At 43.7% G+C, this 57,671-nt stretch carries 50 protein-coding genes (1 of these 50 running past the window's edge); 34 read left to right on the top strand and 16 right to left on the bottom strand.

The genetic code is table 11. The annotated features are described in order from the left end of the window. Positions 1 to 587: the 5' portion of a rhodanese-related sulfurtransferase gene (locus U5K72_14875; protein MDZ7720096.1), read on the bottom strand. The gene continues 376 nt to the left of window position 1, outside the view; 587 of the gene's 963 nt are visible here — the first part of the coding sequence; its start codon is at positions 585 to 587; its stop codon lies off the left edge, out of view. Positions 588 to 697: 110 nt separating this feature from the next. Here U5K72_14875 and U5K72_14870 point away from each other — a divergent pair, with 110 nt between their 5' ends. After that, positions 698 to 2,518 (top strand): T9SS type A sorting domain-containing protein, encoded by a 1,821-nt coding sequence (locus U5K72_14870; protein ID MDZ7720095.1) that lies wholly within the window; start codon positions 698 to 700, stop codon positions 2,516 to 2,518. A 347-nt stretch (positions 2,519 to 2,865) separates the two neighbouring features. Here U5K72_14870 and U5K72_14865 read toward each other — a convergent pair whose 3' ends face one another. The 8 genes from U5K72_14865 to U5K72_14830 all read right to left on the bottom strand — a co-directional run bounded on the left by U5K72_14865 (position 2,866) and on the right by U5K72_14830 (position 11,011). Beyond that, a complete protein-coding gene (locus U5K72_14865; protein ID MDZ7720094.1) occupies positions 2,866 to 3,519 on the bottom strand; it encodes a hypothetical protein in 654 nt (217 codons plus the stop codon). A gap of 208 nt (positions 3,520 to 3,727) precedes the next feature. Beyond that, positions 3,728 to 3,994, bottom strand: coding sequence for a DUF6364 family protein (locus U5K72_14860; protein ID MDZ7720093.1), 267 nt, complete (start codon positions 3,992 to 3,994; stop codon positions 3,728 to 3,730). A gap of 191 nt (positions 3,995 to 4,185) precedes the next feature. Then, positions 4,186 to 5,370, bottom strand: coding sequence for a radical SAM family heme chaperone HemW (gene hemW, locus U5K72_14855; GenBank protein ID MDZ7720092.1), 1,185 nt, complete (start codon positions 5,368 to 5,370; stop codon positions 4,186 to 4,188). 56 nt (positions 5,371 to 5,426) lie between these two features. Further along, on the bottom strand, positions 5,427 to 5,975 hold the full coding sequence (locus U5K72_14850; protein MDZ7720091.1) for a gamma carbonic anhydrase family protein: 549 nt from the start codon (positions 5,973 to 5,975) through the stop codon (positions 5,427 to 5,429). A gap of 145 nt (positions 5,976 to 6,120) precedes the next feature. Continuing rightward, positions 6,121 to 6,741, bottom strand: a complete 621-nt coding sequence (locus U5K72_14845) for a thioredoxin domain-containing protein (protein MDZ7720090.1) — start codon at positions 6,739 to 6,741, stop codon at positions 6,121 to 6,123. A 99-nt stretch (positions 6,742 to 6,840) separates the two neighbouring features. Beyond that, entirely contained in the window at positions 6,841 to 7,275 is a 435-nt protein-coding gene (locus tag U5K72_14840; protein MDZ7720089.1) for a SufE family protein, read from the bottom strand. A gap of 51 nt (positions 7,276 to 7,326) precedes the next feature. After that, positions 7,327 to 8,592, bottom strand: coding sequence for a PAS domain S-box protein (locus tag U5K72_14835; protein MDZ7720088.1), 1,266 nt, complete (start codon positions 8,590 to 8,592; stop codon positions 7,327 to 7,329). Between the two features lie 1,252 nt (positions 8,593 to 9,844). Further along, on the bottom strand, positions 9,845 to 11,011 hold the full coding sequence (locus tag U5K72_14830) for an acyl-CoA dehydrogenase (protein MDZ7720087.1): 1,167 nt from the start codon (positions 11,009 to 11,011) through the stop codon (positions 9,845 to 9,847). A 274-nt stretch (positions 11,012 to 11,285) separates the two neighbouring features. On the opposite strand from U5K72_14830, the gene U5K72_14825 reads away from it, so the two are divergent. From U5K72_14825 to U5K72_14810, 4 genes are all read left to right on the top strand, one after another. After that, the gene (locus U5K72_14825) at positions 11,286 to 13,274 is read left to right on the top strand and encodes a methylmalonyl-CoA mutase family protein (protein ID MDZ7720086.1); all 1,989 of its coding nucleotides are present in this window, start codon (positions 11,286 to 11,288) and stop codon (positions 13,272 to 13,274) included. Next, positions 13,261 to 15,414 carry a methylmalonyl-CoA mutase gene (gene scpA, locus U5K72_14820; GenBank protein ID MDZ7720085.1) on the top strand — a complete coding sequence of 718 codons (2,154 nt, stop codon included), beginning with the start codon at positions 13,261 to 13,263 and terminating at the stop codon, positions 15,412 to 15,414. Before U5K72_14825 ends, scpA begins: the two co-directional genes overlap by 14 nt. Positions 15,415 to 15,569: 155 nt before the next feature. After that, complete coding sequence (locus U5K72_14815) at positions 15,570 to 15,938, top strand: endonuclease domain-containing protein (GenBank protein ID MDZ7720084.1); 369 nt, start codon at positions 15,570 to 15,572, stop codon at positions 15,936 to 15,938. Between the two features lie 204 nt (positions 15,939 to 16,142). Beyond that, a complete protein-coding gene (locus U5K72_14810; protein MDZ7720083.1) occupies positions 16,143 to 16,901 on the top strand; it encodes a TerC family protein in 759 nt (252 codons plus the stop codon). A 109-nt stretch (positions 16,902 to 17,010) separates the two neighbouring features. Here U5K72_14810 and U5K72_14805 read toward each other — a convergent pair whose 3' ends face one another. Together U5K72_14805 and U5K72_14800 are read right to left on the bottom strand one after the other, a co-directional pair. After that, a complete protein-coding gene (locus U5K72_14805; GenBank protein MDZ7720082.1) occupies positions 17,011 to 18,057 on the bottom strand; it encodes a phosphatase domain-containing protein in 1,047 nt (348 codons plus the stop codon). A 17-nt stretch (positions 18,058 to 18,074) separates the two neighbouring features. Continuing rightward, the gene (locus U5K72_14800) at positions 18,075 to 18,680 is read right to left on the bottom strand and encodes a hypothetical protein (protein MDZ7720081.1); all 606 of its coding nucleotides are present in this window, start codon (positions 18,678 to 18,680) and stop codon (positions 18,075 to 18,077) included. Between the two features lie 308 nt (positions 18,681 to 18,988). Here U5K72_14800 and meaB point away from each other — a divergent pair, with 308 nt between their 5' ends. Then, a complete protein-coding gene (meaB, locus tag U5K72_14795) occupies positions 18,989 to 20,035 on the top strand; it encodes a methylmalonyl Co-A mutase-associated GTPase MeaB (GenBank protein MDZ7720080.1) in 1,047 nt (348 codons plus the stop codon). 233 nt (positions 20,036 to 20,268) lie between these two features. Next, positions 20,269 to 20,901: a methyltransferase domain-containing protein gene (locus tag U5K72_14790; protein MDZ7720079.1), complete on the top strand. Its 633-nt coding sequence runs from the start codon at positions 20,269 to 20,271 to the stop codon at positions 20,899 to 20,901. Between the two features lie 475 nt (positions 20,902 to 21,376). On the opposite strand, the gene U5K72_14785 is transcribed toward U5K72_14790, so the two are convergent. Beyond that, entirely contained in the window at positions 21,377 to 23,614 is a 2,238-nt protein-coding gene (locus tag U5K72_14785; GenBank protein ID MDZ7720078.1) for a Na-K-Cl cotransporter, read from the bottom strand. A gap of 800 nt (positions 23,615 to 24,414) precedes the next feature. On the opposite strand from U5K72_14785, the gene U5K72_14780 reads away from it, so the two are divergent. After that, entirely contained in the window at positions 24,415 to 25,980 is a 1,566-nt protein-coding gene (locus U5K72_14780; GenBank protein MDZ7720077.1) for a Na+/H+ antiporter NhaC family protein, read from the top strand. Between the two features lie 749 nt (positions 25,981 to 26,729). On the opposite strand, the gene U5K72_14775 is transcribed toward U5K72_14780, so the two are convergent. Then, positions 26,730 to 27,404, bottom strand: coding sequence for a DUF4159 domain-containing protein (locus tag U5K72_14775; GenBank protein MDZ7720076.1), 675 nt, complete (start codon positions 27,402 to 27,404; stop codon positions 26,730 to 26,732). Between the two features lie 284 nt (positions 27,405 to 27,688). Here U5K72_14775 and U5K72_14770 point away from each other — a divergent pair, with 284 nt between their 5' ends. Continuing rightward, the gene (locus tag U5K72_14770; GenBank protein MDZ7720075.1) at positions 27,689 to 29,206 is read left to right on the top strand and encodes an alpha-L-fucosidase; all 1,518 of its coding nucleotides are present in this window, start codon (positions 27,689 to 27,691) and stop codon (positions 29,204 to 29,206) included. 6 nt (positions 29,207 to 29,212) lie between these two features. Here the strand turns inward: U5K72_14770 and U5K72_14765 are convergent, their stop codons facing one another. Then, complete coding sequence (locus U5K72_14765) at positions 29,213 to 30,376, bottom strand: histidine kinase dimerization/phosphoacceptor domain -containing protein (protein MDZ7720074.1); 1,164 nt, start codon at positions 30,374 to 30,376, stop codon at positions 29,213 to 29,215. 105 nt (positions 30,377 to 30,481) lie between these two features. After that, positions 30,482 to 31,654: a DUF3095 domain-containing protein gene (locus U5K72_14760; protein ID MDZ7720073.1), complete on the bottom strand. Its 1,173-nt coding sequence runs from the start codon at positions 31,652 to 31,654 to the stop codon at positions 30,482 to 30,484. A 155-nt stretch (positions 31,655 to 31,809) separates the two neighbouring features. On the opposite strand from U5K72_14760, the gene U5K72_14755 reads away from it, so the two are divergent. The 20 genes from U5K72_14755 (at position 31,810) to U5K72_14660 (ending at position 51,776) form a co-directional block, all read left to right on the top strand. Continuing rightward, positions 31,810 to 32,160, top strand: a complete 351-nt coding sequence (locus U5K72_14755; protein ID MDZ7720072.1) for a rhodanese-like domain-containing protein — start codon at positions 31,810 to 31,812, stop codon at positions 32,158 to 32,160. Positions 32,161 to 32,175: 15 nt separating this feature from the next. Continuing rightward, complete coding sequence (locus U5K72_14750) at positions 32,176 to 33,621, top strand: Gfo/Idh/MocA family oxidoreductase (protein MDZ7720071.1); 1,446 nt, start codon at positions 32,176 to 32,178, stop codon at positions 33,619 to 33,621. Positions 33,622 to 33,624: 3 nt separating this feature from the next. Continuing rightward, positions 33,625 to 34,005: a CrcB family protein gene (locus U5K72_14745; GenBank protein MDZ7720070.1), complete on the top strand. Its 381-nt coding sequence runs from the start codon at positions 33,625 to 33,627 to the stop codon at positions 34,003 to 34,005. A gap of 972 nt (positions 34,006 to 34,977) precedes the next feature. Further along, positions 34,978 to 35,661: an OmpA family protein gene (locus U5K72_14740; protein ID MDZ7720069.1), complete on the top strand. Its 684-nt coding sequence runs from the start codon at positions 34,978 to 34,980 to the stop codon at positions 35,659 to 35,661. Positions 35,662 to 35,794: 133 nt separating this feature from the next. Continuing rightward, on the top strand, positions 35,795 to 36,547 hold the full coding sequence (locus tag U5K72_14735; protein ID MDZ7720068.1) for a platelet-activating factor acetylhydrolase IB subunit: 753 nt from the start codon (positions 35,795 to 35,797) through the stop codon (positions 36,545 to 36,547). 403 nt (positions 36,548 to 36,950) lie between these two features. Then, entirely contained in the window at positions 36,951 to 37,382 is a 432-nt protein-coding gene (locus tag U5K72_14730; GenBank protein MDZ7720067.1) for a hypothetical protein, read from the top strand. Positions 37,383 to 37,646: 264 nt separating this feature from the next. Beyond that, positions 37,647 to 38,531: an efflux RND transporter permease subunit gene (locus U5K72_14725; protein ID MDZ7720066.1), complete on the top strand. Its 885-nt coding sequence runs from the start codon at positions 37,647 to 37,649 to the stop codon at positions 38,529 to 38,531. Continuing rightward, complete coding sequence (locus U5K72_14720) at positions 38,479 to 41,406, top strand: efflux RND transporter permease subunit (GenBank protein MDZ7720065.1); 2,928 nt, start codon at positions 38,479 to 38,481, stop codon at positions 41,404 to 41,406. Before U5K72_14725 ends, U5K72_14720 begins: the two co-directional genes overlap by 53 nt. 260 nt (positions 41,407 to 41,666) lie before the next feature. Then, entirely contained in the window at positions 41,667 to 42,902 is a 1,236-nt protein-coding gene (locus U5K72_14715; GenBank protein MDZ7720064.1) for a TolC family protein, read from the top strand. A gap of 172 nt (positions 42,903 to 43,074) precedes the next feature. Further along, entirely contained in the window at positions 43,075 to 44,148 is a 1,074-nt protein-coding gene (locus U5K72_14710; GenBank protein ID MDZ7720063.1) for an efflux RND transporter periplasmic adaptor subunit, read from the top strand. Next, the gene (locus tag U5K72_14705; protein MDZ7720062.1) at positions 44,126 to 44,875 is read left to right on the top strand and encodes a DUF3347 domain-containing protein; all 750 of its coding nucleotides are present in this window, start codon (positions 44,126 to 44,128) and stop codon (positions 44,873 to 44,875) included. Before U5K72_14710 ends, U5K72_14705 begins: the two co-directional genes overlap by 23 nt. Before the next feature lie 18 nt (positions 44,876 to 44,893). Beyond that, a complete protein-coding gene (locus U5K72_14700; GenBank protein MDZ7720061.1) occupies positions 44,894 to 45,403 on the top strand; it encodes a DUF3347 domain-containing protein in 510 nt (169 codons plus the stop codon). Between the two features lie 32 nt (positions 45,404 to 45,435). Next, a complete protein-coding gene (locus tag U5K72_14695; GenBank protein ID MDZ7720060.1) occupies positions 45,436 to 45,672 on the top strand; it encodes a heavy-metal-associated domain-containing protein in 237 nt (78 codons plus the stop codon). 255 nt (positions 45,673 to 45,927) lie between these two features. Then, entirely contained in the window at positions 45,928 to 46,083 is a 156-nt protein-coding gene (locus U5K72_14690; protein ID MDZ7720059.1) for a hypothetical protein, read from the top strand. Between the two features lie 52 nt (positions 46,084 to 46,135). Next, on the top strand, positions 46,136 to 46,477 hold the full coding sequence (locus U5K72_14685) for a P-II family nitrogen regulator (GenBank protein ID MDZ7720058.1): 342 nt from the start codon (positions 46,136 to 46,138) through the stop codon (positions 46,475 to 46,477). Positions 46,478 to 46,551: 74 nt separating this feature from the next. Next, a complete protein-coding gene (locus U5K72_14680; protein MDZ7720057.1) occupies positions 46,552 to 46,983 on the top strand; it encodes a hypothetical protein in 432 nt (143 codons plus the stop codon). 119 nt (positions 46,984 to 47,102) lie between these two features. After that, positions 47,103 to 47,369: a hypothetical protein gene (locus tag U5K72_14675; GenBank protein ID MDZ7720056.1), complete on the top strand. Its 267-nt coding sequence runs from the start codon at positions 47,103 to 47,105 to the stop codon at positions 47,367 to 47,369. A gap of 25 nt (positions 47,370 to 47,394) precedes the next feature. Then, positions 47,395 to 49,104, top strand: a complete 1,710-nt coding sequence (locus tag U5K72_14670; GenBank protein MDZ7720055.1) for a copper-translocating P-type ATPase — start codon at positions 47,395 to 47,397, stop codon at positions 49,102 to 49,104. Positions 49,105 to 49,480: 376 nt separating this feature from the next. Beyond that, positions 49,481 to 50,617, top strand: a complete 1,137-nt coding sequence (locus U5K72_14665) for an ATP-binding protein (protein ID MDZ7720054.1) — start codon at positions 49,481 to 49,483, stop codon at positions 50,615 to 50,617. A 232-nt stretch (positions 50,618 to 50,849) separates the two neighbouring features. Continuing rightward, positions 50,850 to 51,776, top strand: a complete 927-nt coding sequence (locus tag U5K72_14660) for an ATP-binding protein (protein ID MDZ7720053.1) — start codon at positions 50,850 to 50,852, stop codon at positions 51,774 to 51,776. A gap of 235 nt (positions 51,777 to 52,011) precedes the next feature. On the opposite strand, the gene U5K72_14655 is transcribed toward U5K72_14660, so the two are convergent. Then, entirely contained in the window at positions 52,012 to 53,046 is a 1,035-nt protein-coding gene (locus tag U5K72_14655; GenBank protein ID MDZ7720052.1) for a transposase, read from the bottom strand. A 538-nt stretch (positions 53,047 to 53,584) separates the two neighbouring features. Between U5K72_14655 and U5K72_14650 the strand changes: the two genes are divergently transcribed. From U5K72_14650 to U5K72_14630, 5 genes are read left to right on the top strand one after another with little or no spacing between them, the layout of a single operon-like run. Continuing rightward, a complete protein-coding gene (locus U5K72_14650) occupies positions 53,585 to 55,066 on the top strand; it encodes a GNAT family N-acetyltransferase (protein ID MDZ7720051.1) in 1,482 nt (493 codons plus the stop codon). Continuing rightward, positions 55,044 to 55,334 (top strand): hypothetical protein, encoded by a 291-nt coding sequence (locus tag U5K72_14645; protein MDZ7720050.1) that lies wholly within the window; start codon positions 55,044 to 55,046, stop codon positions 55,332 to 55,334. Before U5K72_14650 ends, U5K72_14645 begins: the two co-directional genes overlap by 23 nt. Before the next feature lie 12 nt (positions 55,335 to 55,346). Further along, positions 55,347 to 55,958 carry a flavin reductase gene (locus U5K72_14640; protein MDZ7720049.1) on the top strand — a complete coding sequence of 204 codons (612 nt, stop codon included), beginning with the start codon at positions 55,347 to 55,349 and terminating at the stop codon, positions 55,956 to 55,958. After that, the gene (locus U5K72_14635; GenBank protein ID MDZ7720048.1) at positions 55,955 to 56,092 is read left to right on the top strand and encodes a hypothetical protein; all 138 of its coding nucleotides are present in this window, start codon (positions 55,955 to 55,957) and stop codon (positions 56,090 to 56,092) included. The genes U5K72_14640 and U5K72_14635 overlap by 4 nt, the downstream gene beginning before the upstream one ends. Then, positions 56,064 to 57,107, top strand: coding sequence for a M20/M25/M40 family metallo-hydrolase (locus tag U5K72_14630; protein MDZ7720047.1), 1,044 nt, complete (start codon positions 56,064 to 56,066; stop codon positions 57,105 to 57,107). Before U5K72_14635 ends, U5K72_14630 begins: the two co-directional genes overlap by 29 nt. Positions 57,108 to 57,671 lie beyond the last annotated feature (564 nt).

The following is a 57,671-nucleotide window of genomic DNA, read 5'->3' as shown; positions in this document are numbered from 1 at the left end:
TCCCAGCCTCTCTGCTTCATTAAAACAGAAAACTTCTCACACCGAATTCCACCCGTGCAGTACATCAGCACTTTTTTGTCTTTGGGAATCTTTTGCGCGGTTTCATCCAGCCATTCAGGAAAATCATAAAAATTATCTACATCGGGTGTCATCGCTCCTTCAAAATGGCCCACTTTCGATTCGTAATTGTTCCGCACGTCAATCAATACATAATCATCTTCATTCTCCATCACCTTTCGCCACTCTTCCGGTTCCAGGTAATTTCCGCCATTTTCCGGATTCAGCCCATCCATATGAATGGCCACCAGTTCGTCACGGACTTTACAGATTAGTTTTGCAAATGGCACGGTATCATCTCTGTCCGTTTTGAACTCGGTATCTTCAAACCCCCCGATGCTCCATAAGTATTCTTTATACTGTTGAATCTGTTCGGGAGTGCCGCCCAGGGTTCCGTTAATTCCCTCTTTGCCGATGTACACACGTCCCTTGAGGCCAAGATTTTTCAACTCCCGCTTATGATCTTTACAAAACGCCTCAGGGTCGGCAATCGGCTCAAAATTATAATATAGTATTACTTCGTAATTCATAGATTTCATACAATTTTGTAAATAGAATTCGTTTAACCTTCACGAATTCATAATTTACGATGATTTCAAATAAGTTTTAAACTCTCTCTCCGTTTGAAAATATGGAGAAAATGATCAAACAGGCCGGCTTTTTTATATTCATATTTATTTGTGTTTTTACACTCCCCGGAGAAACTCTGTTTGCTCAAGTACTCCCCAATCAACACGTTGAAGGTACTAATCACCCCATACTTTCGGCCATTCAGCAGGAAGTTCAATCCGGTAAAATCTCCAAAGATGAAGCGTTACTCCAATCTGTTTATGCGGGATTTGCACCAGAACGAATGAATAAGAGATATCTTGCCAAGAGCACAGAAAATCTCCCAATCCGCTGCTTAACACCCGTTTTGATGGAGTTCGAAAATGTAAAAGACCAACTACATGCAGCAACTGTATCAGAAATTGAAGCGTTAACTGCGCCAAAATCTTCTGCTGATATGCAATCGCATAAGTCTCCCTCCGGCAACTTTATTCTCTATTACGAGGTTGAGGGTGAGGATGCTGTTCCAACTGAAGATTCAGATGGCAACGGCACCCCGGATTACATTGAAAAAGCTGCTTTTGCTGCTGATTCTTCCTATCGGCATGAAGTGAATGAGATTGGATTTATGGATTTTTTGAAATCCGATCCGTATGAAATCTATTTTTTAGATTTTGGATTTTATGGAACAACACGCTCTTCAGGATCAACAACATCTATTAATGTCCACAGAAATTTTGAAGGTTTTCCTGCGAATACACATCCGGAAGGAGACCAAATTGGAGCTTTGTATGCTACCATAGCCCATGAAATAAAACATGCCATTCAATATGCAACCAACCGCTGGAAGGGAGAAGCAGGAAATACTGCCTGGTCTGAAATGGATGCCACTCTGATGGAGGAGATTGTTTTTGATGACGTGAACGACTACTACAACTACATTATGCAATATGATAATGAAATGAATGACTGGGACCGTGGAAAAGCCAGAAGTTCATCTATTTTTGGAAATCCGGAAAATCCAACCCCCGGCTCCTATAATCATATTACCTGGATGCTCTATTTTTCAGAAATGTTTGGGACTCATTTTTGGGTGGATGTATGGAATATAATCCGTAACGATTATCTGAATTCTGATAACCCCGAAGATCTGATCCCGTTTCTGGACGCTGTGAGACAGGCATTGGAATTAGAAAACATGAACTTCCCGCAGGAACATTTGATGAATCACCTTTGGCATATGACGGCGGGACCCAATTTTACCACACCCGGTTTTGGATTCGAAGAACGCACGGAATATCCGTCTGCGAAGTTTACTGAAACTCTCACCCAGCCGCCGGACAGTGTTACAAATCAATATTTGCAGTCAAATGCTGCTCATTACCTGGAGGTTATGCCATCAAATATTACACCCGGCCAGCCCTCTATCTCACTGGAATCGGATGTGAATGGAATTGGTTTTGGAGTGATCGGTTTTTTCAAAAACGGGGAGATTGACGTTGATTTCACAGTGAATCCTCTTTCCAACATTCAAACACTTCAAACCACATGGTCTTGGGATAATTTGGTTGATATGAGAATTGCAGTCGTAAACACCCACAGGGACAGCAGCGGCTCCTATAATCTCATCGTCAGCTCTACAATTCCGGATGAAGATACTATCACACAAAACTATCCGAACCCTTTTAATCCTACAACCAATATCGAATTCTCACTAACTGAACAAAAAGATGTCACGGTTGAGGTGTACGACCGGATCGGGCGAAAAATTTCAACTCTGGTTGATGATCAGCTCGGCCGCGGTTTTCACACCGTTCAGTTTGACGGAACCGGCCTTGCATCAGGTGTCTATTTTTACCGGATTGTAACCGACCAGGCCGCCATTACCCGGAAGATGGTTTTGGTAAAATGATTGTTTACACTCTCTCTTATTCACTGCTTTAATCTAAAGTAGTTTAATTCCCCGACCCTCTGGGTCGAAAAAAAGATAAAAGTCCCCCTTTGAAGGGGTAACCTTATGTTGGTGAAGAAGCATAAATGATCATCCCCCATTGCCCCCTTCGAAGGGGGACACCCACCAAAAAATAGAGTTGTGGATTACCATATTTTTTTGGCTGATGATTCTGCCGCCTACCAATTTTCTCTCTTTGAACAAATTTTCAAACTATATCTTCCGTTTTATGGTATTCCGCCTTTTCTGGCAGCCTCTCTTTGGTTTATTACTAAACACTTTCGTCATCATAAAAAACACGAGATTTCTTAATTGTTGATTAAACTGTTATCCCTCAGTTCAAAATTTTGAGTTGCATTCACATCCAGAGTTCTCATCAAATTTTCTCTGATTTCCGGTGAAACCTGGAGCGTTTGAATGACCTGTCGCGTTGAATCCAGTTTTGTTTCGTAGGTTTGATTTACCTGCTGTAGCTGTTTCGTTCTAACCTCTAACTGCACATTTTCCTGTTGCAGTGTATTTGTTTTTTCCACCAGATCCCTGTCGGGATTCCATGCCCGCAAGAAAGCGGAAGACTGGCTGACAGGTATTGACTCTCCCGGTTCTGTAACTTCAGTTTGAGTGGTGTCCGGTCCGGCTGTAACTTGCCTGTCCTCAATATCAGCGGGCAAAAACGAGGTACCTCCCATAATTGTCAGATAGATCAGCAACCCGTTGAAAGGGGTGATCACCAGCTTTTTCATATTTCGCTGCTCACTTAAAAAAAATCCAACAAATGCTACAGTCAAAGCAACTATAAATCCCAGCATTTTCAAATCGATACCATCCCCCAAAACATCAGCAATGGCACTGGTGGCAACCCAGGTAACAACTACGCCTCCATACAGCGTTTTGAAGGAGGCATCATCAAAAAATTCTTTGGGTGGTTGAGAAATAGGAGACTGATCGTTTGGAGGAGTCATAATTGAAGGGCTTTAAGGTTGTGGATTCGGGTTCTCTCACTTCTCTTTTGATTCTCTGCTAAAACTTGAATCCCTTATATATTTAAAAAATTTTAATCCTTTTCAAATAATTAAACGGATAAACTCTATCTTCAACAGTTCAAGTAACTGACTTGCTGCATTTGAATACGGAATACGACCCGTTATAGAATCCAGGCAAACATCGCTGTTAATCAATATTTTTTCCATACCCTTCTTTTTCTAAACGCGCTTCCGTCAATAATTCATCGTATTCTATTCCTTCTGGTGCGGGTATGCTTCCTGACATCTGTGAAACTATACTCCCTTCTTTTGGAGTCCAATTATCATTCGGGGCTGAAACCGACTTCAACATTTTCTCAACCATTTTTGAGACACTTATTCCTCTTTCTTTTGCAAGCTTTTTTGCCCGCTCTTTGACCTCTCTTTCTATGGTAAGATTTAACTTTTCTTTCATGATCCTTTGATTAATGCGTATAATCACAAATAGATTTAATTTCTGCCGTCTCACTTATGTGAAGGCTTTGCAAAACTATGACCGTCATCCTGAACTCCTGGATTCAGGATCTCCTGATACTGGCTATAAAGACGAATGGAGAATCTGAATCGAGTTCAGATTGACGCATACCCACGGTTTTGCAAAGCCTTCTATGTATGAGACAACAAATCAACAATCAAATGATCGGATATTTTTAAGCCTTCCGGTGTCATTTTCAGAAGATCGTTCTCTCTGTTCATGAATCCCTTTTCTATCTGATTTTCAATCCACTCTCTTTGAGAATCAATAAAATGATACTCATACTTTTGTTTAAGGTTCTGTTCTGAAACGCCCCATTTGGTTCGCAGGCCCAGCATTAGCCGCTCTTCTGCGAGTGTTTTATTTGAGAGTTCTTCCTCGCCTTCGCGATAGTCTCTGGGCTTTTCATTCAAATATTTTTTGAGATTGGCTTCATTTTGCCAGCGTCTTGCCCCCATCTCATCCCACCAAAATGAATGAGCGGACGGCCCCAATCCAATGTAATTTTTGTGATTCCAATAATTGCTGTTATGTACAGCTTCCTTGCCTGGTTTTGCAAAATTACTGACTTCATACTGCTCAATTCCGAATTCTGCCAATTTCTTACGTACCAGGTCAAACTGATCTGATACGCGATCATCATCCGGTGGATCGAGCCGCCCGAGCTCAACTTGTTTGCCCAGCCGGGTCCTGGGCTCTACAGTTAGTGAATAGGCCGAGATATGAGGCGGATCAAAACGAAGAAGCTGACTGATATCTTTCTCAAGAGTTTTCAATGATTGGCCCGGATTTCCGTAAATCAGATCAGCCGTGAAAGTTGGAAATCCTGTTTTTTGCAAAGCCTCCAATGCAGTAAATGCTTCTTCAGGAGTATGCGCCCGATGCATAAATTCCAGTAGGTTCTTATCAAAAGATTGCACACCCATGCTTGCACGGTTCACGCCCAGGTTCTGGATCATGGAGAGATAATCGGGGGTTACATCATCCGGATTGAGCTCCATCGTAACCTCAACAGCATCAATATTAAATACTTCGTGTAATGCATCAAAAATGGTTGCAAGCTGCTGTTGATTCAGCAGAGATGGTGTTCCGCCGCCCAGATAAATGGTTTGAACGGTTTCTTTTGTGAATGCAGAATTCCGGTACGAATCAACCTCAGAAACAAGAGCATCTACAAAAGGCTGACGAAGCTCACCTCGCGTTAAGAAATAAAAATCGCAGTAACTGCACGCCTGCTTGCAAAACGGTATATGGATGTAGATTCCGGACATTTTTGGATTGATGATTCTTAAATCCGCGAAGTTTTCTTTCAACATGAGCTACTATTCCCAAAAATGGAGACCTTTCAGAACTAAACTTCGCGGGTTTCTCTTCACTTTTTACTCTTATAAAAAGGATTTTCATCGTATGTATCCACCTGTCGATAAGTACGCTGATACTTCACATAATTGTCGGCGTTTTGGGCAATATGCTGAATCTCCTCTTCGGTAAGCTCTCTCACTTTTTTTGCCGGGGTGCCCATATACAAAAATCCCGACTCTAACTTTTTTCCCGGCGGTACAAGACTGCCGGCGGCGATCATCACATCCGGTTCAACCACAACATCATCCAGAATTGTAGCCTGGATTCCAACCAAAACCCTGTCGTGAATGGTGCATCCGTGAATGGTAGCATTGTGTCCTATAGTAACCTGGTTTCCTAATTTTGTTGGGTTCGTTTGATTGGTTACATGAATACAACTGTTATCCTGGACATTGCTTTTTTCACCAATTTCAATCCAGTTTACATCTCCCCTGATCGTTACATTAAACCAAACGGAGCTATCACTGCCAATCGTCACATCCCCGATAATATCTGCACTGGGGGCTACAAAAACAGTATCATCGAACTGTGGGGATTTTTTAAGAAATTCGTAGATCATAAAAGTACGCCGTACAGTGGCCAAGCCATCCCGAACCGTCGGGGCTTGTCCGGCTTCCGTTAATTTCGAATAAATGTGAATACACCGGAATGGAATCCAGCCGGATTAAAAAATCAGGGAACGGGCAAGCTGCCCGTTGTACTACCTATCCATCAGAGCGGTACATATATAACTCAACAATCGCTTTAAACTGCTCGTAACTTTGTGGATTCTGCCGCAGCTTTTGTCCGTTTAAAAAGAATGTTGGTGTTGAGTTGACGGTACGCCGAATACCCTCCTGGAGTTGACTGTTCACCGTTTGCTGTACCTCTTCAGATTCGAGATCGCTTTCAAACTGATCCATATCCAATCCAATTTGTTCGGCAAAATCAAAGAAATAATCACGGGCACCTCCCTGAGACCACTGCTCCTGGTATTCAAAAATCAGGTCATGCATCTCCTCAAATTTTCCCTGTTGCCGGGCTGCTTCAGCTGCTCTCGCCGCAAGATCGGCATATTGGTGACCTCTCAACGGGAAATATCGATATTCAATCTCTATCATATCACCAAATTCTGCTTTAAGCTGCTCCTGAAGCGGAATATACGCTTTACATGCCGGGCACTGGTAATCGCTGTATTTTAAAATGTGTACTTTTTGAGCAGTACGCTGTGTATTGTCTTGCGATTGACTTGAGGAATTTCCAAAAACTCCGCCGTAATAGAGTGCTGTAATGGCAACCCCAATAAAAGCTATAAACGCAACTGATTGTATTACTTTTTTATTCATGATAGATAACTTCCGATTATAAGTTCACAACCTGTTTCTATAGACCCAAATAAACGTTCTACAGTCAGGCGACTAAAGTTTACTGAAAATAATGATGAATTACTGTACCGATTGGCCCATTTTGCTCTTGTATGCCATGGCATAAATTTTCATCTGCTTCACCATAGATGCCAGCCCGTTTGATCGCGTTGGCGAAAGGTGCTGCTGCATGCCAATCTTATCAATAAACTCGGGATCTGTCTGGAGAATTGTATCAGGATTTTCGCCGGAATAGAAATTTACAAGCATCGCCACCAGTCCTTTGGTAATGGCGGCGTCACTATCGGCTTTGAAAATTAAACGATCATCATCCTGCTCGGTCACCAGCCATACCTGAGATTGACATCCACGAACAAGGTTTTCTTCTACTTTGTGTTTGTCGTCAAGCGATTCCAGTTTCTGCCCAAGCTTTATGATATACTTATAGCGTTCCTGCCAGTCGCCCAGCAATTCAAATTGTCGTACAATCCGGTCCTGTTTTTCTTCAATATTCATACTCTAAAGTAAGGATTCTTAGTACAGGTGTCGAATTGTTAACGAAAAAGATTAGACTTTAGTAGATTTCTGAGCTGATGAAATTTCTGTAGAGATTGCACCTTTAATTGCCACCACCGTTGCATTTTCTGCATCCCAAACCGGTTTGGCATAATCGATAACATTCATGTATCCACCATCTTTTCCTTTAATCCGATACTGAGCAGTATCCGGTTTGCCATCCAATACATTTTTAAGGTGCGCCTCAACTTTTTCAGTATCCTCCTGATGAACCAGGTTTTTTAGCAGCATCTCCTCTGCATCTTCTTTAGATATTCCGGTTATATTTGAAAATGTATCTGATACGTACTCAAATTCATATTTCTTATCATCATTCAAAACCAACTTGTAGCGGAATTCACGCATCGTATCGAACATATTTCTATACGATTCATTCCGTTTATTCAGCATTGCCACAATTCGTTTCTGCAGCGATTTATTTTCAAACGAAGCCCGAACAACTTTTTGATCGTCGATCTCCAGCAGCCGGGTTTTCATTTTCACTTCAATAAAGTTCCCTTTGCTGTTTGCAATTTTCAGTTCATATGATGAGCCATCAAAATCACTGGGTTTAAATTTATCGAACCGGTGTTTAAAATTTTCTATCTGTTCGTCGGCAAGCAGGTCCCAGATTTTACGTTTCTTCAGTTCTTCGTCTTCGAACCCTACAAGATCTCTGAATGCTTTATTTGATGTGATAATATTTCCCTGCTCATCAATATCAATCAAAGTTTTCTTCGATTCTTCAGTAAGACTATCGAACTCAATTTTGGAGTCTACAACCTTTTTCTCAGATCGTTTTCTCTCGGTAATATCGTGCTGATAAGAAACCCAGTGCGTGATTTCACCGTCTTCGTTTGTTAACGGATGGATATCCCACTGGTTGATGAACTCAGATCCATCTTTTCTGTAGTTTACAGTATGGCCAAAAAATGCTTGTCCTTCTTTAAGTCGTCTCTTTAATGTATCCAGTACTTTCCGGTCGGTTTTAGGGCCCTGCAGTATTCGTGGTGTTTTGCCAATTACTTCTTCTTTTGAGTATCCGGTCATTCGGGTAAAACCATCGTTCACATAAACAATTTTGGGGCCGGGCTTCTCCAGGTCAAGTGTTGTGATGAGTATGGAATCGTAATCGCTTCGTATGGCACTCTCCAGCAATTTCAATTGTTTTTTCGTTTCTTCTTTCTCCTCAACAATTTCCTTTACAAACTCAATGAGTTTTTGATATGATTCGTCGTCTTTACTGCACGATTTTAAAAATTCCTGGATATTCGACATAATCTTGCGCGTGATTGTTTTTACTAAAAGATGCTATTTAATAACCGAAAGGCTGTTTTCCCAACATTTCGTCCAACTTTGTATACTTAAACAAGATCAAAACACTCTTTCGTTTGCAAATCATTCCAAAAAAATTAAGTAATTCAGAAAAAATTCGGATATCTGAGATCAAATATCTCCAATCGCATATCAGTACTTTTACTGCAAGGTTCTCAAATTAGCAACTTGGCAGCGATTGTGGAGTTATCCCATTTTCTAATGCAAGACGAACTGCAATATGTTCTCTTCGATGGTCTGCTCCGGGATGGTATTCAGGGCTGCTCTGCTGCCCGTATAAGGCCAATACACGGTGGGGCAGAGCACCGCCTGCATTTTGTTTTACAGCAGAGCGGTGAAACAAGGGAATAAGGTATCCAGAAGTTACCCCGAAATTTTTACTTAATAATTCATAAACCAAATAGTATCAACAAATTGTAGAATTTTACAAGTGGAAACTGGAAAAAAGAGAACGAATGTGCTTTGATACAACATAAACAGCCCTACAGCATTTCTTTCCTGATACTTTTGTACCAGCAAAAGTATCCAAAACCTCCCGGCTGTGAAGAATCTGTGGCGGCTGATTGTTCAGCGCGGCACCCTTCGAATGGTCCATTTCGTTTGTAAGTAGAATCAAGTGTATCACCGGTAACGAAGGCTGCCACAGCGCTTCACAATCCATCCTGTTCCCACAGATTCTTCAAGGCCGAATGTATTGGAGACCTATGATCGATCTTCAGAGGTTACGGGAATAGCGGGAAAGCCGTTAGAAACGACAAAAAAGAAGTGAAAGCAAATCATAGTTTAAAACTATAGACCGTGAACATCTCTATTCCCATGCGTTTTTCGTCACTTGGTCTTCAAAGCTTTAGCGTAGTAGTCCTTTTTTCGCATTAAAAAAGAGACTACCACAAAACGTGATATATGTCGGATGAACAATGACGAGCAGAGCACTTGGGATTAGGTTCTATAGGGTGGAGTAAAAAATGGGGTAACTCCACAATAAGGTATCCCACTTTATTAAAGCATTTTCTATAAATTTTATATCACATATCGTTCAAATAAAATAATTTTCGGGGTAACATCTCAGCAGTAATTGTGCTTTTCGATCTCCTGCAAGAATTGCGTAGTATGGTTGATCTTGATTACGTTATTGATAAAAATCCGAACTCAGGCAGGAACTCCGCTCCGCTTCGTGCTCTGCCAGGTTCTTCATCTATTCCTTCAAAATAATCTTAGCAATAGTCTGAAGCTGCATGTTAGAAGTGCCTTCATAAATTTTGCCGATTTTTGAATCACGGTAATATTTCTCCACGGGATAGTCTTTCACGTACCCATACCCGCCAAACAGATCCACCGCCATAGAGCTTACATTCTCCGCCACTTCTGAGCTGTAATATTTAGCCATCGCTGCTTCCTTCAGAAAGGATTGACCGGCTTCTTTTTTTCTTGCTGCATTGTACACTAACAGACGTGCCATCTCCAGTTCGGTAGCCATTTTTGCAAGCTGAAACTGAACGGCCTGGAACTCCGAAATAGTCTTGCCGAACTGCTGACGCTCTTTTGTGTATCGAATTGTTGCATCATACGCGCCCTGGGCAATCCCGATCATCTGTGCGCCAATTCCAATTCGTCCTTCATTCAGGGTTTCCATAGCCACTTTGTAGCCTTTGCCCACCTCACCGAGAATATTCTCCTTCGGTACTCTCACATCTTCAAACGTCAGTTCACAAGTTGAACTGGCCCGAATTCCCAGTTTATTCTCTTTCTTGGATATGGAGAATCCGTCCATTCCCCGTTCCACGATAAAACAGGTGATCCCCTTGTAGCCCATTTCGGGATCAATATTGGCAAATACCAGGAATATATCTGCCTCAGCGGCATTGGTAATCCAAAGCTTGGTACCGTTAAGTATATAGGAATCCCCCTCTTCTTTTGCCGAGCATTTCAGAGCAAACGCATCACTACCCGATCCCGCTTCTGAAAGACAATACGCTCCTACTTTTTCCGCCGCCAGCTGGGGTAAAAATCTTTCTAAAATATCCTCCGAGCCCCATCGTAAAAAAGCATTATTCACGAGAGTGTTTTGCACATCCATAAACACTCCTACGGATGCATCTACACGGGAAATCTGCTCGATAGCCAGGATGCTCATAAAAAATGTGCCGCCACCGCCGTCATACTTTTCAGGAATCTCAATTCCCATAAATCCCATTTCAAAAAATAACTGAATCAATTCGGGATCGAGTTTTGCCTCCTCCTCCATCTGCTCAACTTTGGGCTGAATGATTGAATCAGCAAATTCTGCCGCCGCATCTTTCAGCATCTGTTCATCTTCCGTTAAGTGAGTAAGTGGATGCATTTTTTCTGTATTCTCCGCCATAACTATATGAGTTTAATTCATTATTGGCTTTCTCGGCTGTTCAATACCTGGTCTTGATTTTGAAACAACCATTACCTCTTGTTGATTTCCGAAAATGGTTAGCCAGTCAACTTTGTTAGCATAATAAGAAGATTGCTAACACTCTACTCCTAAATGTGTTAGAAATATATGTATTTCAGTCCGGTTTGTCGCTTTTTAATCGTGCAATTTTTTAGCGAAAGACAACGGGTCTGATTATCTTAAATTAATAAGGTTTATTAAATACAGAGTGACCATGACAACCAACAAGAATGGACAGAAAAAAAGGTTGTGGGATTTTGAGCCGGTATCTAAAATCAAGTGGGAAGAACAGGTAAAAGAAGACCTGAAAGGGGCTGATTATAAAGCCAAACTTTCCTGGAATCCTCACGAAGGTTTCAAAGCCGCTCCCTTCTACACACGAGAGGATTTAAAGGATTTAGAGCATAATGCCGAAGACACCATCCTCAGCAAAGCGAAATGGAGTTGTTGCGAACCCATTTATGAAACTACCCCCGAAAAAGTAAATGGAGCAATCAAAAAAGCGATCCGCAAAGAATCGGGATCGTTTTACATCCAATCGAAATCTTCATGGAAATCCGGAATGCTTGGGGGCGATATGCACGGTGCCCAAATTCAAAAACAAACTGATTTCGATCGATTCATGGATGGGATTGAAGTGGAAAATGTTGATTTCACATTCGATTCGGGAATGACCACACCCGCACTCGTGGCAATGATGAAAAATCATTCAAAGAATTTTTCAAACTCAAAGTTTATCTTCGATCCGTTCGCATACATTGCAGAACGCGGACGGCTGCCAATAGGAGAAGAAAAATTAAAAGCCATTGTAAACGATCTTGCCTCTCAGAAGAATATGAAAACTCTCTGTGCAGACGGACTGTTTTATCATCGTGCCGGTGCAACTATTGTGCAGGAGTTGGGAATAGCTCTTGCTGCTGCCAGTGAGTATTTGTCTTTAATTGATGAAGAGAATAAAGAAAACGCGGTAAATACCTTATTTGTACGGTTGGCCGCCGGACCACTTTATTTTCCGGAAATTGCCAAATTCCGTGCGATCAGACTTTTGTGGAATCAGCTGATGGCAGCCTATGGATTTAAAAATTCACCTGAGTTAACTGTCATAGCAGAAACTTCAAAAACAAATAAAACCCTGACCGATCAGCATAACAACCTGATTCGTACCATTACCGAATCGATGTCGGCCGTTCTGGGCGGAGTCAATCAACTGATGGTTCATCCATATGATTTTCTTGAATCCACACCCGGAGAGTTCTCAAGGAGAATTGCTCGCAATGTTCAGTACATTCTGCGCGAAGAGTCCCATTTTGATAAGGTGGCCGATCCATCTGCCGGATCATACTACATCGAAAACCTGACCTCCACCATCGCCAAAAAAGCATGGGAATATTTTCAATCGATTGAAAATGAGGGCGGAATTCTGCAATCCCTTAAAAACGGATCCATCCAGGAAGTGATCAATCGTTCTGAACAAGAGCGTGAGGATGCCGTCAACCGCGGAAAAAATATACTGGTTGGTACTACTTATTATGCGAATGCAGAAGAGGAACTTCCCGATGTGAGCGACCCGCGCTCCTTCGCAGATTCACTCAAGTTGACAGATTACGAGTTTAACGAAGCCGGGAATAAGCTGATCAAATCTCTTCAACAAGCTTTTAAAAAAGAAGCTACCGTTGGAGATGTTATAGAGTCGATGCTTAAACCAGAAAAAGTACTCTACCAGACAATTGAAGAAACAAGAATCGGAGCCATTTTTGATGAAATCCGGCTCCGAACCGATTCACTTTCTGAGAAAACCGGCATTGAACCTGTTGTACATCTTATTCCGGTCGGAGACGTGAAATGGAGAAACGCCCGAGCTACCTTCTCACATAACACACTGGGTTGCGGCGGATTTACAATCGATCACCCGACCGGTTATGATTCTATCAATAAAGCAACTGAGAAAATTGAAACCGGCGATGCTGATATCTTTGTTCTTTGCAGTTCGGATAAAGAGTATGAAAATTTAATTGAACCCTTCTGCGAGGCGTTTGCAGATAAGGGAATCTGTATCCTTGCCGGGCATCCGGGAGACAACGAAGAGAGATACCGAACTGCAGGAATAGATCTGTTCATACACAAAAGCATGAATATCCCGGCCATGCTGTTAAACATTCAAAACGACCTGTTTGAAATGGAGAAAGACCATGAAACGACCTGATTTTTCAAAAATACCTTTCGAACCAACGAAGAAAAAAGAGAGCCGTTCTTCGACTACAAAAGAGAATATTTGGGAAACACCTGAAAAGATTTCGGTTAAAGATCAATTTACAGCAGATGATATAAAATCTGTTGAGCATCTCGATTTTGCTGCCGGCATTCCGCCCTATCTTCGCGGACCCTATTCTACCATGTACACCGTTCGGCCCTGGACAATTCGTCAATACGCAGGATTTTCAACAGCAGAGGAATCTAACGCCTTTTATCGCAGAAATCTGGCGGCCGGGCAGAAAGGCCTTTCCGTTGCGTTTGATTTGGCCACTCACCGGGGATACGATTCTGACCATCCACGCGTAACCGGCGATGTGGGAAAAGCGGGGGTAGCCATCGATTCCATTCTGGATATGAAGATCCTGTTCGATCAGATTCCGCTGGATGAGATGTCGGTTTCTATGACCATGAATGGTGCCGTAATCCCGATTATGGCGTTTTACATTGTAGCCGCCGAAGAGCAGGGTGTTCCGACGGAAAAACTGAGCGGAACCATACAGAATGATATTTTGAAAGAGTTCATGGTTCGAAATACATATATCTATCCGCCGGAGCCGTCCATGAAAATTATAGGGGATATTTTTGAGTATACCTCCCAAAAAATGCCGCGATTTAACTCTATCAGTGTGAGCGGTTATCACATGCATGAAGCCGGTGCTACCGCTGATATTGAGCTGGCCTACACGATTGCTGATGGATTGGAATATGTTCGCAGGGGAATTAAAGCCGGTTTGGATATCGACGATTTTGCCCCGCGTATCTCTTTCTTTTGGGCGATTGGAATGAACCACTTTATGGAGATTGCCAAACTCCGTGCAGGACGTTTGCTCTGGGCGCAATTAATGAAACAGTTCAACCCCAAAAATCCGAAGTCGCTTTCCCTGAGAACACACAGTCAAACATCAGGGTACAGCCTCACGGAGCAAGATCCTTTTAATAACGTAGCACGTACAGCCATTGAAGCGATGGCCGCCGCACTGGGACACACTCAATCACTGCACACCAATGCGCTTGATGAGGCGATTGCGCTGCCATCCGATTTCTCCGCCCGAATTGCGAGAAATACACAATTGGTTCTTCAGGAAGAGACCGGAATCACAAAGTCTGTTGATCCGTGGGCCGGTTCCTACTATGTGGAATACCTGACCGATCAGCTTGCCCGGCGAGCCATGGAATTGATTGAAGAAGTTGAAGAGCTCGGCGGAATGGCAAAAGCAATTCAAACAGGCATTCCAAAAATGCGGATTGAAGAGGCCTCCGCTAAAAAACAGGCGCGAATTGACAGCGGGAAGGAAACCATTGTGGGTGTAAACAAATACCGGTTGGAAAAAGAGGAACCAATCGATATTCTTGAAGTGGACAACGAAAAAGTCCGAAAGTCTCAGATTGAACGGCTTAAAAAGTTACGGGCTGAGAGGAATGAAGAGAAGGTTCAGCAATCGCTGGATGCCATCACCGAATGTGCAAAAACAGGCAATGGAAATCTTCTTGAACTGGCCGTAGATGCCGCCCGTAAACGCGCTTCTTTAGGCGAAATATCCATGGCGATGGAAGAAGAGTTCGGCCGATACCAGGCAACCATAAAATCAATCTCCGGGGTGTATTCATCCGAAATGAAACAGAATAAAGTATTTGATGAGGCCAGGAAACTTGCCGATAAGTTTGAAGAGCAGGAAGGACGTCGTCCCCGAATTATGATTGCAAAAATGGGTCAGGACGGACACGACCGCGGCGCAAAAGTGATCTCCACCAGTTTCGCCGATCTTGGTTTTGATGTGGATATCGGTCCGCTTTTCCAGACACCCGAAGAAGCCGCCAAACAAGCCGTGGAGAACGACGTGCATATCCTTGGTGTATCAAGCCTGGCTGCAGGGCACAAAACCCTTGTGCCACAAGTGATGGAAGAGCTGAAAAATTATGGACGTGAAGATATCATGGTCATCGTCGGCGGTGTCATTCCCAACCAGGATTATCAATATTTGTATGACAAAGGCGTGGCTGCCGTATTTGGACCCGGAACTGTGATTCCCGAAGCAGCAAAGAAAATTTTAAAGCTAATGTTGGATAAGAAACCACAGATCTCTACATGAACACCTGATCTCCCCTCGAGGGGAGACAGATTAGCGAGCGTCCAGCGAGTCTATCAGAGGGGTGTTCAACTGAGTCACGACTTCTACACCCCACCCTCCGCAAAGCGGAGTACTCCCCTCGAGGGGAGATTTTTATCACAACAATAAAGAAATCTATGCCAAACAAAGTTCATCCTTATAACCCCAGACTAAAGAAGCTGGCAAGGAAGCTGAGAAAAAATATGACATTGGGTGAAGTCCTTCTTTGGCAGGAAATCAGAGGGAAAAAACTTGGATATCAGTTTCACAGGCAAATTCCAATACACGAGTATATTGTTGATTTCTTTTGCCATGAACTTCAATTAGCCATTGAAATTGATGGAAGTTCACATGATCATTCTAAAACTTCTGAAGAGGATTTAGAAAGACAAAGTGAATTAGAGGATCTCGGAATTCGATTTCTGAGATTTGAAGAAATAGACGTTCGTAAAAACATAGATGAAGTTGTCAAAATCATTGAAGACTGGATTGAGCTGAATACCTGATCTCCCCTTGAGGGGAGACAATGACGGAGCGTTCAGCGGAGTTATTTGAGGGGTGTCCGCGTGATTTTGGATGTGTACCTTACACCCCTCCCCGCCTAAAGGCGGTACTCCCCTCAAGGGGAGATCTATTTGCGCCCTGTAAAACTCCCGCTCAATCTGTATATTCGCTTATTAAACTGACCCTAATATCAAGTATCTATATTCATGGAAATTTTTCTGACTCCCGAAAGCTGGATTGCTCTCCTCACCTTAACTTTTCTTGAAATTGTTCTTGGAGTCGATAACATCATCTTCATCTCCATTGTATCGAACAAGCTGCCTGTTCATCAGCAGCAAAAAGCACGTACCACCGGATTGGTTCTGGCCCTCGTATTTCGTATTGCAATGTTACTCAGTATCAGCTGGGTTATTGGATTTACAGAACCTGTTTTCACTATTTTCGAGATGGGTTTCAGCCTTCGTGATCTCATTCTTTTTATTGGCGGGATATTCCTGATCTTTAAAAGTACAATTGAAATTCATCATAAAATGGAGGGGCAACATGATGAAAAGGGACAGAAAGAACTCGCAACATTTGGCCAGGTTATTTTCCAGATTGTGGCGTTGGATGTGATTTTTTCATTTGACAGTATCCTCACCGCCATTGGTTTAACCGAGGAAGTCCTGCTAATGATCATTGCCATCACCATTGCAATCGGTGTGATGATTGTCTTTGCCGAAAAAATCAGCAGCTTTATCAAAAAACATCCTGCTCTGGAAGTACTCGCTCTCTCCTTCCTGATCTTGATCGGTTTCATGCTGATGATTGAAGCGTTTGAGTTCCACGTACCAAAAGGATACATCTACTTTGCGGTATTTTTCTCGCTTTTAGTTGAACTGGTCAACATGCGAATCCGCAAAAACAAAGATGCCGATGAGCCTGTGAAATTAAGGAAACGTTTTGAGGATGGGCCGGCGGAGTAAGTTTGCTTATCAGACATTGTATTTTTCTTGCAATTAAAAAGATTAAAAATTGGCAGGTATTTTTCTGCTGATCAAGTTTGCTTGCTGATAAGAAAAAATACAATGTCTTTCACGAAACCCATCCCTTGCTCTCAGCATGCTCCAGCGCTTGATGAGAATCCTCCATCAACAGAAAGGGAATATCCAGATCTTTTGTCATCTCTGCGATCTCCCGCCTTCTGGCATCGGAGTGTACATGGCGGATATATATCGCCTTCACCCGGCCGGGATATTTTCTATGGATATTGAGGTAAATCTCCGGGTCTTGTTCGCCACTGTCGCCAATCAGGATGAATGACAACCTATCGTAAACCTCCAGAATCTTTTTAATATTTTTGGTTTTGAAAGAATACGAGCTCTCCCTAATCCACTGGCTTGGACCAAATCCCAAATCACGAAGCATAAAAGGTGCTTTGGGAATACCATTGAGCTGACAAAACGTATCCAGCATTTCATACAGGTTGTACGAACTGCCAGATACAAAAAGAAGCGGATTTTCATTATCAACGGTCAGCGCCCGATAAAGTTCGGGAACCCCCTCAAAAGCCACCCGATTTTCCGAATCGTATCGAATTGTATTCAATACCATTTGAATTTTATTGATAATATCGGTGTGAATAATCGTGTCATCGATATCTGAAATTATGCCGAATGGATTTATTTGTTTTGAGATGAAAATCTCGCCGATAGTTTCCGGTTCAAAATCCAGATTAAACGGCATATGCGTAATCTCTAATTCAACATCATGCCAGCCATCATCAAGATTCATAGCTTGGAGATCTTTAAAATGAAGATCGAAATAGCCTTCATGATCACTGACGGAATCTGCCTCTACTCCATTCAATGTACCCTTCACACCCACGCCCGGAATTTCATCGCTGGCATATCGCTTCCATGTTTTCTTCAGGTTATAATAGAGCGTATTTGGCACAACTTTATCACCGTGAATAATCTCCTCCTTCTCAAGCACGCGCCCTCGAAGAAATGCATCGTCCTGGTTGCCAAACCCGCGATATGGAAACAGGATAACGTCGTTAAATAGATTGAGCCTGCTCTTCACCCTGTATTTTACCTTATCATATCTCCTCTCTGCTTTTATGATTAAATCTTTCAGCATATTCGGGTTTCGAGCGGTTATTCAGATTTGCGATCAAGTCTTTTCAGAAATTCAGGATATCCATATGAATCTTTTTTATCGAAGGATGAAAAATCGAGATCCAGGTGATTAATCAAACTCAACAAATTATCACGCTCACGGCTCGATGAACTAAAAGCCTCAAGTCCAACAGTGTAAAACGGTTTTTCCAATCCCTGAATTTGAATCTCGGTAAATTCAGCTCCACAACCTTCGGCGGGAAAACCCTCCTTACTCATTTCAATTTTATCCTGGCTGATGATTTTGTATGTCTTCTTAAAACGTTTCTTTTTAACGGATATCCAATCCCCGAGCATAGAATCGTCAATCGTGTTGAGAATATTCTTCTCTTCGGATCTGCTCCACTTGATCCAATGCTCCATGATCCCAAAATCAAGCTCTTCGTCTTCCGCACACTTCACTTTCAGCTCATGATTCCCCTCTCTGATTTTAATTCCCGTGTTTATGCTGTGTGAATTCAAATAATAATCGGTCCGATCCGGCTCCCTGTTACCCTCACCTTTCTCCTGCAGATTTACATAAAAATTCCACAGCATCTCTTTGCCTGTCGAGAACCATCGAATTTCGGAGCTTTTAAATATCATAAAATCACTTTATTTAACACTTTGTTAAGAATCGCCACAAAAACATGAAATCACAAAAATGAAAAAATTATCAAGTTTAAATTCCTATGTACCTTTTCGTGTTTTTGTGCTTTAGTGGCAAAATGAATGTATTAAAGATTGTACTTTAAATAAGATGTAATAATGTCTCCTTGGGGAGACAATGACAGAGCGATCAGCGGAGTTATTTGATGGGTGTTCACGTGAATTCGGATACACACGTTTACACCCCTCCCGCCTAAAGGCGGACTCCCCTCAAGGGGAGAATTTTTAAAACCATTTTTTACATTATGTCAAAACCCGACAAAAAATCTAATTCCAAATTTACCGATTCCATCAACCCAAACTTTAGGGCACAAAAAAGTTCCCTGAAGAGTAAGAAGGAGTTTGTGGATGGAATAAAGACCGGCAATCGAACCGTACTTTCCCAGGCTATCACGCTGATTGAAAGCACTCGTGGTGAGTACCGTAAATTGGGCGAGGAGATCCTCGAAGATTGTCTTGAAGATACGGGAAATTCTATCCGGATTGGAATTACCGGTGTGCCGGGAGTGGGGAAAAGTACATTTATCGAAAGTCTTGGAAAGAAGCTGCTTGAGGAGGGCAAAAAGTTGGCAGTCCTCACGGTTGATCCCAGCAGCAGCCGATCCAAGGGTAGTATATTGGGTGATAAAACACGTATGCCGGAATTATCGGCACATAAAAATGCGTATGTCCGCCCCTCACCAACCGGCGGCACGTTAGGTGGTGTAGCACGAAAAACCCGCGAAATAATTTTGCTCTGTGAAGCGGCCGGTTACGATATCATTTTTGTTGAAACTGTGGGGGTGGGCCAATCCGAAACCACGGTACAGTCGATGGTCGATTTTTTTCTGCTGCTGATGCTCGCAGGTGCCGGGGATGAGTTACAGGGCATCAAGCGCGGCATTATGGAGATGGCAGATATGATTGCCATTAACAAAGCGGATGAAAAAAATATTGAGAAAGCAAACCAGGCGAAGCAGGAGTATAAAAATGCACTCTCCCTTTTTCCCGCCCACGAGTCAGGGTGGAAACCGCCTGTCGTTACCTGTTCAGCACTTGAAAGAGTTGGGCTTGAAGAGTTGTGGACTGAAATTCAAAAGTATTTTACCCTCACAAAAGAAAATGGCTATTTCGAATCAAACCGAAAAGAACAATCTGTATTTTGGATGCATGAGGCGATCCAGGGCCAACTGAAAGAGACTTTTTTCCAGGATCCAAAAGTTGAAAAAGAACTCCCCGTTTTAGAGGAAAAAGTTGCGGCCGGTTCCATCAGTTCTTTTAAGGCTGCATCGGAAGCTTTTGAAACTATTTGAGGAATAATGGAGTTTTTTGCAGAACAAAAAATGGACATAGATCGTTAGTGGTACAATCTTTACAAAATTATAGCCAATCAGGTAGCCACAAAAACACGAAATCACAAAATTTTTAGTGTTTTTGTGCTTTTGTGGCCTCTTCTCAGGTGGGCTATTAAATTGATTTATTGATCCTGACACTATATTAATTTACTTGTTACTACATTAGCGATAGCAAATCAAATTTGCACCAAATGCTCTTGAATACTGCATCAGAAAAAACCGTTCACTATTACGACAAGCTTGCCGAAAAGTACGACAGGCAATACAAATCGTATCTGCAACACACGCATGAAAAATTTCTGGATAAAATAGAGCTCTCTTCAAGTGATGAAATTTTAGATAGCAGTGCCGGAACCGGGCTGTTGGCGCAGGAGATACTGGAGAAGTTTGGCCCGTTTGAACGATTGGTGCTAAATGACCCCTCTTCTAATATGCAGGAACGCGCAAAATACCGATTGAGATATCGGGATGAGGTTGAGTTTACCAGCTACTATTCGGAAGAGTTACCTTTTGATAAAGATTCATTTTCTCAAATTATCTGCCTGAACTCCTTTCATTATTATACCAATCAATCCCGTGTACTGGAAAATTTCAGCAAGATTATTAAACCCGGAGGAACTCTTTGGTTGCTGGACTGGAATCGGGTTGGTTCCTTCAAAATTGCTAATAAACTTATCGACTGGCTCACCCCTCAAAATATCAACAGCCGGACCCTTCCTGAACTGAAAGACCTGTTGACGGAAAATGATTTTGATGTGATTGAGGAGGATACCTGGGGCTATCGCTGGTGGAATTTTTTGTTTGTAAGATGTGAATTTGGTTAAGTAGCCTTATCAGACATGGTATTTTTCTTGCCAAATAAATGTATTGTTTTGAACAAGATTTTTTTATCAGCTAAGAAATACATTGCCACTTCTTAAAAATACCATGTCTTATTTCCCTTCCTCAAAGAAAAAAGCCACCCGGCAAATACCGGATGAGTGCGAGAACTCACTGTCAATCTTAGCTAACGCATTCATCCGAAGACCTCCTCACTGCAATTAAATCTCAGTATTCACCCATTATCCACCTCACTGCAATTAAATCTCAGTATTCACCCATTATCCATCTGCCTAAAAAAAACTTAGAGATTCTGAATTCAATTCAGAATGATTTTTTTCAGGGTCTGTAAAAGAGGGTTTTGCTCAATTCTCTCCGCTTGTATCCGGAGATGTGCTTAGCCCAAGCTGTTCTTTCACACGTTTAATTCCCTCGCTCGCTTTCGTTTTCCACCCTTTGGTAATTTTTTCAAATCTTTTTCTACTCTTCCTGGAAATTATCCTGCTGCATTAATACCTCTCCGAACGAAATTTCTTCAGCGGCCAAAACCATAATAGTGGTAGGCAACCCGCTTAAACGTTGCTGTAAACTTTTATAATAGGTAGGAAAATTGTTATCTGGTTCGGCCATTCCAAGAAATATCAAATCAGCATCACTGGATGATTCGTGGAGTATTTCATTAAAAGTACGTCCGTTTGCAGCAATTACCTCAGGTTTAGCTCCGGTACGGATTTTATCCGTAATTTGTATCAGGTTTCTTCTTGCATCTTCTTCTGCTTTTTTATCGTCCACCACCATCTTGAGGCGTACTTCCGCGTCATACCAGTTCCGGCTGCTTTGCAACAAGTAGGCAAGAATAATCATCAGTCCGCCATTCCCTTTTAAGCCGCCCCACCAGATATCAATATATTTGCGATTTCCGTACCCTTTCTCTTCATTATCATGAACCACCATCACATTCCGTTGCTGGTTGTGAATATGGGCGATCATATCGCAATATTTTTCCCGGTGTTCTTCATTTTCACTGTCACCTAAAATCACCGTGTTTGGAACCAAGGCACCTAATCCATACGACTCTATCAGTCGTTTGCCGCCCTCAAAAGCATCGGGAGCCGTTGTTACTCTGACTAAACTCTGGACACTTCGCTTATTTAAAAATTCTCGGATATTAGACTCCATATTTTTTCTTCGTTCGGAACTAATATTCTTGGTCGTTAAAATAGTGGCAGTGGTTAAGATTCCCCGATTGTGGGTTAGCAAAGAGGCAAGCTCAATTAAATGCCAGCGTTTCGTTGGAGCTCCGGAAAGTACGAGGGGATGCGGCCGCCAGGTTTTTGATTCCTCACTTTCACTGATACGCATTAGTCCTGCACGAGTAATCGCCATCCAGATGCCATTTTTAACATCTCCCCAGGCCGCTTTCATTTCCCGCTGCTGCAGCCACGTATAAATTATAATTACGAACAAAAATGCGATACCGGTTGCCACTGCATTGATTAAAAACATAACAGCGATACATCCTACAGCACCCAAAAGGGAGAAAAACCAGTGGACCTCGAATTTGGGACGAAATGAAGGGCTTTTTAGTAACCGTTCGATACCGGCCGCAATATTTAATACGCCATAGGTGGTTAGAAAAAACATGGTAAGTACAGGGGCAATCAGGTTCAAATCCCCAAACCATACTGCAACGAGTGCAACAGCTAATGTAAGAAGAGTACCGATACGGGGGGAGTCGTCTTCCCCGTCGCCGCGCCCCAGCCACCTGAGCCAGCGGGGTAACACACCGTCTCTTGCAAGGGCCTGCAGCACCCGCGGAGCTCCCAGAATGCTTCCCACCGCACTGGACAAGGTGGCTCCCCAAACACCAATCAGAATGGCATCTCCCCAATACGACATCCTGCGCATAATCAGCGGATCTTCAATCAGGGTGAGTGCATCGGCCCTGTTTGCCAAAATAATGGGTAAAGCCATATAAACCAGATATCCCACCCCAATGGCATAAAATGTACCCCGGGGTATTGATTTGGCCGGATTTTCCAGGTCACCCGACATATTAACCCCGGCCATAATACCTGTAACAGCGGGGAAAAACACAGCAAACACAACCCAGAATCCTTCCGAATTCTGATTAGAGGCCCCCCACATCTCTATGTTCGATTGTTCAATCGGGCTCCCGAAAGCGAGGGATAACAGCGATAATACAATCCCAAACATGATAAAGTACTGGGCACGGATGGCCACTTTTGCAGAGATTAGCGCCAATGCGGCTACTCCAACCGTAGTAATTATACCTACTACTTGCATATCAAGTGATGGAAATACACCGACTACACTTTCGGCAAAACCAACAGTGTAGAGAGCCACGGAAAAAGCCAGGGCAATATAAAGCGGAATTCCGATAGCCCCACCCGATTCAATACCCAGGGAGCGGCTGATCATATAATAAGCCCCGCCAATACGAACACGCTGATCCGTTGCAATAGCAGCTATGGAAAGGGCTGTGAGAAAGGTAATGGATGTTGCTATCGTAACAATCAGAAGGGTTCCTATCAGCCCGACATTACCAACGACCCAACCAAAGCGAAGGTACATGATAACCCCAAGTATGGTAAGAATAGAGGGAGTAAATACACCTCCAAAGGTACCCAAACCGCCTTTGTGTGGCGATATTACATGCTCCTGATCAGGAGCATTTCTTCGAAAAGGATTCTTCATTTAAAATAGTATGTTAAAAAATTTAGTGCGAACCGGTAAAATTGCAGTACAAATACGGGACGCTTAGTCTGTTAAAAAAAATGCCTGAATAAAAGCATCAAAAAATTAGAGATGTTTTGTAAAGTTAACTGAATGGAATCTTTAAACCCATTTCCATTTTAGCGAATACAACAGTTCAAAAATAGGGGGTTAAAATACACTTAAAAAAACTTTCGAGAAAATTTCTAATAAACGTTATTCAACGGATCAGCATTGTATTTGTTTAGCGATCTGTAGATAAAAATCGAATCAACTGGCAAAACCGGTGTGTCCCCCTCACCCCTTCGCCCCTCTCCCGCGTATCTGTTTAGCGGCTGAATGCAGAATTTTTTTGATCTCAGATTGGAGATATGCGATATTCGATTGCAGATCTAGAAGAAGAGGTTCAGATCGTATATCTGAGATCGAATATCTCCAATCGCATATCGGTATTCCATACTCTACAAGGTTCTCTATTCAACGGTTAGATTGACAGTCATTCGCTAAACACATACTCTCCCGCGGGAGAGGGCGAAACGATGAATGGTCTTGAACCGAGCGTCTTTCGCGCTAAATAAGTACTCCGCATTAGCTGATCAGGGAGAAACGTTTTGGACAGGTGTGATTCTCTCTGTAAAATCTCATCCCAAACTTCGAACTTTAGAACAACTCACAACCATCCTTCAGTTATTCATTCTGAAAGCTGTAGCTTGATAGCTATTTTATTCCCGTTCGGATATCTTTAACAAATTTTCAGACCGAACTCATAATTATCAACACTCATGACTCAAACCGAAAACTACATTCAGAGCCGATTTGGGGATCCTAAAAACCGCCGGCGTATTATTACCGGTTTTTTTATCGCTTTGATTATTGCCGGGTTTTATCTCGGATTTACAGATGCTTTCCCCGAACAGGATGGGCATTACGGTTTTTGGTCTGTCATGCCCCCGCTTGTTGCCATTGTTTTGGCATTCTGGACCCGGGAGGTTGTGAGTGCACTTTTTATTGGCGTTTGCCTGGGCGGGGTGATTGCCGGAGAGGTCAATATTGTTCAGAGTTTTTTAATTCCCTCCATCGGTACCGAAAGTTTTGCGCTTATTTTGCTGGTTTACCTGTGGGCACTGGGCGGTTTGATTGGAATCTGGACCCGCACCGGCGGAGCAGAAGAGTTTGCCACATGGGCCAGTAACAAGATGGTACGCGGCCCTAAAACCGCAAAGTTTTTCACCTGGATTATGGGCCTCATTTTTCACCAGGGCGGAACCATCAGCACGGTATTAACAGGGGCAACAGTTCGCCCGGTAGCCGACAAGCACAAGGTTTCCCACGAGGAGCTGGCCTACATGGTCGATTCTACAGCCTCTCCAGCCGCCACCTTGATACCCTTTAACGTGTGGCCATTTTATGTGAGCGGATTAGTTGTGGGAACCCTTCCGATGTTTTCGGAACCGATGGATGGTGTGATCTTCTTTTTTGATGCGATCAAATACAACTTTTACGCCATTTTTGCCATCCTGATTACTCTTCTTTTTGCGTGGGAGAAACTGCCGTGGGTTCCCGGTAAAAAGATGCGCACTGCCATTAAACGGGCAAGGGAAGGCGGTCCGCTGGATCGCTCCGATGCTACCCCAATGGCCGCCGATGAACTCACTCAAAAAAGAGTCCCCGAAGATTACAATCCCGGCCTGATTGATTTCTTTGGTCCGATTGGGGCTTTGCTTGGAGTTGCGATCATTCCCTTTGTGGTCTCTTATTTCTTTATGGGGCAGCGAGAAGATCCCACACTTCTCATCGCCGAAGCATTTGTGATGGCCGTTCTTGTAGGTTTAGGCATTGCCATGGCGAAAGGGATGAAACTCCAGGAGGTAATTGATGGATTTATTGACGGGTGTAAAGGGGTTACAATCGGAGCTATTATTTTGGCTCTGGCAGTATCTCTTAAAGAAGTGGCAGATGCTGTGGGGACAGCCCCCTATGTGGTTTCTATCCTGGGTGATCTCGTACTTCCCGCTTTTCTCCCCGGTGTTTTGATGGTTCTCTGTATGATTATTGCTTTCTCAACCGGAACCTCATGGGGCACATACGCAGTGGTGTTCCCGGTTGCCGTTCCGCTGGCCTGGGCGGTTGTACCCGATCCGTTTTTTCTGACACTCTGTTTTTCCGCCGTAATCGGAGGCGCCGTATTTGGCGATCAATGCTCGCCCATTTCCGATACAACCATTTTGAGCTCGCTGGCTACCGGCTGCGATCTGATGGACCACGTAACCACGCAGTTTCCTTTGGCAATTTTGGCAGGACTTTTGGCAATTATTAGCTATGCATTGATGGTTGTTTTCTTTGTTTGATGAAAACTCCCCTCTTGGGAGGGGACAGATAGCAAAGCGTTCAGCGTGCTATCAGGGGTGGGTTCATGTGAAACCATCATTTGCTCTTTTTTCAGCTTAATTCTGACACACCCCTAAATCCCCTCTCCCCGAATGGTCCTATCGTGTGGACACAAGTTTATCTTTAAGACATTTACCGGAATCAATGATCAATAGTTATCAGAGATCCCTCCAGCTGCAGACCCTGATCAGTAAAATCCCGTCCATGCGTTCGCTCGCGCTCTCTAGTCGGGATGACGACGACAAGGGGTGATGGAAGCGGCGGGCATACAGGGTCGTGTTTGGCAAACACGGTCATGTACTGCCCGCCGCTGATACCCACCACATCCTGTGTCATCCCGACTAAAGAGCGTAGCGAACGCATGGAGGGATCTCATGATAAGCTTATTATGCCTGCACGGCTTCACAAGGATCTTGGTATATAATTGAATAATGTAGAAGATGTGTCCACACGATAGGAAGTTTCGGGACAGGCAAGAGAGAACTTCCAAACAATTAATCGGCTCAGGCGAGCCGATCTATGTAACACGGCTCGCCTGAGCCGTGAAAAACTTTCCACAAGCATTCTTCAAGTCAAACAACCTGGCAGAGTATCCGCTTTTTGGATTCCTGCCAGAGTTGTACTTTTGTTTCGCAATGAATCTTTTTGGAGATGCGAACTCTCAGGAACTTCGCTCCGCTTCGTACTCTGTCAGGTTCTTGAGATCTAATCAAGGATTCGTCAACGCATACACCAGCAAATTCACACCAAACTGCAGCGCCGCATCGGTCACATCCTGGGGGTTATCAAATTCATCAAATGCCCAGCCATCAGAGGGATTGGATTCGTAGGTGTAGAGCAAAACCATGCGGCCATTTTTGTAAACGGCAAATGCCTGTGGAGGCTCGCCATCATGCTCATGCACTTTTGGCGGACGGCCATCGGGAAAATTATAGACATTGCTGTAGATGGGGTGATTGGCCGGAAGCTCAAAAAACCGTTCTTCCGGAAAAATATTTTGCAGAATTTCTCGAACATATTGATCCATCCCATAATCATCATCCACATACAGAAAACCACCGTTCTCGAGATAGGTTCGAAGATTTTCCATCTCGGCATCATTCACGGTGATATTGCCATGCCCCGTCATAAACAAAAATGGATAGTTGAAGATATCCCGGCTTCCAAGCTGTACATCATCATACTCCGCGTTGATACTGATCGGTACACGGTTTTTGGTGAACTCAATCAGATTCGTTAGAGATGAGGGCACATTATACCAATCCCCGCCTCCGCGATATTGCACTCTGGCAATCTTGAATCCATCATCATTTTGTGCAAACAGATAGGTGGAAGGAAACATCAAAAAAATAAGCAGTACTGAGTAAAAAAGTTTTTTATACATGCAAAAGATCTTTCAAGTATCATTAATTCTTTTCAAATAACGGAAGTAATCGTCTCTTCATATTTTACTCACGAAATCTACTAACTATTTCAGTATAATTGAATTTGATAAGACTTCCGAAGTCTTACAGAACAACATCAATACTTTCGTTATTGAAACAAGGATCTAACTTTAGCAACGTTTCGGCAGACTTCGGAAGTCTATGATGATCTGTGAATCCGATGTTGACAGAACGTTAGCCAAGGTATACCTGAAATTTTACCCATCATACCATCCTAACTTTTATGAATAAATTGATTCTGACTCTCGTTTTTCTGGGTTTAATCCCCACAGCTATTTTAGCACAATCTGCAGATGATGAAAAAATATATGAACCCAATTGGGAATCGCTGTCCGAACATACAGAAGCCCCTGATTGGTTTCGGAATGCTAAATTTGGAATCTACTTCCACTGGGGAGTGTACTCGGTGCCGGCTTTTAACAATGAGTGGTATCCCCGCCACATGTATGCACCAGATTTAGAAGAGCAGGGAGAGGAAACATGGGGACAAGAAGTATTCGAATTTCATACTGAAAATTATGGTTCCCCTTCTGAATTCGGCTATCCTGATTTTGTACCGATGTTCACAGCCGAAAATTTTGATCCACAGGAGTGGGCCTCGCTTTTTAAAAAAGCCGGAGCACAATTTGCAGGCCCGGTAGCCGAACACCACGATGGCTTTTCGATGTGGGACAGCGAAATCACTCCCTGGAATGCCGCCGATATGGGTCCCAGACGAGACATCACAGGAGAATTAGCTGAAGCTATACGAGGGCACGGCATGAAATTGATCACCAGCTTTCACCATGCACGAAATAACCTTTGGAAACCGGAAGGAGAAGATGAGTGGACCGGGCATTATTCTTATGTGATGGAGCATTATCCATCCCTGCTGGATGATCCGAAAAGAGCCATCCTATATGGATATTTACCCCGGGAGGAGTTCCTTAAAATGTGGAATAATAAGTTGAAAGAGGTAATCGATAAATATCAGCCCGATATTATGTGGTTTGATTCCTGGCTGGATGAAATCCCGGATAGCGTTCAGACAGATTACCTGGCATACTATTTCAATAAGGCTCAAGAGTGGGATAAGGATGTGGTTGTGACCCGAAAACAGGAGGACCTTCCCCTGAGTGTAAGTGTGTTGGATTATGAAAAAGGCCGTGCCAGCGAGATCAATGAGCATCCCTTTTTAACGGATGACACCATCAGCATGGGAAGCTGGTGCTACACGGAAGGGCTCGGGATTAAAAGTACATCCATTGTGCTGCATTCGTTGATTGATATTGTTAGTAAAAATGGTCAGTTGTTGTTAAACATCTCTCCAATGGCTGATGGAACCATTCCCGAAAATCAGAAAGAAGTGCTTCTTGAAATCGGAGATTGGCTCGAAATAAATGGCGAGGCGATCTATGGCAGCCGTCCCTGGATAGTGTACGGAGAAGGACCCACTCAACTACAGGAAGGGCAATTTGGAGGAGTGACGGATGCCGAAGGATTTACAGCAGAAGACGTTCGATACACCCGACGGGGTGATATTCTTTATGCGATGATCCTCGGATGGCCGGGAGCAAATACAGAGTTTCAATTTGATGAACTCAACGCCGGTAACTTAGATGGAAAAGCCATTTCAGAAATATCCGTCTTAGGAAGTTCTGAAGAGATTGCCTGGAATCAGAACGATAACTCATTAACAGTTACAATGCCCAATAAAACTCCGGATGAGAAAGCGATTGTTTTTAAAGTTCGAACGGAGTAGAAAAACTTACAAAAAGTGGCTTCCCGCTCCTCCTCGATCAGACTTACTAAACCGTAACGTAAACTTGTTCTCTGCATCTCCTTCGGTATAATCAAACTCCGCTTCTAATTGCCGGGACAATACCTGGATCAACTGAAAACCAACTCCGTCACCTTCCTCGTCAGTTAGATATTTTTTGATAGAGGTTCCGTTATCCTGAATGTTAACCTGAACATCCTCTTTCTCCTTCTCAAATAGCGAGATAATTATTGCCGGATCTTCCACCTCCTGGAAACCAAACTTCGCAAGAAAGTAAATAACCTCACTTACAATCAGCGAGCAGGGAATAGACTGATTAATATTTATAACGACAGGTTCACATTCGTAAGAAACTGAGATATCCCCCAAAGCTGATAAAGTTTGAATGGTTTCTTGTACAACTTTCTTCAGATTTTTTTTGTAGTTCAACCGCGATAAACTCTCCGATTCGTAAAGCTGCTCATGTACGGCCGCCATACTGGAGATGCGCGTAACACTTTTCAACAACTTTCTTTGAACAGCTTCATCCGGTTCATTCAGAGCTTCAAGCTGAATCAAACCGGATATTATAGCCATATTATTTTTTACCCTGTGGTGAATTTCACTCAGCAACGTTTTTCGTTCATCATGAAGGCGCGTATTCGTAATAGCAATAGCGGCCTGGTGTGCCAGTGCCTGGAAAAGATACACCTCGCTATCCCGGTAACCGGCTCCATTCTTTTTGTTTATGGCCTGCAAGACTCCAATGACCTCTTCGGATTGATTTTTCATTGGAACGCATAAAATATTTCGGGTTGTAAAAGCGCCGGGATCAAAGTCACCGTAAAATCGTTCGTCCGATGATACGTCATTTACAATTTGAGCTTTTGCATTCGTAGCTACCCAACCGGCAATTCCCTGGTCTTTTGGGAAACGCTGTCCGTGAACTTTCTCACGAACCGGCCCCGTCGGTACGGTAAGAATCAGTTCATCCGTCTCTTTATCTAACAAAAAGACAGAGCTGGCTTCGCTGTTAGTAATTGTTTTGGCCGCTTCAATGATATTTTGAAGAACATCATTAATCTCCAGGTTAGAATTAATCTGGCCAATAAGCTCCAGTAGATGATTCAGATTCTCGTTGTTCTGAAAATCACTCGATTGGTTTTCGTCCATAGTTCAGGATAATTGCGGGGCTTTTTGAAGCCATATTTAGTAAACGTTTACGATAACGAGTGTGTAAATGTATCAATGAATTGGTTGATCTGAAAATTAACGACTCTAACGACTCTCTTTAACTTGTTTTTTCATTTTTTTAGCAGCCATGGCATAGCCGCCATCCATACCATCCACAAAGTGGATATGCTCCCTGTGATAGTTCGTTACATAGCAGGTAATAATAAGGCTGTTGGAGCTGTGCACACCATAAAACAGTTTTCCCTTATTATGCATCTCCTCTAAAAAATCTTCCACTTTCATCCTCTCTTCTGATGTTCCCGAAGCTACAAATCTCAGAGCTTCACTAAATTTTCGAAAATCCACATGCTTAATCAGGTCCGATTTATAGCGGCCCCAATCGGTATTTTTCGTCTCCGTATTACTCTTCATCAGGTAGATGCCGGAGGTTAGCTGAAACAGAAGTTTCCAGGCGTATTTCAGCTTCTTTTTCAGGGTGGGTTTCCACGTTCTTATTTTCCACTCAACCGCCAGTTTCTTCCAGCTTTTTTTGAAAATAAGTTTCGCCTCCGAAATTGGGTTTCGATCATTTAGCGATCCGTAAATATCATCAATTTTTTTCAGACACTCTTCATAGATCTCCGAATTTTCAGTGTCGTTTTTTCCCGTTGCTTTGATGATGTATGAGGTAATCTCCTCCTGGTCCGGCGGTATCTCCTGCCATCTGCACTCCAGTCCCTCCAAATTTGCTACATACCCATCTTGTGGTTCATCCTCATCTTTTTCCTTGTCTTTGATGAGTGATTCAGCGTACTCCAGTCCATCACCCCAAAAAACCGCCTGACTGGTGGTTTCCGATAGCCTCATTTTAGCCACTTTCACATCGAGCCCCTCTTTTCGCACATCGGCAACAGGAACTGAACCTGTGCGCATATCCAACCCAAAACTATCTTGAATGGCCTGCCTGCAAAATGCCAGAGTTTGTTTGATCTCAGAGTGTTTTTGATCGGGTACAAGTACAATTGACCCGTCTCCGCCAAACGTAAAAGGCAGCGAACCAAAATCTTTAAAGAGGTTTGAGATTCCTGCAATGATGGACGCCCCCGCCATATTCACCTCTTTGTACTTCCCGTTTTCGATCGCTTCTGTAGAGTTTCGAATATCCCCGGCTATGATCCACCAATCATCCGGGACGGGATGATAAAGTGCCCCGTCTGATACCTTTCTGAAATCAGAAAATTCAGGAAGATTATCGTAAAAATTCGAGTTGTCAGTCATAATTCTTCCAAAATGATACCACACTTTTTGTGTGAATCAAATAGAGCAAAAATAGTTTTCGGCGATCGAATCCGTTTGGAACTATTCATGAATGTCATTTCCATCTCATTTGTTATTCACATTAGAACAGGAAGTTGAATCTAACCCTTTAGATTATGACTACTACTGTTAAAACACTCCAAAGAATTGACGCTAAGACACTCAATCAGAGACTGAAAGGAACTCAGCCACCCATTCTTATCAACGCTTTGGGTAAAGATGCATTCATCGCCAGGCATATTCCGGGTTCCATCAACATTCCAACCGAAAATGCAGAGATGGCTCAAAATGTCATCCCCTATAAAGACGCTGAAATTGTTGTCTATTGTGCAAATGCTGACTGTACAGCATCACCCGAACTTGCAGAAAAACTTGAAGATATGGGCTATACCAACGTAAAGGACTTCCCGGAAGGCCTTGCCGGATGGAGATCAGCCGGATTCAACCTGGTTGGGGAAGAAGCCTGACGAAGACATATTTGATTGATTGAGAAGCCGTCTCTATTTGAGGCGGCTTTTTTTATTACATTTCCTATTGGTGATTTTGAGATTATATTACAGGTAACTATTGATCCCAAAACTCAATTCAGAAATATGGCAACACGAAGGCAATTTCTCTCAAACTCGGGAAAATTAATTATGGGACTTAGCGCATCCTCTATTCTTCCCTCCTCATCATTTTCAATTTTATCGGGCTCACCCAACGAAAAGCTGGTCATTGGACTCATTGGTTGTAAAGGGATGGGCTGGAACAATCTCCAAAATCTGTTGAGAGTAGAAAATATAGAATGCAAAGCGTTATGTGATGTAGACCAAAATGTACTGGATCAGCGTGCTGCTGATTTTGAAGAAATGACCGGTCAGAAAGCCATTCTATATAATGATTACAGGCGCATGCTCGAAGATCCCGACATCGACGCAGTGATCATAGCCACACCCGACCACTGGCACTGCCTGCAAACCGTGCATGCCTGCCAGGCCGGAAAGGATGTGTATGTTGAAAAACCTCTCGGGAAAAATACCGATGAGTGTGATGTAATGGTGAAGGCAGCCCGACAAACCAATCGCGTGGTACAGGTGGGACAGTGGCAAAGAAGTGGCAAACACTGGAATGATGCCATCCAATACCTGCAAAGTGGGGCTTTGGGGAACATCCGGGTAACCAAATCGTGGGCTTACCAAGGTTGGATGGAGTCTATTCCTGTAAAACCGGATCAACCCGTACCTGAAGGGGTAGATTACGATTCCTGGCTGGGCCCGGCACCGGACCGACCTTTTAACCCAAACCGTTTTCATTTTAATTTCCGATGGTATTGGGATTACGCCGGAGGCTTGATGACAGACTGGGGCGTTCACCTGATAGACATCATTCTCTACGGCATGAATGTAGATGCACCAAATACTGTCATGTCAACCGGCGGGAAATTCGGATATCCCGATGATGCGATGGAAACACCCGATACACAGCAAGCGATCTATGAATTTGATGACTTTTCGATGATTTGGGAACATGCAGCTGGAATTGATGGCGGTCCTTATGGACGTAATCATGGTGTAGCTTTTATTGGGAATAACGGAACTCTCGTTATAGACCGTGGTGGCTGGGAAGTAATTTCAGAGACGGAAACCGATTCAGATGGGAATCCTCAAAATATTATCTCCGGAGTAGAAACCACACAAAGCAACGGAGAAGACCTGTTTAATCACATGAAAAACTTTGTTGAATGCATCAAAACTCGTGAACGGCCCAATGCAGATATTGCACTCGCCAGTAATACAGCAGTTGTGGCTAACCTTGGTAATATTGCTTATCGAACCGGAGAACGACTCGAATGGGATCATCAAGCCAGAAAAATTACCAATGTAAATCAACCGAATGAGCTCTTGACATCTGATTACAGAAATCCCTGGAAATTTCCAGTGCTCTAATTCATGATTCGCAATCTCCTTTTCATTGCAGCTGGCGGTGCCATCGGGTCTGTTCTTCGATACCTGACATCTGTGTGGACCCTCAAACTACTCGGACCGAACTGGCTCGTTTCAGGAACCACTGCTGTAAATATTACTGGCTGCCTTTTGATAGGAATTGTTGCAACCGTTCTGCAGGAAAAAGGGATGATGGACAACACCCTCAAGCTCTTTCTGATTGTGGGCTTTCTGGGTGGATTCACAACATTTTCCTCCTTCGGCCTTGAAGGATTTGAAGTTGCAACTCTTTCACTTCAAAAAGGAATCATCTATATGGGCTTCCAGGTGGTCGCCGGTTTTGCTGCAGTGTGGGCCGGAATTGAGATTGGAAAATGGTTCGTTTAATCAAAAGGCACTCATCCTCTATTTATCGCAGCCTTTGGTGCTATGTCGAGTATTAAAATTCGGTTTACTGTATGGAATTATAATTTTCCCCTCATTATGAAAGAGGTATTTTGCTCTGAATAAATTATGGTAATGGTAAGAAATTTGAACCACCCCTAAATCCCTGATATCACCCATATATTCTATTTTTGATGTAAACTGTTGCCAGCCAATAGATAAAGTCTTTAGGTTTTTATTTGGTCTTGATCCATCTGTACAAACAGAGAACTGTAGATTTGCAGCTATAACGAAAAGCTCTGAAAGAGCGCAAGAACATAGCCCCGGGCAGAGTGAGTGTACGAACGACGCCCGGGGATAAAGAAGCATGAGAAGAGACCCCGAGACGGTGGACCACGGACGGGCAACACTTATTATCGAGGGGTTCCGGAAATACCGTGGCAAAGGCTATCCCCTCCGAATCCCGAATACGCCGGTCAATCCAACCCTCGAACTCATACGAAGCTTTTCAACATCCGGCGGCTCGGGTTTGGGTTGTTTGCTGCCTCCTACCCCCAGGCGGCGTTCGGATTATCTCCTCACTCTGCCTGGGGCTGTGCTCTTTAGACTCTTTCAGAGTCGGATATCTGGCCTTCATAACTTCACAGGATTTTTAACATCTTATGACCAAAAAATTTGATGAACTCAATGTCGGGGCCACCCATACCCGTAATTTTTAAAGATTTAAGATTACATGGGTAATATCACCTCTAAATCCCCTCCTTAGAAAGTAGTGTACTTTTTAACCAACATTTGATTATTGACTCGACACTATTCTTCATTTCTTAACAATTGATTCTTAGTCGGCTTCAGGCAAACTCGCAAAATCACATCACTCTTCGAAGATTTTGACGATTCTAATGCTGTGATTGAGAAACAATCTGGATTAATAGCGGTTTAGAACCAACGAATGAGATATTAACGAACTGAAAAAATATGTATAGAACATCAAAATTATCTTTTATCATCTCAGCAATATTAGTTTTTTCACTTCTTATGTCCGGGTGCTCTGAATGGAGCAAAACGGCTAAGGGCGGCGTTATTGGCGGCGGTGCCGGTGCAGCAGCAGGTGCGGTTATTGGTAAAACTCTTGGAAACACAGCGGCTGGTGCTATTGCCGGCGCAGCGGTTGGTGGTACGGTCGGTGCTATTATCGGACGCCAAATGGATAAGAAGGCTGCAGAACTCGAAGAAAACCTTGAAGGTGCCGAAATCCAACGGGTTGAAGAGGGAATTGCTGTCAGTTTTGACACCGGCCTGTTGTATGATTTTGACTCAGCCGAACTGAGGCCAGAAGCAAAGGAAAATTTAAGGCAGTTGGCGGAAATCATGGGTGAGGATGACAATACTGAACTCCTGATTGTTGGCCACACTGATTCTGTTGGAGAGGAAAGTTACAACCAGAATTTAAGTGAACGACGCGCAGACTCAGCCGCCGACTATATTATTTCGCAGGGAATCGGAGCTGTTCGTGTAGATACAGAAGGCCGTGGAGAAAGCGAACCGATCGCTGATAATGATACCGAAGCGGGTCGGCAGGAAAACCGACGGGTTGAGGTGGCCATCTACGCCAGCGATGAATATATCTCTGAACTGCAGGAAGCTCAAGAAGACTCGTAGAGTTGAAAGAGTTGGTGCAGCGAATGCCGGTGAAAATTTGAGGTTCATCTTTCCAGTTTACTAAAAGAGGGATTTTAGTATTTTAGGTTGATTGAAATTACAAATCGACGATCCCTTTAATTATATACTCGCTATGAAAGAGAATATCTCAAACCGTTTGCCGGCATTTTTATTTTTTCTATTCATACTAACCTGCACGCAAGTATCGGCCCAAACCTGTCCGGCTGATTCACCCGCTTTAACTCCTGCAACTCTGCAGGAAGATTGGGCTGTGGAATGGTGGATGCCCCGCCATGAAGCCAAATTGGAAGAAGAAGGACGAGAAGATGCAAGGTTGCTCTTTATTGGAAACTCCATCACTCACGGATGGGAAAACACAGGCAAAGAAGTTTGGGATGAATATTACGCCGACTTTGGTGGATACAATATCGGCTTCAGCGGAGACCGGACAGAAAACGTGTTGTGGAGATTCCAGCATGGGGAAATAGATGGAATTGATCCAGAGCTGGCAATTCTAATGATCGGCACAAATAATACCGGCCACCGGCAAGACCCGCCCGAGTGCACAGCCAGAGGAATTGAGATGATTTTGGATGAGTTAAAGAACCGCTTGCCCGACACAAAAGTACTGCTGTTAGCTATCTTCCCGAGAGAAGCTTCTCCCGATGGTGAATTGCGTCAACTGAACAATCAAATTAATAATAGAATCGAGCAATTTGCAGATGGCGAACGCGTTCACTTTCTAAATATCAACGATACATTCCTGGATGAAGATGGGGTTTTGTCTGAAGAGATCATGCCCGATCTGCTTCATCCGAATGAATATGGGTATCAGCTCTGGGCAGAAGCGATGCAGCCTAAAATCGAGAATTTATTAAATTATTAGCCTGATTTTAAATAGGAGAAGTTACCCCAATATTTTCAAACTATAATATTTAAGATCCATATAAACAGTATTTTATAATATCCTTTAAGTGGAAATAATGATTTTGGAAGAATAGTTGGCCTTGAATCGTTGGCGGAAAAAAGGACACCGATTGAACCGTGAGAAGAATCCTTTCATACCGGCGAGAAACGGAATTAAAGGGCTATAAGCGATGTGGACCATTGAAAGGATTCCACGGTGAACTCGTGTCCGCCGCCAAGGATTCACAGCCTTGACCTTTTGGTTCCTTTTGGGTCAAGCCAAAAGAACATAGAACTTGTAATACTTTTACATCAAAAAATGGGGTAAGTCCTCGATTTTAAATAGATATTACTTTTTCTGAATTTTTTGTATTTTGAAAGTTGTGAAAAGAAAATCTTATCCATATAAAATCCTTACAAAATCAGCAGCTCTTCTGCTGGTAATCGGATTATTATTACCGTCTGCACTGCAAGCCAAACAGCTTGTGGATTTTTGTATGATGGAGATGAATCATCACGAAATGATGGGTGATTCTCACGACTGTTGCATTTCAGATCGGGCTGATCATGAAGCAACTCACAAAAATCATCACGACTGCGAAGGAGTTCAAATATGTGCCTGTTCGGTAGATACTTCTGTAACCAACAATCAGTTCAGAGTACCAACTGCCGAATCATCCGCTGTGATACTATCTCGTATTGGATTTCAATACATGGTTACCTCCCCGGATGAGTTCCTCTATGAAGATTATTTTGCTGTTGCCCTCGAACATTTCCCGCCTCTCTATCTCCAATACGATACTTTTTTGAAATAGCATTTCTCTTTTAGGGAAGGATAAACTCCCCTCTCGAGAGGGGACAGATAACGAAGCGTTTAGCGGAGTTATCAGGGGTGTGTTCCTCGCTGTGCAATTGAGTATTTGAACCTATGATTATCATCTGCTGATACGAGTCATCCCCCAAGTGCCTAAAGGCACTTTGCCCCCTTCAAAGGGGGAATTTCCTCCCTACCCAACTCTCTCTAACAAACTTAAAAACCGATTCTATATCGGTATCTCACGACTCATGACTAATATCTCATGACTAACAAAATCATTCGCTTTTTTCTTGAAAATAAACTGGTAGCAGTACTGCTTCTACTGGTTTTGACTGGTTGGGGACTTGCAACGGCTCCGTTTGACTGGGATCTGGATTCTATTCCTCGTGATCCCGTACCGGTGGATGCTATTCCCGATCTGGGTGAAAATCAACAGATTGTGTATACCGAATGGCCCGGGCAGTCGCCGCAGGATGTGGAAGATCAGATCACCTATCCGCTTACAACCCAACTATTGACCGTTCCCGGCGTTCGGACGGTTCGCAGTACATCCATGACCGGCCTCTCCAGCATTTATGTGATTTTTGAAGAGGATATAGAGTTCTACTGGAGCCGCTCGCGTATCCTCGAAAAACTGAACGCTCTTCCCGCCGGCACACTTCCCGGAAACGTTCAACCTGCACTGGGTCCTGATGCCACTGCTCTCGGGCAAGTATTTTGGTACACACTGGAAGGCCGCGATGAAAACGGGAATCCAACCGGCGGATGGGATCCGCAGGAGTTGCGATCGATCCAGGATTTTTATGTGGGCTATGGACTTTCAAGTGCCCAGGGAGTAGCTGAGGTCTCATCTATTGGCGGATATGTTCGCGAGTACCAGGTAGATGTAGATCCCAATAAAATGATGGTTTATGATGTTACTCTTTCCGATGTTTTTGAAGCTGTTCGACAGAGTAACGTGGAAACCGGTGCACGTACCCTCGAATTGAATAATGCCGAATACCTGGTTCGCGGTCTGGGTTACATCGAAAACATCGAAGATCTCGAATCGGCCGTTGTGAAAGTGGTGGATAACACTCCCATTCGAATCCAGGATGTTGCATTTCGTGACGATGGGACCTGCACAGCGACGGGGTGCCCTGGATAAAGCAGGGGCTGAGGCAGTAGGCGGGGTCGTGGTGGCCCGTCAGGGTGCCAATCCACAGCAGGTGATTGATAATGTGAAAGGTAAAATCACGGAGATTTCATCCGGCCTGCCATCAAAAACTCTTTCTGATGGCTCGGTTTCAAAAGTAACAATTGTTCCGTTTTACGACCGCTCAGAACTGATCGGCGAAACACTCGGAACTCTTGAAGAAGCACTCTCTCTGGAAATCCTGATTACGATTATTGTGATCGTCATTATGGTTCTGAATCTTCGAACCTCCATCCTGATTTCGAGTATGCTTCCACTCGCCGTTCTGATGTGCTTCATCGGGATGAAATATTTTGGAGTGGATGCCAATATTGTTGCTCTATCGGGAATTGCGATTGCCATCGGAACCATTGTCGATATGGGAGTGATTCTCTCAGAAAATATGCTGCGCCATATGGAGGATATGGATGACGATGAATCCCTCCTGGAAGTGATTTACCGGGCAACTGTTGAGGTTGCATCCGCTGTAATTACAGCTGTCACCACGACCATCGTCAGTTTCCTGCCGGTCTTTACGATGATCGCCGCCGAAGGCAAACTCTTCAAACCACTGGCATACACCAAAACATTTGCGCTGATCGCATCCATCATCATTGCCATTACACTCATCCCGCCATTTGCCCATTGGTTCTTTGGATTCAAAATCAACAGCCGAAAAATTAGAATCGGCTGGAATGGCCTGCTTATTGCCGGTGGACTTTTTGTACTGCTCACCATTTCAGGCTGGGCCGGATTCCTGATTTTAGGCTTTGGCCTGATTAACGGAGCCTCACTCTTTTTAGATGAGAAATATCGGCAGAGAGTCCCATTGTTGAATAACATTCTTTCGGTGGTTGTAGTGACCTGGCTTCTGACTGAGTATTGGCTGCCGTTCGGTCCGTCTGTTTCATTTGCAGGCAACCTGGTTTTTATAGTGATTCTGATTGCCGCTATACTGTTAAGTTTTTGGCTGATTATCCGTTATTACGACAAACTGATCTCCTGGTGCCTGGATCATAAAAAAGTGTTCCTTGCCATCCCCTCCGGTTTTGTTGTTTTCGGGTTGATGGTATGGCTGGGATTCTCATCGGTATTCGGATTCATAGCTACCGGTTTTGATGCGGTCGGCGTAAATATTCGAACCACTACATTCTGGTCTTCAGCAACACACGCCTTGCCGGGTTTAGGCGAAGAGTTTATGCCCGCACTCGATGAAGGCGCCTTCCTGCTGATGCCCACAACCATGCCTCATGCCGGCGTTGAAGAAGCGATGGATGTGATGCAGAAGCTGGATATGTCGGTCGCTTCCATCCCGGAAGTGGAAACAGTGGTTGGGAAAATGGGACGCACCAACTCTGCTCTTGATCCCGCTCCCATCTCCATGTTTGAAAACGTAATCCTCTATAAATCTGAGTATAAAACTGATGAAAACGGACGACGTATCCGATACCGGATTGATGACAATGATCAATTTGTACGGGACGAAAATGGCGAATTGATTCCCGATTCCGGTGGAAAATATTACCGGCAGTGGCGGGACCATATCCAATCTCCCGACGACATCTGGAATGAAATTGTTGAAGCGTCCCGCATACCCGGAACAACATCAGCGCCCAAACTTCAGCCCATTCAAACCCGGCTCGTAATGCTGCAATCCGGGATGAGGGCACCGATGGGTGTGAAAGTAAAAGGGGATAATCTCGAAACCATTGAATCTTTTGGACTTCAGTTGGAGGACATTTTGAGAGAAGTTCCCGGAGTGAATGCATCGTCCGTTTTTGCAGAACGTATTGTCGGGAAACCCTATCTCGAAATTAATTGGAACCGTGAGTCTCTCGCCCGCTATGGCCTCTCCATGCAGGACGTTCAGCATTTTGTAACGGCCGGAATTGGGGGAATGCCGATCTCTACATCTGTTGAGGGACGGGAGCGCTATGACATCCGCGTCCGTTTTGCTCGTGAACTGCGGGGTGATCCCGAATCGATCTCCGAACTGCTGGTTCCTACAAAAACCGGTACTCAAATTCCGCTGGGACAGCTTGCTGAGATTGAATACCGGCAGGGTCCGCAGGCGATCAAAAGTGAAGATACATTCCTGGTTGGATATGTGATTTTTGACAAGCAGGACTCATACGCCGAGGTTGAAGTGGTTGAAAACGCCAGAACCGTCATTCAGGATCGAATCGACACTGGTGATTTATCGGTACCGGCCGGCATCAGTTTTGAATTTGCCGGGAATTATGAAAACCAGGTTCGGGCTGAAAAACGACTCAGCATTATTTTGCCGATTGCGCTGATCATTATCTTTTTGATCATGTATTTCCAGTTCCGGTCCGTTGCCACCACCGGGATGATCTTCACCAGTATTTTTGTGGCCTGGGCCGGAGGATTTGTATTGATTTGGCTGTACGGACAGGGATGGTTTCTCAACTTCGAACTGTTCGGGCAAAATCTGCGGGATCTCTTCCAGATGGGAACCGTCAATTTAAGTGTCGCGGTCTGGGTCGGGTTTATCGCCCTCTTTGGAATTGCCGCTGATGGTGGTGTGGTGATGGCCACTTATCTCGATCAACTGTATGACCGAAAACGGCCGTCCGATATAAAAGAACTTCGGGAAGTAGTTGTTGAAGCGAGTTCACGCCGAATCCGGCCAACATTGATGACCACCGCCACAACTATTCTCGCCCTGCTGCCCGTCTTAACATCCACCGGCCGGGGCTCGGATATTATGGTTCCCATGGCCATACCAAGTGTGGGTGGGATGCTTTTACAGGTCATCACACTGTTCGTGGTTCCCGTCCTCTACTTCATCTGGAAAGAATTTCAAATCAAACGGAGTTTCAAATGAGAAGAATGAATAGTCAAAAATTGAACACCCCTCCGGCTTCGCCGCGCTCCCCTCAAGGGGAGAGTAAAAATCTCCCTTCGAAGGGAGTAGGAGCTGTAAAAAAAGGATGTCATTCTGAACTCGATTCAGAATCTCCGATTTTTTGTCAAGTTTGGAGATACCGGGTCGGGGCCCGGCATGACAAGATTAAGTATAGTTGCTTGTCCAACATCCTTTTTGTCCAGCCTCGAAGAACTCCTTTTTCAATCATTTTATCTGCATTGCTCTTAATTTTTCTTCTCGGGAGTTCTGTTAAAGCCCAATCCATCGAAGATTACCAGCAAATCGCGGCAGAAAATAACCCGGAGGTACGTTCAGCTTTTCATGAATACCTTGCCAGTTTAGAAGAACCGGATCAAATGGGAGCTTTGCCTGATCCGGAAGTGGCGTTTGCCTATTTCATCAGCCCGATTGAGACCCGGCTGGGACCTCAGCAGGCGCGAATCTCTCTCACACAGATGTTTCCGTGGTTTGGAACACTTGGAAATAAAAGGGAAATCGCCTCTGTCCAGTCAAAAGCTCATTTCGAGACATTCCGGGAAACACGGAATCGAATTTTCTATCAAACCGAAAAAGCATTTTTAGAGCTATATGAGATCAACAGAACCATCGCGATTACAGAAGAAAATCTTGAGATTCTGAACTCACTGGTAGAGATCAGCCTTCGCCGATATGAAACAAACCAGGCCACCCAGGTGGATGTACTTCGAGCCCAAATTGAGCAAGAGGATTTAAAAACACAACTGGCACTTCTTCGGGATAACCGGTCTGTAATGGAGCAGAAAATCAGAGAATTGCTTAATGATCCGCAAGATATTCAGATTCCGGATACGTTGAATGCAGATATTATGCTTGATGATTCTCAAACACTGAAAAATCAGCTGATTCAACAAAACCCAACATTGTCTCGCTTGCAGTACCGGGAAAAATCTTCAAGAGAGATGAAGGAATTAGCAGCAAAAGATGGGAAACCATCATTCGGAATTGGCATGGATTACATCTTTACAGGAGAACGTACTGATGTAACTGCCCTAACAAATAATGGCCAAGACGCTTTAATTGCACGTGCAAGTTTCAGGATTCCGCTGTTCAGAAATAAGTACAACGCGCAGGTTCAGCAGGCAGAACAAAATATTCAATCAGCACAAATGGAGATTTCATCTAAAACCAATTCACTCCAAACGGATCTGGATGCCTCCCTGCGTGACTTTTACGATGCAGAGCGACGGTTTGAGTTGTACGATCAAACACAGATCCAGCGAGTCAACCAAGCTCTGACAATTATGATGCAGGCCTATTCAGCAGACAGCTCCAATTTTGAAGAGATTTTACGCATGCAACGAAAATTATTGGACTATCAACTAAACCGAATTCAGGCTCTTGCGGATATGCATAAAGCATCGGCCTACATCGAATATTTAACCGGAAAGAATAATATCAACCCAAACGAACTTTAAACAGATGTGAGAACTGAGATTTGTACAACGGGCAGTTTACTCATCGTAGCTTTATGCGAAGTTGAGCCTGCCCGTTACCTCCAGATATAAAATTCGGTTTATATCGTTATCAAATTTATAAGTGCCGGACAAGCTGTCCGGCGTACATCACATTACTAAATCAAAAAAACCAATGAATACAAAAAACATACTTCTCTACGCCGGTCTTCTGGTTCTCGGCCTATTCCTTGGATATCTCTTCTTTGGAGGTACCCGTTCAAATCAATCCACAGATGAACATATAGAGGAAGCTCATACCGATGAACAGGGAAATATTGTATATACATGCAGCATGCATCCGCAGGTTCGTCAGAATGAACCGGGTAACTGCCCGATTTGTGGAATGGAACTGATTCCTGCCGGCGATGACTCCGATCAAGCGGCGGACAATCCTTATACCCTAACCATGACGGAGGCATCTATGAAACTGGCTGAGATTCAGACGACTCCTGTAGTCAGAGATCGGGCTGTAAGTACGTTCACACTGCCTGGAAAAGTAACGGAGAATCAAAATAACGTCTCCAATATTACGGCACATTTTCCGGGTCGAATCCGCAATTTGTATGTGGATTATGAAGGCACATTTGTATCTAAAGGAGAGAGACTGGCCTCTATCTATTCGCCGGAGCTGATTGCCGCGCAGCAGGAACTTCTTGAAACCGTTAAATACAAGAATCAGAATCCAAGACTTTACGAAGCTTCCCGGCGCAAACTTATTCTCTGGGAATTCCCGGAAAGCACAATCAATGAGATAGAAGAGAGTGGTGAAATTATGAACGAACTTGATTTCTACTCGCCGGTCAGTGGATATGTAACACAACTTGAAGTATCGCGGGAGGATCACATTATGGAGGGAGATGTGATGTATCGTATTGTAGATCTATCCTCTGTTTGGGTGGACTTCCAGGCATTTGAATCAAATATTTCTGCGATTGAAGAGGGAGATCAGGTTCGTTTTACAGTTGAGGCTTTGCCCGGTGAGTCCTTTGAATCGACCGTTATATATGTAGATCCATTTTTAGATGATAACTCCAGGACGGCAACCATTCGGGCGAGGGTTGATAATCCCAATAACCGGTTAAAACCCGGTATGCTTGCAACCGCAGAAGTTCAATCTGGCCTTTCAAGTGAACCTCATCTGCTTGTACCAAGATCTGCCGTTATGTGGACCGGAAAACGATCTATTGTGTACGTACAAGTTATCTGATTCTGACCGGCCCTCTTTTGAAGCGCGGGAAGTCGTTCTGGGAACTCGTGCCGGAAATCAATATGTGGTTGAATCCGGTCTTTCTGAAGGCGAGCAGGTCGTAACTCACGGAACATTCAAGATCGACAGTGCTGCTCAGCTCTCAGATAAACTCAGCATGATGAACCGCGAGCCGGGAACCGGTGCAAACCAAACCGGGCATGAAGGACACACCATGCCGGTGGAATCATCGGGACAGGAGCAGTCTATGAATACAATTCAACAGGAAATGGATGTAATACCAACCGAATTTCAAAATCAACTAAAAGAGGTTTTGGCTGACTACCTGGAGATCAAAAATGCACTTTTTGAATCCAAACCCGATGCAGCCTCAACAGCCGCACAGAGTCTGAATACATCTCTACAAAATGTAGAAATGAGTTTGCTTACCGGTGAGGTGCACATTCAATGGATGGACATGCTTGAAACCATTCGAAACAATAATCAAGCCATTGCCAATAGTGATGAAATTGAACAGCAACGATCTGCATTTATCGGGCTCTCAATGTCTCTCACAGAATCTGTCAGGACATTCCAGGTGCCGGGAGTGGTATTTGAACAGTTCTGTCCCATGGCCAATGACGGAGAAGGCGCGACCTGGCTCAGCGATAGCGAACAGGTTCAAAATCCCTACTACGGCGATCAAATGCACAACTGCGGAGAAACCGTTGAACGAATTGAATTTTAAGTTTAAATCCATCAAAAAATGAAGACACTAACATTATCAGCTATCATCTTATTTGTACTCTCAACATTCTCATTTGCACAGGATTCGACTCATCAACACACAGAGCATCTTGATGCAATGGTTTCATCCTATCTTGAAATAAAAAACGCTCTTGTAAACGACGATTTTGAGCAGGCCCAATCTGCACTTCAAGCATTCGCGGATGAAGTGATAAACAGCAAGGAGATGAATCATCATCCGGAACATTCCGAAATGCATAAAACACACCATAATAAAATGACTTCAGCAATCAATTCTGCATTAGAATCTGAAAATATCAGTCAGCTGCGAAACTCATTTGATGACATATCGGACCATTTAACCACAGCTTTGAAGAATCAGGGTTATAAGGAAGAGTTGTATGTACAATATTGTCCGATGGCTGATAATGGCAATGGCGCTAAATGGATTAGCAAAAATGAAAAGATCGAAAATCCATATTACGGAGCCAAAATGCACAGCTGCGGAGAAACAATGAAAGCACTGTAAAAACTATAATTCGAATTATTAAACATATAAATATGAGCACGCAAGAACTATCAACCAAACAAACAACCGTAACTATTGGCGGAATGGGATGTACAGGTTGTGCCAAAACCATAAAAGAAGCTCTTGAAAGCAAAGAAGGCATAACATCAGCAACCGTTGATTTCGAAAATGAAACGGCTTTGATATCCTATGATTCGAATTCTGTTTCTACTCATGATTTTAAGCGGGTAATCGAAGAAGCCGGTTATGAGTTTAAAGGTATCCAATAAGTGTACGCTTCATTCGTCATCATCCCAATATCCTGAGGATTCAAAGTGATCGAATAAGTAATGTAACAGAACTAAAATGTAATGAGGATAATCTCATGACTTAGAATCACAGTCAACATAGTCAGCCGTCAGACCGCTTGGGTATGTGTTTAGCACTAAAAGACTCACTAATTCAGGCCATTCATTGTTTCGCCCTCTCCCCCAACCCCTCTCCCGCGGGAGAGGGGCGAAGGGGTGAGGGCGAAACAACGGTCTGTGCCTGAAGAGACTGGCTTTTTCGTTTGCCAGGTCGCTAAACATGTACCCGCTTGGAGCGGTCAGACGGCTCTCAGATCATCACAAGCAGATGACAGAGGATTTTACGTTCAAAATGAAGAGATCGAAAATCCATATTACGGCAAGATGATGTGAAAATGCGGTTCCGTGGATGAAGAAAATTAGCAATAATAAAACAGGAGGAGTTATGAAATTGGTTAAAGCTTATATCCGACCCATTTTACTGGAGGATGTGTATAAAGAATTGCGTTCAAATGGACATTGTTGCATTACAGTGTTCCGGGGAGAAGGAGCGGGGCAATATACAGATCCTGAACATGCTCACGGCTCTCTGAACTTTCCTGCTATGCATTCGAAGGTAGTTAAAATTGAAATTGCCACAGTAGATGAAGATGTGCCTTCGATTATTAACATCATTCAGGATACTGCATCCACGGGATCACGGGGAGACGGGATTATTTTTGTGATGCCCATTGGAGAGATGGTCAGAATTCGGGATGGTGAACGTGGGGCGAAAGTAATTAACTGAACCTCCCATTTTAAAAATACACGCGTGTAAATTTTTTAATCGAAATTAATAATAATTAAAACAGGAAAAATAATATGAAAAAATTAACAGCTTTTACGACCCTTTTGATTACATCCTTTTTATTAGTTCAGTGTAATCAACCCCAGGATAGCGAACGACAGCATATGATGAACGAGGGACAGATGTCCCAAATGATGCAAAATAGTGAACAACGTCAGGCGATGATGACTCAAATGATGCAAAACCCGGAAATGCGTGATGAGTTTATGAACCAAATGCACTCAACCATGATGAGTGGTGATTATCAGGATCAGATGCTGGACCGTATGGAAACGATGATGAACAATCCGGAACAGCGAGAACAGATGAAAGCTCATATGCAGAGAATGATGCAAATGCTGGAGAGCGATACATTTGACCGAGACCGTATGCGTGAAATAATGGATCAATCCCCCATGATGGGTATGCATATGAACTGCTTACAGATGTTGAAAAATCCAGAGTAATAAAATCAAATAATTTCTGATCTATTTACTTGCTTCGCTGAGAAGGTTTTATTTTTAAAATAATATCTATTCCACAAAGAGATTTATGGAACATCAAAACGAACACATAGAGCACAATCATGGACCACTCAAATCATAAACACAGTCAGCACAAAGACCACGAACATCATGACCACCGCGAGCATCACAAGCAGATGGTCGAGGATTTTAAGTTCCGGTTTTGGTGGGTACTGGCACTGACCATTCCCATCATGGCGCTCTCGCCTATGATTCAAACCTTTATGGGTGTTGACTGGCGATTTACGGGCGACTCAGTGGATTCTTGCCGCTCTGTCTACGGTGGTTTATTTCTTTGGCGGATGGCCATTTCTCACAGGATTGTATGATGAGCTCAAGAAAAAGCAACCGGGTATGATGACACTCATCGGGCTGGCTATTTCCATTGCTTACCTCTACAGTACAGCGGTTGTTTTTGGATTTGAGGGCGATCTGCTCTACTGGGAGCTTTCAACCCTGGTAGGCATCATGCTGCTTGGGCACTGGATCGAAATGCGTTCGGTGATGAGTGCTTCTTCAGCCCTGGAAGAACTTGCAGAACTGCTGCCCGGTGAAGCTCATCGTGTGAATGAGGATGGTTCAACCGAAGATGTTCCTGTTGATGAACTCAAAAAGGGCGATAAGGTCCTCATCAAACCGGGAGAAAAAATACCGGCGGACGGAAATGTCGTTAAAGGAGAGTCGAGTGTAAATGAAGCGATGCTGACCGGGGAGTCCAAACCCGTGAATAAAACCAAAGATGATGAAGTCATTGGCGGTTCAGTGAATGAAAAAGGCTCCCTGACCATTGAAATTTCCAAGACGGGCGACGATTCATTTCTGTCTCAGGTAATGAACCTGGTGGAAGAGGCTCAGCAAAGTAAGTCGAGAACGCAGGACCTGGCAAACCGCGCGGCTTTTTGGCTGACCCTTGTGGCCATCACTGCCGGACTCATCACCTTTGGAGCATGGATCTTCTTCACCGGGCAATCCTTCGATTTTGCAATGAATCGCACGGTTGCGGTGATGGTCATTACCTGTCCGCATGCGCTGGGTCTTGCCATTCCTCTTGTGGTGTCCATGTCTACCAGTATTGCCGCTTCCAACGGTTTCCTGATCCGCGAGCGGGCCGCATTTGAACAAGCCCGAAATCTCGATGCCGTTATCTTCGACAAAACCGGAACCCTGACGGAAGGGACGTTTAGCGTGACAGATATCCTGAATTTTGATTCTGAATTTTCCGACGAAGAAATACTGAAATACGCAGCATCACTTGAATCCAATTCCGAACATCCGCTTGCAAAAGGAATCCTCGAAAAAGCGGACGAAATCTGGGAACCTGACGAATTCGATTCCATTACCGGCAAAGGCATTCAGGGTAAAGTGAATGGAAAATCGGTGAAAGTGGTGAGTCCCGGCTATGTGAAAGAACAAGAAATGGATTACCCGGAAGAGAATGTTGAGGAAATTTCATCGCAAGGGAAAACCGTGGTTTTTGTAATTATTGAGGACATATTGGTTGGTGCGATTGCGTTGGGAGATGAAATCCGGGAATCATCCAAAAATGCTATCAAAGCTCTGCACGATATGGGAATTGAGTGCATTATGCTGACCGGCGACAACCAGCAAACGGCCGATTATGTAGCCAAAGAGCTGGGCATCGACCAGGTATTTGCCGAAGTACTGCCCGATGAAAAAGCCGATAAAGTGAAAGAGGTTCAAGATCAAGGCAAGCTCGTGGCCATGACCGGTGACGGCGTAAATGACGCACCTGCCCTGGCCCAGGCAGATGTAGGGATTGCCATCGGCGCCGGATCGGATGTAGCCGTGGAAACCGGGGATATTGTGCTGGTGAAAAGCAATCCCCAGGATGTCACCGCATTGATTAAACTGTCTAAGGCCACCTACCGGAAAATGGTTCAAAATCTCTGGTGGGCATCCGGGTACAACATCGGGGCGATACCGCTGGCCGCCGGTGCATTGTATGCCTGGGGCATCATTTTAAGTCCCGCTGTTGGCGCTATTTTGATGTCGCTTAGTACAGTAATTGTGGCTGTGAATGCAAGGTATCTGAGGATTGAGTGATCGAAAAGATCTCCGGGATTTCGAAAAGCCCGGAGATCTGAACATGAGTAGAGGACTTTATTTAGTGTCTCTAAGAAAACGCCAATCTCTGCGTTTCGCTTCGCGGGATAAAAGAGGAGCGCTTGCCCCAAAACTGCTCATGTACACATAGTACACTGCGCTTTTTGGGACTTCGCGCGCCTTGATCTTGACGTTTTCTTAGGACACTATGAATTTTCTTACAAACACTATTTACTTTGAAGCCTGTACCTGTTTTTAAATTAAGAGAATAGTAATCCCCTATTTTGTATAAATTGAGGGAGTATAATTCCCCTAATTTGTATAAATTGAGGGAAATCCATAGTATTTCTATTTATTCAGCAATTAAAATGCGTCCATGAACCGCGAAATACCACGAACAGTCACTATTACAGAACATCTTCACAAAGGAAAAGTGTTGATCATATATGGCGCACGTCAGGTAGGAAAAACCACCCTCGTGAAGTCTTTTCTGAAAAAGTCTGATCTCAAGTATCAGTTCTATACTGGGGATGACCTTTCATTTTCTTCGGATTTTGCCAAGTGCGAACTGCAGTTGATTGAACAATTAGTGTCGGGAATTGATCTTTTAGTTATTGATGAAGCGCAAAAAATTAAAAATGTTGGAACAGCTCTGAAACTTGTAGTGGATCATTTTCCCGATAAATATGTGATTGTCACCGGTTCCTCATCGTTCGATCTTGCCAATTCAACGGAAGAACCACTGACCGGCAGAAAAAACGTGATCACATTATATCCAATAAGTTTAAAAGAGCTCAGTCAGTCCACCACACCCTACGAATTGGATAAACAGATTGAAAAACATCTTATTTACGGCTCCTACCCGGAAGTCGTGACATTAAATGATAACGGGGCGAAAAAAGACCGAATTACAGAAATAAAGAATTCATATCTGATCAAAGATATACTGGAATTTCAACGGTTGAAACGTCCGAACGTAATTCTTAATCTTTTAAAATTACTCGCTTTTCAAGTTGGCAATCAGGTATCTACGGTAGAGCTTGGAAAACAGCTTGGACTCGATAAAAAAACTGTACAACGATATCTGGATTTATTGGAAAAATCATTTGTCTTGATCTCCCTTGGGGGGTTCTCCAGAAATCTCAGAAAGGAGGTTTCAAAAATGAAGATGTACTACTTCATGGATTTGGGCGTTCGAAATGCGATGATTGCAAATTTCAATCCCTTAAATCTCAGAAACGATGTGGGGCAGCTTTGGGAAAACTTTATGCTGATCGAACGAATGAAACGGAATGCTTTTGAACGTCAACATACCAATTATTACTATTGGCGAACGTATGATCAGAAAGAGATCGATCTGATTGAGGAAAGCGGTGGTAAACTAAAAGGATTTGAATTCAAATGGAATCCCAACCACAAAGTCAAATCACCAAAAGAATGGCTGGAGACTTATAACAATGCCGAATTTGAGGTGATTTCTCAAAAAAACTATCAAAATTTTGTTCTTGAATAGTATAAGAGGGATTTGCATTACTGCCCGTCTGCACGCTGTATGTGCGGGCTGACGGGTTGGGGACACCCATCAGCCGGTAAAAACAACCGACAGATGGGTATTTCAAAGCCTCCAATAATTTTGCCATCAAAATGTGATCAACTGAAATCTCCATAAATCACTCAAAATTAGGAATTAGGCGGGGTGTATCTTAGATTTCAATTATAAAAACTTTCAAACTACTTTTGGGCTTTTGGAAATTACAAACGAACTATCAGTTTCGGCAGAGCAAATTGCCAGTCTCGAAATGCACTCTGTTATCAATATCCTGTCCGTTATTTCAGGACAACTGCAACTCATTCAAATGGAAACAGATCATGATGACCTGTTCAATCCTCCTGTAGAAAAATGTAAAACGCTCGCTGCTGCATGTTCTTCCAAAGAAAAAAAAGTTTTAACACTCGAATCGATCAGGGAGTTGAGAAAATCTGTGTTTTCGGCGTTGGATGAATTGGAAAATCGTAACTCAGTTCTCAACGACGGCTCCTCTGTATCTGAACACCGGGAAAACCTGGTCAATATTTTTAATGTCTTTGATGTAAGAATGATGGAAATTCTGCACAGGTGGGAGAGTCCGGGAGCCTGGGAAGCATTTAATGTGAACAGCTTCATCGGCGATTTCAAGAAATTTTTCTATGCGATGGAGAAAAACAGTAATGGCAGGTATAAAATCATCTACAATATCGCGGATCAGGAAGAGAAGGATTACCTGGTCCATTTTGCCATCAACAGCGATGGGAATAAAAACAGGATCTATCTTCCCCTGATGCTCAAGGATGTGATTCGCGACCTGATTGCAAATGCCAGGAAATACACACCACCCGGCGGAGAACTCAATATCGGCATCTCTCAAAAAAATAATCTGTTTAAATTCGTTATTGAAGATAATGGAATGGGTATTCCTGAAGATGAGATCACAAAAGTCGTAGAATATGGTACTCGGGGAAGTAACGTAAAAGATAAGGTTCGTACCATGGGCGGTGGCTTTGGACTTACAAAAGCCTATTTTGTAGTTAAAGAACTGGATGGCAGAATGTGGATTGAATCTGAACTGAACCAGGGGACAAAAATCACAATTGAAATCCCAATTCCCAACCAGGTCTATCAGAAATACGATTAGAACAATCAGCCTGACATTATCTGTTTCGATATAGGAAAGATTGCAAATATTATATATCCATTCTAAGGTTCTTATACTCCCTTCAATGAACTACTCCGGTGCGGAGCCCAAGAGGTATCAACTTATAATCCAAATTTTTTAACAATCTATGCCCTTATTGTGAAGTGTCCCCCTTCGAAGGGGGCAATGGGGGATGATCAATCTCCCCTTGAATACTATGACTAAATCAAGTGGTTTAAGCGGATTTTTTCCATTTGTGTTTATTTTTTTGAATGTAGTCGGGATCGTATTCTGCGCGGTTATTCCACATGGCGCAGTACAGCCGAATCAATTTATTTATAATATTATTGATCACCAACAGATGCTCTTTTCCTTCGGCCCGTTTTTTCTCGTAATACTCCCGGTAATGCGGGTAATGGGTTTTGACGCTCAGGGCTACTTGATGCATCACCCGCCTGACTTCAGAATTGCCAAATCCGCTACTATAGTCGGTGCGTTTCACCGAGCTGCCGGATTGGTACGGGTGTGGAGCAAACCCGAAGCGGGAAGAAATCTTGCGAGCATCCAGGGTCTGCTGGCCAGCGAACAGGCTTATCCATAAAGGTCCCAGTACCTTTCCTATTCCGGGTGCGCTGCGCATCATCTGATACCGATTCTTTATAGCCGTGTCCTCATTGATCAGCTCTTTGATGCGGGCTTCGATCTCAGTGATATGCTCGGTGAGCAGGGCGATTTGCTGGGACCACATGCCCGTAAGACGCTCCATGTCGGCGTCGTGGATGTCGGCTTCGGTGAGTTTACTCCTCAAAGCGGCCCGCCGATCCACCATCGCACGTCGTTCGGCCTGAAGGCGCTTTATCTGCCCTATGGCCGGTTTTGGGGCCCTCGTCAGCGAAATTTCGTCGCTGTAGCGAACCCCGTAGTCTGCCAGGTCTTCGGCGTCAACGGCATCGGTCTTGCGATGGTGCTCGTTGCCGACTTTGTTCAGCGCCGTGGTTTTTACGACCGCATGCGCCCACTGGTTGGTTGTGGTCCACCGCAGCAGATGCTCCCCATAGCGTCCGGTATGCTCACTGATGAGCTTTGTCTGGGACGGATCGGCCTCGTGATCGGCCAACCAGCTGGCCAGTTGCTCAAATCCCTCGCAGGTATTTGGAACCTGACACTCATAGCCTCCGCCGGTTTTTCGATCCAACAAATAGCAGTCCAACTGTTTTTTTGAGATATCGATGCCAACAATAAAACGCCATATAATTGTAATTTTCATCATGATTCACCTATTTTAAGTTTGAATGAATAAGCTGCCGAGTAGTTATCTTCCCGCCTCTTTTATGAAGGTGATCTTCCCATACTATTTGGGTTAAGATAACTACCTGCCACCGACAGGCTTTCGGTTCAAGGGATGGGTTTTTCCCAAAGGGGAACAGAGGTTGCCTGTCGGGGTTCGGTAGCTTTTTTTCGTTGGTTTAAACCAACGAAACTTTTCGCAGGAAGTCTAAAAGAGGGGAGTACGGCTTTAGCCGGGAGGGGTGTAATGCCTCAGAACCAAGAGTTTGTCAATTCAGAACTTAGAAAGCCATCCCCCAGCTCACTCCGTTCGCTTCCCCCTTCAAAGGGGGACTTTAATCTTTTCCGACCCAGAGGTCGGGGAATTAAACCACTTAGGATTAATAGCAGATCTTCAGTCGCTGATTCGACACCTCTGTTTATAGGATTTCCCACCACCGGGAATGTAGGTTCCTTCCTATGGTTCTTTATCCCTAAAATGAATAGGTTGCATTTTTAGTGACTATAAATGCATTCAAAAGATGGAAGCACACCTGCTGCTGGAAGCAAAACTGGAGATGATCGGCTCGGTAACTGATTTTACATACAAATGGTGTGTAAACATGGGGTTCGATGAGTACAGTGCTGCAAAGATGGCTCTTTCAGTGGATGAGATCCTTACAGATGTGGTACTCTATGCATTTAAAGATGAGAAAGGATATGTGGAAATTTGGTATCAATACACCCCCTCGGAAATAGAGATTATTATCCAGGAAAAGGGCGAGCCATTTGATCCTGAAAGACACAGCTATAATAAGGAAAAAGCGATCACAGAGAATGATTTTAAAGGGGCATCTCATGAAACGGTCCAAAAAATGACCGATCATTTTCTGTTTCTGAACCGGGGAAAAGATGGCAAAGAGTACAGGCTGGTACAAAAATACAGTTTTCCCCATATTCTTGACCTCGTCCCCTCCGATTATGACTTTGAAGATGACGATGAAGCTGATGATTCAAAATCCGAATCCAATTACCTGGTAACCCCGGCTACAAGCGAGGATGCTGAAGATATCGCAAAACTGATCTACCGGTCATATCGCTACAGCTATCCCAAAGAGGATCTCTATTTCCCACGCCGGATTGAAACAGCCATTCACAATGAATATAAGTATGGCACCATAGTCCGAACTGAATCCGGCAGGCCGGTCGGGTACTTTGCCGTTGTAAAGAGTACCGACTCTATGATCGGCGAAGTAACCGAGGCGGTGGTTTCGCCAAGACACCGTAACCGCGGATTAATGAAAAAAATGATGCTGAATTTGATAGAGATGAGTCATTCGCGGGGATTGTCGGGACTCTTTGGTATGGCAATGACCAACCATCTCTTTAGTCAAAAAGTAAACAGCCGGTATGGCTTTAAGAGCACAGCGCTGATCATTTCTAAAACCGGCAAGAGAACCTTAAAAGGGATGGAAAAGAGTCAACTGGATATGGTAAGTGTGATCCTGGACTTTTTGCCGTTAACAAAACAGTGGCAGCGTCCGCCCTGTTTACCGAAAGATTATGCCGGGTTGTTCTCTGAAATTTATGATCAGTTTGAAGAACCGGAAGAAAGCCCTGAAAAACAAAACCCGTCCCGCAGCAAGTCGAAGCAAACGGATATGAGCCTGTCTATCAATTATGAAAGTCAATCAGCACTCATTACCGTTAAAACTTATGGCTCCACTTTTATGGGAAGCTGTATGAGAATGCTGAAAAGTACAGAAGAATTAACGCTGACCTCCCTGTATATCGACCTCCCTTTGGATGATCCCTACATCGATTCTGCCATAAACTGGCTCAAAGAACAGCAATTTATTCTCTCCGGCCTTGTTCCCTTTTTCCACCAGGAGGAGGATTACCTTCGCATGCAGCGGTTGTACATGAATGTGGATTTTGATGAGATTCAGACCTATTCAGAGATGGCCGGAAAGCTAAAAAAAGTGATTCAAGATGAATACGATGAACTACAAAAAAACCAGTAATAAGCTTGAAATTATCTTAACCGGTGATTTTAACCTCAAAGCAGTGAGAAAAATTTCTGACCTGTTGAATGACAGGAGCGAACTGGATATTGACCTGAAAAATGCACGTTTTGTAAACAGTAAAGCGATTATTTTTCTGAATAAACTGATGCACAGGAACCCGCCGGTTGTGGTTCGATTAAAAAATCCCCCTAAAATATTTTTTAAACTTTTGCAGATACTTGGGCTTCACAAAAAATGGAACCTCGATGAGATTGTAGAACCTTAATCCCCGCATTCTATGGAAGAAAACAAATCGATATTAACCTCACTTAACCTTGATTTCCCGGTTTGGGAACAGATTTTTACGGTTCACCCATTGGTCATTGTCGGTTCAATGGGCACGGATACATCCCCGAATTTTGCCCCCAAACATATGGCATTTCCGCTGGGCTGGAAAAACTATTTTGGGTTTGTATGCACTCCCAAACATACAACCTATCAAAACATCAAAGAAACCGGGGTTTTTACGGTAACCTACCCAAAGCCTGACCAGGTTGTCATCACCAGTTTAACAGCATCCCCCCGGTGTGATGACGGAACCAAACCCGATCTAAAACCGATCAAAACATTTCCGGCTGAAAAGATTGACGGACATTTTATTGAAGACGGGTATGTTTTTCTTGAATGTAAATTAAAGAAATTTGTGGATGGCTTTGGAGAAAACAGCCTGATTCTTGCCGAAATTGTTGCAGCGAGGGCCTGGAGTGATGTGATTAAAAATCCCTCGCATTCTGACAATGAAACAATCTACAATCATCCGCAACTGGCCTATATCGCCCCGGCCGTTATGCCGTCATTGATGAGACACAGGCATTTCCGTTTCCAAAAGACTTTAAGAAATGACCCATGATTTCGAAAGCAGAAACCGAAACCGTATTGAATGAGTGCCTCTCGCGTGAACAGGAGTTCCTCTCGCTGCTCGAAGAGCTGGTAAATATTGAAACTCCACCGGCTGATGCAGCCTTCCCACCAAAAGCTTTTTAACCGGCTAAAAGATGAACTTCAGCCTCTGGATTACCAAACAAATCACTACCCGGGCTTAAAAAGCGGGGGGCAGATTCTTTCACGCCCTGCAACTGACAACGGGAGCAAATATCAGCTTCTCCTTGGCCATATTGACACGGTATGGCCGGAAGGCACACTCGAAAGAATGCCTTTCAACAATGAAGGAGATACCTATACGGGACCCGGTATTTACGATATGAAGGCGGGTATTGTGATGATGATCCTTGCCCTGAAAATTATAAAAGACCTGGATCTGAAACCAAAAGTACAGCCTGTTCTGTTTATCAATTCGGATGAGGAAACCGGCAGCCGTGAATCCGTTTACAGAATACGAAACCTGGCAAGGGCAATGAACAGGGTGTTTGTACTGGAACCCTCACTTGATCCCGACGGGAAACTTAAAACGCGCAGAAAAGGGGTGGGCCATTTTGATGTTGAATTAAAAGGTGTTTCATCTCACGCAGGTATCGAACCTGAAAAAGGCAGAAGTGCCATTATAGAACTATCCTATTTGATTCAAAAACTGAATGATCTTAATGATCCTGAAAATGGTATTTCAGTTAATGTGGGTAAAATTGGCGGGGGTACAAATACAAATGTGGTAGCAGGTGAGAGCAGTGCTGCCGTTGATGTTCGGGTTTTAACAAAAAAGGATGCGAAGCGGATCAAACAAAAAATAATGGAAATTGAACCTTCAACACCCGGGGTGAAACTCAATATTTCAGGAGGGTTTAAGCGCCCGCCCCTGGTGCGAAACCGCAGAAACCGGGAACTTTGGGAGCAAGCGAAAGAGATTGGAAAGCGGCTGGATCTCAATCTTTCAGAAGGCATATCCGGCGGTGGGTCCGACGGCAGTTTTACGAGCCTGTTTACCGCAACCCTGGATGGCCTGGGAGCTGTGGGAGACGGTGCACACAGTCCTACTGAAAAGATCTTTCTGGGCAAAACGCTGGAACGTATGGCTCTGTTAATTCACCTTGTTGATGCTTCCTGAATTAGAGGAGAGTTAATTTCCATCCCCTCAAATTTTCACCCGCACCGAAACCATAACACTCCGCCCGGCTTCGTGAATATTCCCGATGCTTGTGTGTCAGATTAAAAAAAGTTGATGATTATGCTTTTTCTTATACGCTTTTCCAAGCTCGAGTGACGCCTGTACTTTTGAAACCTGCTATTGGGCTTTTCAGGAATTTGTTATTCAATAAAATCAGCCTTCAATGCCGGATTTCAGGATAATATTCCTACGTATTTGTATTTCTATTCGTTTGTATCGCGGACTGTATTTTAATTTTCTGTCAGATATGTCGTTAAATATATCTGACAAGAAGAACTTTCAGTTGGAACTAAAGCTATGTCCAAAAAATTCAGTTTGAGAGCGGAGCCTCTACTGGGCATCCCGGAGCGGAGCATCGTGGCGAGGACAATCACGTCCTTTGTCTGGAAGAATTCTCTCCACAACCCCCAATCTCTTCCTCACTCAGTCCATACAACTCATACACCAGCCGGTCTATTTCCGCTTCTAATTCGCTGGTATCGACTAGGGGATTGGTTTCTTTTT

It is taken from the genome of Balneolaceae bacterium (assembly GCA_034521495.1).
Classification (GTDB): Bacteria; Bacteroidota; Rhodothermia; order Balneolales; family Balneolaceae; genus Rhodohalobacter.
The sequence above is the reverse complement of the archived record's forward strand: the minus strand, read 5'-3'. Positions and strand labels throughout refer to the sequence as shown.

What these genes read in the sequence shown, in the direction of transcription:
- U5K72_14870 (MDZ7720095.1), top strand. Translation starts at nt 698, where the DNA reads ATGATCAAACAGGCCGGCTTTTTTATATTCATATTTATTTGTGTTTTT.
- U5K72_14865 (MDZ7720094.1), bottom strand. Translation starts at nt 3,519, where the DNA reads ATGACTCCTCCAAACGATCAGTCTCCTATTTCTCAACCACCCAAAGAA.
- U5K72_14860 (MDZ7720093.1), bottom strand. Translation starts at nt 3,994, where the DNA reads ATGAAAGAAAAGTTAAATCTTACCATAGAAAGAGAGGTCAAAGAGCGG.
- hemW (MDZ7720092.1), bottom strand. Translation starts at nt 5,370, where the DNA reads ATGTTGAAAGAAAACTTCGCGGATTTAAGAATCATCAATCCAAAAATG.
- U5K72_14850 (MDZ7720091.1), bottom strand. Translation starts at nt 5,975, where the DNA reads ATGATCTACGAATTTCTTAAAAAATCCCCACAGTTCGATGATACTGTT.
- U5K72_14845 (MDZ7720090.1), bottom strand. Translation starts at nt 6,741, where the DNA reads ATGAATAAAAAAGTAATACAATCAGTTGCGTTTATAGCTTTTATTGGG.
- U5K72_14840 (MDZ7720089.1), bottom strand. Translation starts at nt 7,275, where the DNA reads ATGAATATTGAAGAAAAACAGGACCGGATTGTACGACAATTTGAATTG.
- U5K72_14835 (MDZ7720088.1), bottom strand. Translation starts at nt 8,592, where the DNA reads ATGTCGAATATCCAGGAATTTTTAAAATCGTGCAGTAAAGACGACGAA.
- U5K72_14830 (MDZ7720087.1), bottom strand. Translation starts at nt 11,011, where the DNA reads ATGGCGGAGAATACAGAAAAAATGCATCCACTTACTCACTTAACGGAA.
- U5K72_14825 (MDZ7720086.1), top strand. Translation starts at nt 11,286, where the DNA reads ATGACAACCAACAAGAATGGACAGAAAAAAAGGTTGTGGGATTTTGAG.
- scpA (MDZ7720085.1), top strand. Translation starts at nt 13,261, where the DNA reads ATGAAACGACCTGATTTTTCAAAAATACCTTTCGAACCAACGAAGAAA.
- U5K72_14815 (MDZ7720084.1), top strand. Translation starts at nt 15,570, where the DNA reads ATGCCAAACAAAGTTCATCCTTATAACCCCAGACTAAAGAAGCTGGCA.
- U5K72_14810 (MDZ7720083.1), top strand. Translation starts at nt 16,143, where the DNA reads ATGGAAATTTTTCTGACTCCCGAAAGCTGGATTGCTCTCCTCACCTTA.
- U5K72_14805 (MDZ7720082.1), bottom strand. Translation starts at nt 18,057, where the DNA reads ATGCTGAAAGATTTAATCATAAAAGCAGAGAGGAGATATGATAAGGTA.
- U5K72_14800 (MDZ7720081.1), bottom strand. Translation starts at nt 18,680, where the DNA reads ATGATATTTAAAAGCTCCGAAATTCGATGGTTCTCGACAGGCAAAGAG.
- meaB (MDZ7720080.1), top strand. Translation starts at nt 18,989, where the DNA reads ATGTCAAAACCCGACAAAAAATCTAATTCCAAATTTACCGATTCCATC.
- U5K72_14790 (MDZ7720079.1), top strand. Translation starts at nt 20,269, where the DNA reads ATGCTCTTGAATACTGCATCAGAAAAAACCGTTCACTATTACGACAAG.
- U5K72_14785 (MDZ7720078.1), bottom strand. Translation starts at nt 23,614, where the DNA reads ATGAAGAATCCTTTTCGAAGAAATGCTCCTGATCAGGAGCATGTAATA.
- U5K72_14780 (MDZ7720077.1), top strand. Translation starts at nt 24,415, where the DNA reads ATGACTCAAACCGAAAACTACATTCAGAGCCGATTTGGGGATCCTAAA.
- U5K72_14775 (MDZ7720076.1), bottom strand. Translation starts at nt 27,404, where the DNA reads ATGTATAAAAAACTTTTTTACTCAGTACTGCTTATTTTTTTGATGTTT.
- U5K72_14770 (MDZ7720075.1), top strand. Translation starts at nt 27,689, where the DNA reads ATGAATAAATTGATTCTGACTCTCGTTTTTCTGGGTTTAATCCCCACA.
- U5K72_14765 (MDZ7720074.1), bottom strand. Translation starts at nt 30,376, where the DNA reads ATGGACGAAAACCAATCGAGTGATTTTCAGAACAACGAGAATCTGAAT.
- U5K72_14760 (MDZ7720073.1), bottom strand. Translation starts at nt 31,654, where the DNA reads ATGACTGACAACTCGAATTTTTACGATAATCTTCCTGAATTTTCTGAT.
- U5K72_14755 (MDZ7720072.1), top strand. Translation starts at nt 31,810, where the DNA reads ATGACTACTACTGTTAAAACACTCCAAAGAATTGACGCTAAGACACTC.
- U5K72_14745 (MDZ7720070.1), top strand. Translation starts at nt 33,625, where the DNA reads ATGATTCGCAATCTCCTTTTCATTGCAGCTGGCGGTGCCATCGGGTCT.
- U5K72_14740 (MDZ7720069.1), top strand. Translation starts at nt 34,978, where the DNA reads ATGTATAGAACATCAAAATTATCTTTTATCATCTCAGCAATATTAGTT.
- U5K72_14735 (MDZ7720068.1), top strand. Translation starts at nt 35,795, where the DNA reads ATGAAAGAGAATATCTCAAACCGTTTGCCGGCATTTTTATTTTTTCTA.
- U5K72_14725 (MDZ7720066.1), top strand. Translation starts at nt 37,647, where the DNA reads ATGACTAACAAAATCATTCGCTTTTTTCTTGAAAATAAACTGGTAGCA.
- U5K72_14720 (MDZ7720065.1), top strand. Translation starts at nt 38,479, where the DNA reads ATGTTGCATTTCGTGACGATGGGACCTGCACAGCGACGGGGTGCCCTG.
- U5K72_14710 (MDZ7720063.1), top strand. Translation starts at nt 43,075, where the DNA reads ATGAATACAAAAAACATACTTCTCTACGCCGGTCTTCTGGTTCTCGGC.
- U5K72_14700 (MDZ7720061.1), top strand. Translation starts at nt 44,894, where the DNA reads ATGAAGACACTAACATTATCAGCTATCATCTTATTTGTACTCTCAACA.
- U5K72_14695 (MDZ7720060.1), top strand. Translation starts at nt 45,436, where the DNA reads ATGAGCACGCAAGAACTATCAACCAAACAAACAACCGTAACTATTGGC.
- U5K72_14685 (MDZ7720058.1), top strand. Translation starts at nt 46,136, where the DNA reads ATGAAATTGGTTAAAGCTTATATCCGACCCATTTTACTGGAGGATGTG.
- U5K72_14680 (MDZ7720057.1), top strand. Translation starts at nt 46,552, where the DNA reads ATGAAAAAATTAACAGCTTTTACGACCCTTTTGATTACATCCTTTTTA.
- U5K72_14675 (MDZ7720056.1), top strand. Translation starts at nt 47,103, where the DNA reads ATGGACCACTCAAATCATAAACACAGTCAGCACAAAGACCACGAACAT.
- U5K72_14670 (MDZ7720055.1), top strand. Translation starts at nt 47,395, where the DNA reads ATGATGACACTCATCGGGCTGGCTATTTCCATTGCTTACCTCTACAGT.
- U5K72_14665 (MDZ7720054.1), top strand. Translation starts at nt 49,481, where the DNA reads ATGAACCGCGAAATACCACGAACAGTCACTATTACAGAACATCTTCAC.
- U5K72_14655 (MDZ7720052.1), bottom strand. Translation starts at nt 53,046, where the DNA reads ATGATGAAAATTACAATTATATGGCGTTTTATTGTTGGCATCGATATC.
- U5K72_14650 (MDZ7720051.1), top strand. Translation starts at nt 53,585, where the DNA reads ATGGAAGCACACCTGCTGCTGGAAGCAAAACTGGAGATGATCGGCTCG.
- U5K72_14645 (MDZ7720050.1), top strand. Translation starts at nt 55,044, where the DNA reads ATGAACTACAAAAAAACCAGTAATAAGCTTGAAATTATCTTAACCGGT.
- U5K72_14640 (MDZ7720049.1), top strand. Translation starts at nt 55,347, where the DNA reads ATGGAAGAAAACAAATCGATATTAACCTCACTTAACCTTGATTTCCCG.
- U5K72_14635 (MDZ7720048.1), top strand. Translation starts at nt 55,955, where the DNA reads ATGATTTCGAAAGCAGAAACCGAAACCGTATTGAATGAGTGCCTCTCG.
- U5K72_14630 (MDZ7720047.1), top strand. Translation starts at nt 56,064, where the DNA reads ATGCAGCCTTCCCACCAAAAGCTTTTTAACCGGCTAAAAGATGAACTT.